The 44,574-nt window shown below is 66.0% G+C and carries 46 protein-coding genes and 1 pseudogene; 25 read left to right on the top strand and 22 right to left on the bottom strand.

Annotated features, from left to right (window positions below; genetic code table 11):
- The 9 genes and pseudogenes from KAY22_RS03870 to KAY22_RS03830 all read left to right on the top strand — a co-directional run.
- Positions 1-288 (top strand): annotated as a pseudogene (locus tag KAY22_RS03870) (acetyl-CoA C-acetyltransferase); the annotation flags it as partial.
- Complete coding sequence (locus tag KAY22_RS03865; protein ID WP_296620226.1) at positions 288-887, top strand: phenylacetic acid degradation protein PaaY; 600 nt, start codon at positions 288-290, stop codon at positions 885-887. The pseudogene KAY22_RS03870 and the gene KAY22_RS03865, both read left to right, overlap by 1 nt.
- A 13-nt stretch (positions 888-900) precedes the next feature.
- On the top strand, positions 901-1,815 hold the full coding sequence (locus tag KAY22_RS03860; RefSeq protein ID WP_296620223.1) for an SDR family oxidoreductase: 915 nt from the start codon (positions 901-903) through the stop codon (positions 1,813-1,815).
- On the top strand, positions 1,815-2,933 hold the full coding sequence (locus tag KAY22_RS03855) for an acyl-CoA dehydrogenase family protein (RefSeq protein WP_296620220.1): 1,119 nt from the start codon (positions 1,815-1,817) through the stop codon (positions 2,931-2,933). Before KAY22_RS03860 ends, KAY22_RS03855 begins: the two co-directional genes overlap by 1 nt.
- On the top strand, positions 2,930-3,712 hold the full coding sequence (locus KAY22_RS03850; protein ID WP_296620218.1) for an SDR family oxidoreductase: 783 nt from the start codon (positions 2,930-2,932) through the stop codon (positions 3,710-3,712). The genes KAY22_RS03855 and KAY22_RS03850 overlap by 4 nt, the downstream gene beginning before the upstream one ends.
- Positions 3,709-4,176: a MaoC family dehydratase gene (locus tag KAY22_RS03845; protein WP_296620215.1), complete on the top strand. Its 468-nt coding sequence runs from the start codon at positions 3,709-3,711 to the stop codon at positions 4,174-4,176. The genes KAY22_RS03850 and KAY22_RS03845 overlap by 4 nt, the downstream gene beginning before the upstream one ends.
- Before the next feature lies 1 nt (position 4,177).
- Positions 4,178-4,564, top strand: a complete 387-nt coding sequence (locus KAY22_RS03840; RefSeq protein ID WP_296620213.1) for a nuclear transport factor 2 family protein — start codon at positions 4,178-4,180, stop codon at positions 4,562-4,564.
- Entirely contained in the window at positions 4,557-5,756 is a 1,200-nt protein-coding gene (locus KAY22_RS03835) for an acetyl-CoA C-acyltransferase (RefSeq protein WP_296620211.1), read from the top strand. Before KAY22_RS03840 ends, KAY22_RS03835 begins: the two co-directional genes overlap by 8 nt.
- Before the next feature lie 20 nt (positions 5,757-5,776).
- Positions 5,777-6,526: an SDR family oxidoreductase gene (locus KAY22_RS03830; RefSeq protein WP_296620209.1), complete on the top strand. Its 750-nt coding sequence runs from the start codon at positions 5,777-5,779 to the stop codon at positions 6,524-6,526.
- 104 nt (positions 6,527-6,630) lie between these two features.
- Here the strand turns inward: KAY22_RS03830 and KAY22_RS03825 are convergent, their stop codons facing one another.
- Genes KAY22_RS03825 through KAY22_RS03795 form a run of 7 tightly spaced genes read right to left on the bottom strand, consistent with a single transcriptional unit; the run spans position 6,631 to position 12,903 of the window.
- Positions 6,631-7,785, bottom strand: coding sequence for an acyl-CoA dehydrogenase family protein (locus KAY22_RS03825; RefSeq protein ID WP_296620207.1), 1,155 nt, complete (start codon positions 7,783-7,785; stop codon positions 6,631-6,633).
- Positions 7,782-8,252: a nuclear transport factor 2 family protein gene (locus tag KAY22_RS03820; RefSeq protein WP_296620205.1), complete on the bottom strand. Its 471-nt coding sequence runs from the start codon at positions 8,250-8,252 to the stop codon at positions 7,782-7,784. Before KAY22_RS03820 ends, KAY22_RS03825 begins: the two co-directional genes overlap by 4 nt.
- Entirely contained in the window at positions 8,245-9,336 is a 1,092-nt protein-coding gene (locus KAY22_RS03815; protein WP_296620202.1) for a DUF1214 domain-containing protein, read from the bottom strand. Before KAY22_RS03815 ends, KAY22_RS03820 begins: the two co-directional genes overlap by 8 nt.
- Positions 9,333-10,109 carry an SDR family oxidoreductase gene (locus tag KAY22_RS03810; RefSeq protein ID WP_165324014.1) on the bottom strand — a complete coding sequence of 259 codons (777 nt, stop codon included), beginning with the start codon at positions 10,107-10,109 and terminating at the stop codon, positions 9,333-9,335. The genes KAY22_RS03815 and KAY22_RS03810 overlap by 4 nt, the downstream gene beginning before the upstream one ends.
- A complete protein-coding gene (locus KAY22_RS03805; RefSeq protein WP_296620198.1) occupies positions 10,099-11,340 on the bottom strand; it encodes an NADH:flavin oxidoreductase in 1,242 nt (413 codons plus the stop codon). The genes KAY22_RS03810 and KAY22_RS03805 overlap by 11 nt, the downstream gene beginning before the upstream one ends.
- A 4-nt stretch (positions 11,341-11,344) precedes the next feature.
- Complete coding sequence (locus tag KAY22_RS03800; protein WP_296620196.1) at positions 11,345-12,106, bottom strand: SDR family oxidoreductase; 762 nt, start codon at positions 12,104-12,106, stop codon at positions 11,345-11,347.
- A 5-nt stretch (positions 12,107-12,111) separates the two neighbouring features.
- Positions 12,112-12,903, bottom strand: coding sequence for a glucose 1-dehydrogenase (locus KAY22_RS03795; protein ID WP_296620193.1), 792 nt, complete (start codon positions 12,901-12,903; stop codon positions 12,112-12,114).
- A gap of 207 nt (positions 12,904-13,110) precedes the next feature.
- Here KAY22_RS03795 and KAY22_RS03790 point away from each other — a divergent pair, with 207 nt between their 5' ends.
- From KAY22_RS03790 to KAY22_RS03770, 5 genes are all read left to right on the top strand, one after another.
- A complete protein-coding gene (locus KAY22_RS03790; RefSeq protein ID WP_296620232.1) occupies positions 13,111-13,851 on the top strand; it encodes an SDR family oxidoreductase in 741 nt (246 codons plus the stop codon).
- 20 nt (positions 13,852-13,871) lie between these two features.
- Positions 13,872-15,038, top strand: a complete 1,167-nt coding sequence (locus tag KAY22_RS03785; protein ID WP_296620191.1) for a sulfotransferase — start codon at positions 13,872-13,874, stop codon at positions 15,036-15,038.
- Positions 15,035-15,484, top strand: a complete 450-nt coding sequence (locus KAY22_RS03780) for a nuclear transport factor 2 family protein (protein ID WP_296620189.1) — start codon at positions 15,035-15,037, stop codon at positions 15,482-15,484. The genes KAY22_RS03785 and KAY22_RS03780 overlap by 4 nt, the downstream gene beginning before the upstream one ends.
- Complete coding sequence (locus KAY22_RS03775) at positions 15,484-16,284, top strand: SDR family NAD(P)-dependent oxidoreductase (RefSeq protein WP_296620188.1); 801 nt, start codon at positions 15,484-15,486, stop codon at positions 16,282-16,284. The genes KAY22_RS03780 and KAY22_RS03775 overlap by 1 nt, the downstream gene beginning before the upstream one ends.
- 160 nt (positions 16,285-16,444) lie before the next feature.
- Positions 16,445-17,191: a helix-turn-helix transcriptional regulator gene (locus tag KAY22_RS03770; protein WP_296620186.1), complete on the top strand. Its 747-nt coding sequence runs from the start codon at positions 16,445-16,447 to the stop codon at positions 17,189-17,191.
- 36 nt (positions 17,192-17,227) lie between these two features.
- Here KAY22_RS03770 and KAY22_RS03765 read toward each other — a convergent pair whose 3' ends face one another.
- Complete coding sequence (locus tag KAY22_RS03765) at positions 17,228-18,013, bottom strand: SDR family oxidoreductase (protein WP_296620184.1); 786 nt, start codon at positions 18,011-18,013, stop codon at positions 17,228-17,230.
- Positions 18,014-18,300: 287 nt separating this feature from the next.
- Between KAY22_RS03765 and KAY22_RS03760 the strand changes: the two genes are divergently transcribed.
- From KAY22_RS03760 to KAY22_RS03750, 3 genes are read left to right on the top strand one after another with little or no spacing between them, the layout of a single operon-like run.
- Positions 18,301-20,694: a TonB-dependent receptor gene (locus KAY22_RS03760; protein WP_296620183.1), complete on the top strand. Its 2,394-nt coding sequence runs from the start codon at positions 18,301-18,303 to the stop codon at positions 20,692-20,694.
- A 1-nt stretch (position 20,695) separates the two neighbouring features.
- Positions 20,696-21,595 carry an SDR family NAD(P)-dependent oxidoreductase gene (locus tag KAY22_RS03755; protein ID WP_296620180.1) on the top strand — a complete coding sequence of 300 codons (900 nt, stop codon included), beginning with the start codon at positions 20,696-20,698 and terminating at the stop codon, positions 21,593-21,595.
- Positions 21,586-22,353, top strand: a complete 768-nt coding sequence (locus KAY22_RS03750) for an SDR family oxidoreductase (RefSeq protein ID WP_296620230.1) — start codon at positions 21,586-21,588, stop codon at positions 22,351-22,353. Before KAY22_RS03755 ends, KAY22_RS03750 begins: the two co-directional genes overlap by 10 nt.
- Before the next feature lie 33 nt (positions 22,354-22,386).
- Here the strand turns inward: KAY22_RS03750 and KAY22_RS03745 are convergent, their stop codons facing one another.
- Positions 22,387-22,815 carry a nuclear transport factor 2 family protein gene (locus KAY22_RS03745; RefSeq protein ID WP_296620179.1) on the bottom strand — a complete coding sequence of 143 codons (429 nt, stop codon included), beginning with the start codon at positions 22,813-22,815 and terminating at the stop codon, positions 22,387-22,389.
- Between the two features lie 173 nt (positions 22,816-22,988).
- Between KAY22_RS03745 and KAY22_RS03740 the strand changes: the two genes are divergently transcribed.
- Positions 22,989-23,882: a hypothetical protein gene (locus KAY22_RS03740; RefSeq protein ID WP_296620176.1), complete on the top strand. Its 894-nt coding sequence runs from the start codon at positions 22,989-22,991 to the stop codon at positions 23,880-23,882.
- Between the two features lie 155 nt (positions 23,883-24,037).
- Here KAY22_RS03740 and KAY22_RS03735 read toward each other — a convergent pair whose 3' ends face one another.
- A complete protein-coding gene (locus KAY22_RS03735) occupies positions 24,038-25,786 on the bottom strand; it encodes an amidohydrolase family protein (protein ID WP_296620175.1) in 1,749 nt (582 codons plus the stop codon).
- 22 nt (positions 25,787-25,808) lie between these two features.
- A complete protein-coding gene (locus KAY22_RS03730) occupies positions 25,809-27,560 on the bottom strand; it encodes an amidohydrolase family protein (protein WP_296620174.1) in 1,752 nt (583 codons plus the stop codon).
- 245 nt (positions 27,561-27,805) lie between these two features.
- Here KAY22_RS03730 and KAY22_RS03725 point away from each other — a divergent pair, with 245 nt between their 5' ends.
- On the top strand, positions 27,806-28,264 hold the full coding sequence (locus tag KAY22_RS03725) for a nuclear transport factor 2 family protein (RefSeq protein ID WP_296620173.1): 459 nt from the start codon (positions 27,806-27,808) through the stop codon (positions 28,262-28,264).
- Here KAY22_RS03725 and KAY22_RS03720 read toward each other — a convergent pair.
- The 5 genes from KAY22_RS03720 to KAY22_RS03700 form a co-directional block, all read right to left on the bottom strand.
- Positions 28,213-29,445, bottom strand: a complete 1,233-nt coding sequence (locus KAY22_RS03720; protein WP_296620169.1) for a cytochrome P450 — start codon at positions 29,443-29,445, stop codon at positions 28,213-28,215. The two genes, KAY22_RS03725 and KAY22_RS03720, sit on opposite strands and share 52 nt — an antisense overlap.
- Before the next feature lie 70 nt (positions 29,446-29,515).
- Positions 29,516-30,181: a TetR/AcrR family transcriptional regulator gene (locus tag KAY22_RS03715; RefSeq protein WP_296620166.1), complete on the bottom strand. Its 666-nt coding sequence runs from the start codon at positions 30,179-30,181 to the stop codon at positions 29,516-29,518.
- A 31-nt stretch (positions 30,182-30,212) separates the two neighbouring features.
- A complete protein-coding gene (locus KAY22_RS03710) occupies positions 30,213-30,995 on the bottom strand; it encodes an SDR family NAD(P)-dependent oxidoreductase (protein ID WP_296620164.1) in 783 nt (260 codons plus the stop codon).
- Positions 30,996-30,999: 4 nt separating this feature from the next.
- Positions 31,000-31,899 (bottom strand): NAD(P)-dependent oxidoreductase, encoded by a 900-nt coding sequence (locus tag KAY22_RS03705; RefSeq protein WP_296620162.1) that lies wholly within the window; start codon positions 31,897-31,899, stop codon positions 31,000-31,002.
- Between the two features lie 33 nt (positions 31,900-31,932).
- Positions 31,933-32,781: an SDR family NAD(P)-dependent oxidoreductase gene (locus KAY22_RS03700; RefSeq protein WP_296620160.1), complete on the bottom strand. Its 849-nt coding sequence runs from the start codon at positions 32,779-32,781 to the stop codon at positions 31,933-31,935.
- Between the two features lie 148 nt (positions 32,782-32,929).
- Between KAY22_RS03700 and KAY22_RS03695 the strand changes: the two genes are divergently transcribed.
- From KAY22_RS03695 to KAY22_RS03685, 3 genes are read left to right on the top strand one after another with little or no spacing between them, the layout of a single operon-like run.
- Complete coding sequence (locus KAY22_RS03695) at positions 32,930-33,931, top strand: NADP-dependent oxidoreductase (protein ID WP_296620158.1); 1,002 nt, start codon at positions 32,930-32,932, stop codon at positions 33,929-33,931.
- On the top strand, positions 33,928-34,266 hold the full coding sequence (locus KAY22_RS03690; RefSeq protein ID WP_296620156.1) for a hypothetical protein: 339 nt from the start codon (positions 33,928-33,930) through the stop codon (positions 34,264-34,266). The genes KAY22_RS03695 and KAY22_RS03690 overlap by 4 nt, the downstream gene beginning before the upstream one ends.
- A complete protein-coding gene (locus tag KAY22_RS03685) occupies positions 34,259-34,906 on the top strand; it encodes a Dabb family protein (protein ID WP_296620154.1) in 648 nt (215 codons plus the stop codon). The genes KAY22_RS03690 and KAY22_RS03685 overlap by 8 nt, the downstream gene beginning before the upstream one ends.
- A gap of 43 nt (positions 34,907-34,949) precedes the next feature.
- Here KAY22_RS03685 and KAY22_RS03680 read toward each other — a convergent pair whose 3' ends face one another.
- Together KAY22_RS03680 and KAY22_RS03675 are read right to left on the bottom strand one after the other, a co-directional pair.
- Positions 34,950-36,020 carry an alkene reductase gene (locus KAY22_RS03680; protein ID WP_296620152.1) on the bottom strand — a complete coding sequence of 357 codons (1,071 nt, stop codon included), beginning with the start codon at positions 36,018-36,020 and terminating at the stop codon, positions 34,950-34,952.
- Complete coding sequence (locus tag KAY22_RS03675) at positions 36,020-36,640, bottom strand: nuclear transport factor 2 family protein (protein ID WP_296620149.1); 621 nt, start codon at positions 36,638-36,640, stop codon at positions 36,020-36,022. Before KAY22_RS03675 ends, KAY22_RS03680 begins: the two co-directional genes overlap by 1 nt.
- Before the next feature lie 120 nt (positions 36,641-36,760).
- On the opposite strand from KAY22_RS03675, the gene KAY22_RS03670 reads away from it, so the two are divergent.
- Positions 36,761-38,455: an FAD-dependent oxidoreductase gene (locus tag KAY22_RS03670; protein WP_296620146.1), complete on the top strand. Its 1,695-nt coding sequence runs from the start codon at positions 36,761-36,763 to the stop codon at positions 38,453-38,455.
- A gap of 52 nt (positions 38,456-38,507) precedes the next feature.
- On the opposite strand, the gene KAY22_RS03665 is transcribed toward KAY22_RS03670, so the two are convergent.
- Positions 38,508-39,383, bottom strand: a complete 876-nt coding sequence (locus tag KAY22_RS03665) for an alpha/beta hydrolase (protein ID WP_296620144.1) — start codon at positions 39,381-39,383, stop codon at positions 38,508-38,510.
- Here KAY22_RS03665 and KAY22_RS03660 point away from each other — a divergent pair.
- On the top strand, positions 39,382-40,557 hold the full coding sequence (locus KAY22_RS03660) for a helix-turn-helix transcriptional regulator (protein ID WP_296620141.1): 1,176 nt from the start codon (positions 39,382-39,384) through the stop codon (positions 40,555-40,557). The two genes, KAY22_RS03665 and KAY22_RS03660, sit on opposite strands and share 2 nt — an antisense overlap.
- 3 nt (positions 40,558-40,560) lie before the next feature.
- Here KAY22_RS03660 and KAY22_RS03655 read toward each other — a convergent pair whose 3' ends face one another.
- Together KAY22_RS03655 and KAY22_RS03650 are read right to left on the bottom strand one after the other, a co-directional pair.
- A complete protein-coding gene (locus KAY22_RS03655; protein ID WP_296620139.1) occupies positions 40,561-41,316 on the bottom strand; it encodes an SDR family oxidoreductase in 756 nt (251 codons plus the stop codon).
- An 8-nt stretch (positions 41,317-41,324) separates the two neighbouring features.
- Positions 41,325-42,473, bottom strand: coding sequence for an LLM class flavin-dependent oxidoreductase (locus tag KAY22_RS03650; RefSeq protein ID WP_296620138.1), 1,149 nt, complete (start codon positions 42,471-42,473; stop codon positions 41,325-41,327).
- A gap of 165 nt (positions 42,474-42,638) precedes the next feature.
- On the opposite strand from KAY22_RS03650, the gene KAY22_RS03645 reads away from it, so the two are divergent.
- On the top strand, positions 42,639-43,520 hold the full coding sequence (locus KAY22_RS03645; RefSeq protein WP_296620135.1) for a VOC family protein: 882 nt from the start codon (positions 42,639-42,641) through the stop codon (positions 43,518-43,520).
- A gap of 21 nt (positions 43,521-43,541) precedes the next feature.
- Here the strand turns inward: KAY22_RS03645 and KAY22_RS03640 are convergent.
- A partial coding sequence (locus tag KAY22_RS03640) for an ATP-binding cassette domain-containing protein (RefSeq protein WP_296620132.1) occupies positions 43,542-44,574 on the bottom strand: 1,033 nt, incomplete at its 5' end.

Here is a 44,574-nt window from a genome sequence, read left to right as displayed (position 1 = left end):
ACGCTGGCAAAAACCGGCCTGAAGCTGTCGGACATCGACCTGGTCGAGATCAACGAGGCCTTTGCCAGCGTCGCGCTTGCCTGGGCCAAGGATCTCGGCGCCGACCTCTCGAAGGTCAACGTCAATGGCGGCGCGATCGCGCTCGGCCATCCGCTCGGCGCCACCGGCGCCAAGCTGATGACGACCCTGCTGTACGAGCTCGAGCGCCGTGGCGGCCGCTATGGTCTGCAGACGATGTGCGAGGGTGGTGGCCTCGCCAACGTCACCATCATCGAACGGCTGGGGTGATGCCGGTCTATGCGTTCGAGGGATCGGTGCCGGTGGTGGACCCCGGCGCGTTCCTGCATCCCACCGCGTCGCTGATCGGCGACGTGATCGTTGGCCCGGGCTGCTATATCGGCCCGGGTGCGTCGCTGCGCGGGGATTTCGGACGCATAATGGTCGAGGGCAATGCCTCGATCCAGGACAATGCCACGCTGCACAGCTCGGCCGAGACCGACTGCATCGTCGGCTATGGCTGCACCGTTGCGCATGGTGCGATCCTGCACGGCTGCACGCTGGGCCGCCATGTGCTGGTGGGGATGAACGCGGTCGTCCTCGACGACGCGGAGATCGGCGACGAATCCCTCGTCGCCGCGCTTAGCCTCGTCAAATCGGGGATGCGCGCGCCGGAGCGCACGCTCCTGGCGGGCAACCCCGCGCAGGCGGTGCGGACGATCGACGCCGACAAGGTGATGTGGCGGATGGAGGATGACGGCGAATATGTGCGCCTCGCCCGCCGCTCGCTCGCCGAACTCGAAGAATGCGAAGCGCTGACGGCGCCCGAGCCCGACCGCCGCCGCCCTGCCGGCGGTGCCCGGGCCGTGCGCCTGTCGCGCGCCAATTGAGAGGAAGACGCTGATGGGTATTTGCGAAGGACGGGTGGTGATCGTCACCGGCGCGGGAGGCGGCCTAGGCCGCGCCTATGCGCTGGGCCTCGCCGCCGAGGGTGCCAAGGTCGTCGTCAACGATCTCGGCGTCGGAACCCATGGTGAAGCGGGCGAGTCGAAGGGTGCCGCCGAGAAGGTGGTCGACGAGATCCGGGCGGCGGGTGGCGAAGCGATCGCAGACACCGCCGACGTCGCCGATTGGGAAGCGACGCGGGAAACCGTCCGCAAGGCGATCGATGCCTTCGGCGCGCTCCATGCCGTCGTCAACAATGCCGGCTTCGTCCGCGACCGGATGTTCGTCTCGGCGACGCCCGAGGAATGGGACGCCGTCACCCGCGTCCATCTGCGCGGCCATTTCTGCCTGAGCCGTCACGCCGTCGATCATTGGCGCGCCGAGCAGAAGGCGGGCCGCCCGGTCGCGGCGCGTATCGTCAACACCACTTCGGGCGCGGGCCTGCAGGGCAGCGTCGGGCAGAGCGCCTATTCGGCGGCCAAGGCCGGGATTGCCACGCTGACGCTGGTCCAAGCGACCGAATTGGCGCGCTACGGCATCACCGCCAATGCGCTCGCCCCGAACGCCCGCACGCGGATGACGATGACTGCCTTCGCGGACACGATGACGTCGATGCAGGAAGCCGCCTTCGATCCCTACGCTCCGGAAAACACAGCGCCGCTCGTCGCCTGGCTGGCCAGCGAGGCATCCGCCCATGTGACCGGGCAGGTGTTCGAGCCGTTCGGCGGCACGATCCGCATCGCCCAGGGCTGGACCGACGGGCCGACCTCGGCCGATGTGGGCCGCGCGCTGCGCGCCGATGAGGTTGGTGCCGTCGTGGAAGCCCTCGTCGCGGGCCGCGCGCCCGCCAAGCCCGTCTACGGAGCAGGCTGATGGCCCTGACCCTGACCGACGACCAGATCGCCATTCGCGAAGCGGCACGCGAGTATCTCGCCGACCGCGCCGATTTCGAGCGGCTGCGCAAGACGATCGACAGCGAAGCCGGCTGGGACGAAGAGCTGTGGCTCGGCTTCGCGCAGGAACTGGGCTTCGCCGGACTCGGCATTGCCGAGGAAGACGGCGGCATCGGCCTGGGCGCTATCGAGCAGGCGCTGATCCTCGAGGAACTCGGCCGGACGCTCGCCCCCATTCCCTGGTTCGAAAGCGTTGTTCTCGCCGGCGGCACGATCGCCCGCGCCTTTCCGGCCGCAAAGCGCCAGGAATTGCTCGGCCGCATCGCGAGTGGCGAGGTCGCGACCCTCGCGCTGCGCGACGCGCGTGGCGGCGCCCTGCCCCACGGCATCGGCCCGCGCATCGTCGACGGCCGACTGAGCGGCGAAGCCCATTATGTCTCCTTCGGACACGCAGCCTCGATCCTGATCGTGGCGACGGGCGGGGGCAATGGCTGGGACGATATCGGCCTCGTCGCGATCCCCGCCGATCGCGCCGGCATCACCATCGAGCGCGTCGTTTCGCTCGACCTCACCCGCCCGATGGCGACCGTGCGCTTCGATGGCGTCGAACTGGCGGAGGGCGAGTTCGTCGCCGATGCCGGGCGGCCGCTGCGCGAAGCCTGGACCGCCGCTGCCGGCCTGCTGGCCTCCGAACAGGTTGGGGGCGCCGCGCGCACGCTCGACGAAACGGTCGCCTATTCGATACAGCGGGTCCAGTTCGGTCGGCTGATCGGCTCGTTCCAGGCGATGAAGCACCGCATGGCCGACATGAAGCTGCTGGTCGACAGCGCCCGTTCCGCCGCCGACTGGGCCGCGCGTGCGATTGCCGAGGGCGGAGACTTCGCCAAGGCCGCGCATGGCGCACGCGCCTATTGCAGCGACGCCTATCTGCGCTGCGCCGCCGACGGCATCCAGCTGCACGGCGGCATCGGCTACACCTGGGAACATCACGCACATCTTTTCTTCAAACGCGCCCGGTCCTCGGCGACGATGCTCGATCGGATCGACGAGCATCGCGACGCCATCGCGCGCGCCATCATCGACGAGGTCACCGCATGAGCCGTATCGTTCCCCCCTATCCGCCCGGTCGCAACCTGCTGGCCGGCAAGACCGTCGTGGTCACCGCCTCGGCGGGTACCGGCATCGGCTTCTCGGCCGCGAAGCGCGCCTCGGAAGAAGGCGCCACCGTGCTGATGAGCGACTTCCACGAGCGCCGCCTCAACGAGGCGGCCGACCGGATCGCCGAGGCGACCGGCACGCGCCCGGCGGTCAAGCTGTGCGACGTGACCCGCGAAGAGGACGTGCTCGCACTGCGCGATGCCGCTCTGGCCGAACTCGGCCATGTCGACGTGCTGATCAACAATGCGGGCCTGGGCGGGACCGCGAGCGTCGTCGACATGAAGGACGACGAGTGGAGCCGCGTCATCGACGTCACCCTGACCTCGGTCATGCGGATGAGCCGCGCCTTCCTGCCGCACATGTACGAGCGTGGCCAGGGATCGGTGGTCAACAATGCCTCGGTGCTGGGCTGGCGCGCGCAGGAGGGTCAGTCGCACTATGCCGCCGCCAAGGCCGGCGTGATGGCTTTCACCCGCTGCTCGGCGATCGAGGCGGCGCAGCATGGCGTGCGGATCAATGCGGTCGCGCCGTCGATCGCGATGCACGCCTTCCTCGCCAAGGTCACGACCGATGAACTGCTCGCCGAACTGTCGAAGCGTGAGGCCTTCGGCCGTCCCGCCGAAGTGTGGGAAGTGGCGAACGTCATGATCTTCCTCGCCTCGGATCTGTCGAGCTACATGACGGGAGAAGTCCTGTCGGTGTCGAGCCAGCACGCATGAGCGAGACCCGCATCTTCGCCTCGCCGCGCGACCTTCTCGGCGCGGAGGGCACGTTGCTCGGCCCCACGCCCTGGCTGACCATCGAACAGTCGCGGATCGACCAGTTCGCCGAGGCGACCGAGGACCGGCAGTGGATCCATGTCGATCCCGAGCGCGCGGCGACCGGCCCGTTCGGCAAGACGATCGCCCATGGCTATCTGACGCTCAGCCTCGCCAATGCCTTCCTGCCCCAGCTGATCGAAGTGCAGCGCGTCAGCCACGGCGTGAACGTCGGCATGGACCGCACCCGTTTCCTCGCACCCGTACCGGTCGGCTCGCGCATTCGCGGTACCGGTGAAATCGTGAAGGTCGAGGAGATCAAGGGCTCGATCCAGTCGATCGTGCGGATTACCATCGAACTCGAAGGGTCGGAGAAACCGGCCTGCACAGTCGACACCATCAGTCGCTATTATCCGGAGAGCTGACATGCCCAATGCTGCAGATATGGTCCGCGCGGTCGAAACCTATGTCGCGGCGTTCGACGCCTGCGATCCCGAAATGGTGGTCGGCCTGTTCGCGGAGAATGCGACGGTGGAAGACCCGGTGGGCACTCCGCCACATATCGGCCATGACGCCATCCGCGCCTTCTACACCGCCTCGATGCAGGGCAAGCCGAAGCTGAACCTCGAAGGCCCCGTCCGCATCGCCGGCGACACTGCTGCCTTCGCGTTCAACGTCGGCTTCGCCAAGCCCGGCATGCGCGTCGACGTGATCGATCTTTTCCAGTTCAACGAGGCCGGCAAGGTCGTGTCGATGAAGGCTTTCTTCGGCCCGACCAACATGACCGGATTTGAAGGTATGCCCCATGCGTGAAGCCGTCATCGTTTCCACCGCCCGCACGGGCATCGGTCGCGCCTATCGCGGCGCATTCAACGACACCGAGGCCCCGGTGCTCTCGGGCCATGTCGTCCGCGCGGCCGTCGAACGGGCGGGGATCGATCCTGAGCGCGTCGAGGACATCTTCCTCGGCGTCGGCACGCAGTCGGGTACGCAGAGCTATAATCTCGGCCGGCTGACGGCAGCGACGTCGGGCCTGCGCAACGCGCCCGGCTTCGCGCTCGACCGCAAATGCGGCTCGGGCCTGACCGCCGTCGCATTGGCCGCTCGCTCGATCATTGCCGACGATATCGACGTGGCCGTTGCCGGCGGCGTGGAGTCGATCAGCCTGACGCTGACCAAACATGCCTCGACCTATCGGAACCGGTCGGAAGCGGTGATTGCGGCCGAACCGCATGCCTATATCCCGATGATCGAGACCGCCGAGATCGTCGCCGAGCGCTATGGCATTTCGCGCGAGGCGCAGGACGCTTTCTCGGCCGAAAGCCAGCAGCGTGCGGCAGCCGCGCAGGCCGAAGGCCGCTTCGCCGACGAGATCGTCCCCATCTCGGTCCGCAAGGCGCTGTTCGAGAAGGACGGCACCGCAGCGGGCCATCAGGACGTCGTCCTCGATCGCGACGAAGGCGTCCGCGGCGACACCACCGCCGAGGGACTGGCCGCGCTGAAGCCGGTCTACAAGGATGGTGCGATCATCAAGGAAGGTCGCCACATCACCGCCGGCAATGCCAGCCAGCTGTCAGACGGCGCCTCGGCGCAGGTCGTGATGTCGCGCGCGCTCGCCGAAAAGGAAGGCCTGCCGATCCTGGGCATCTATCGCGGCATGCAGGTCGCGGCCTGCGCGCCCGAGGAAATGGGCATCGGCCCGGTCTTCGCCATTCCGAAGCTGCTCGACCGCGCCGGCCTCACGGTCGACGACATCGGCCTGTGGGAGATCAACGAGGCCTTCGCCAGCCAGCTGCTCTATTGCCGCGACAAGCTCGGCATCGATCCGGCCAGGCTCAACGTCGACGGCGGCGGCATCGCGCTCGGCCATCCGTTCGGCATGACCGGCTCGCGCCTCGTCGGCCACGCCCTGCTCGAAGGCCGCCGCCGCGGCGTTCGCTATGCGGTCGTGTCGATGTGCATCGCGGGCGGCATGGGCGCCGCAGGACTGTTCGAAATCGTCTGATCGAACCAGGGAGACAGACCATGGCAGGATTGCTCGAGAACCGCATCGCCTTCGTCACGGGCGGCGCGGGCGGGATCGGTGCGGCCACCGCGATTGCCTTCGCTGCCGAGGGCGCGAAGGTGGCGGTTGCCGACCTCAAGGACCCGAACGAAACCGTCGAGACCATCATCGCTGCCGGGGGCGAGGCCTATTCGATCGCGCTCGACGTCACCGATCAGGCGGCGGTCGAAGCCACGGTCGACGGGGTGGTTGCCAAATGGGGCCGGCTCGACATCGCCTTCAACAATGCCGGCGTGTCGCTCGAAGACTATACGACCCCGTGGGAGTCGGTCGAACTCTACGACAAGGTCGTCGCCGTGAACCAGCGCGGCGTCATGCTCTGCATGGCGGCCGAACTGCGCCACATGGCCAAGCAGGGCTCGGGCTCGATCGTCAATACGGCCTCTGTCGCCGGCATGGTCGGTCTCGCCGGGGCCGGCTATTGCGGCAGCAAGCATGCCGTGGTCGGCCTCACCCGCTCGGCCGCTATGCGCTATGCCGCCGAGGGCATCCGCGTGAACTGCGTCTGCCCCGGCGCCATCAGCACGCCGATGACCGAGGCCGAGGGCCTGAGCGACCAGAGCCGGGCGTTCATGGCGCAGATGCACCCGATGAACCGCATGGGCCGTGCCGAAGAGATCGCCGATGCGGTGGTCTTCCTGTCTTCGGACAAGGCCAGCTTCATCACAGGCCACCCGCTCGCGGTCGACGGCGGCTATCTGGCGCGCTGAACCGCTGAACGAAAATCCCGAGCGAAACGCGGCAGGCGCTTCGCTCGGGCTCACCTAGGCCGGACAGGCGGGCGAAAGAAATCCCTTCCGCCCGTCCATCCCTGTCAGAGATCTCCGCGGGGTTCCCTGGGCAGGCCGAGGCCACGTTCGGCGATCAGGTTGCGCTGGATCTGGCTCGAGCCGGCGTAGATCGTGTCCGCCCGGCTTGCCAGATGCATGTGGGTGAGCTGGTTGAAGCGATAATGGTCGCCTTCGGCCACTTCGCCCGCGAGGCCCTGCACGTCCATGGCGAGATCGCCCAGGTCGCGATGCCAGCGCGACCAGTAGAGCTTCGAAGTCAGCGCCTCTTCGCCCAGTTCCTCGGTCGCCTCGTCGGACAGCGTCCGCACCAGACCGTGGCGCATGACCTCCAGCCCGATCCAGGCGTCGGCAATCCGGCGGCGCAGCGACGGGTCGCGATCGGCGCCGTTGGCGCGGGCGAGGCGGATCAGGGCGGCGAGTTCATTGGCGAAGTGCATCTGCTGGACGACGGTCGACACACCGCGTTCGAAGCCCAGTGTCGCCATGGCGATCTGCCAGCCCTGCCCCGGCGCGCCGACGATATTGTCGGCATCGGTCACGGCGCCGTCGAAGAACAGCTCGGCAAACTCGGCCTCGCCGGTCATCTGCCGGATCGGCCGACGCACGATGCCCGGCTGATCGAGCGGCACGAGCAGATAGACGAGGCCCTTGGGTCCCCGGCTCCCTTCCTCGCAGCGCGCGACGACGAAGGCCCAGTCGGCGATCATGCCGAGCGAGGTCCAGATCTTCTGCCCGTCGATGATCCAGCGATCGCCCTCGAGCCGCGCCTTTGTCCGGACATTGGCGAGGTCGGAGCCGGCATTGGGCTCGGAATAGCCCTGCGCCCACAGCTCGCGGCCCGACACGATGCCCGGCAGGAATTTTGCCTTCTGCGCCTCGGTCCCGAAGGCGATGATCGTCGGCCCTGCCAGTTCGACCCCGACGTGGGCGATGCGCGGGGGCGCGTGGAGCCGCGCATATTCCTCGGCAACCGCGACCTGCTCGGCGATGGTGGCACCGCGTCCGCCATGCTCGACCGGCCAGCCGACCGCGCCCAGTCCCGCCTCGCCCAGCGCGAGTTCCCACTGCTTGCGCCGGTCATATTCGCTCGACAGGTCGGCAATGCCGCGAATGTCGGCAAAAGGACCGTCGAGCGCCTGGGACAGCCAGGCCCGGGCTTCTTCGCGCAGGCCGCTCATGCGAGGATCGACCGTGCGGTGACGCCGGTCTCGCCGAGCTTCCCATCCATGATGGTGCGCGGCTCATGGCGCGATTTCGACACGCGCCAGCCATCGGGGGTGCGCACATAGTCGTCATGATAGAAGCTGCCGATCAGGCGGAAGCTGCCGTCGCGCGGATCATAGGTCGAGAAGCCGAGGCTCCAGCGCGCTTTCGCATGGTCGGCGTCGATCACCTCGATCTCGCCATTGTGGATCTGGTGCACATCCACGATCGGGCTGTGCAGCGCGATCTGGGTGAAGGCCTCGATCAGCCCGTCAGGACCGAATTTCCCGACAGGCTGGTAATCGAGTTCGGCATCGGGGGTGAAGCAGGCGCGGATGGCATCCACGTCCTTCGCATCGCAGGCGTTCAGATAGCGGGCCTTCAACCGGCGGATGTCGCTCTCCGCCTCCAGCCTTGCGATACGTTCTTCAAGATCAGCCATCTAACCTCACCACCTTGGTTGTCGGGACCGGATGCTCGGTCGCGCCGGTCCAGCGCAGCAGCATCGTCCCATGTTCATGCCCGGCCGTATCCACCCAATTGCCATAGCCGGGGTCGCGTTCGGCGACGACGATCGTCACCGAGCCGTCCGCATTGGTTTTCGCACTGTGCTTGTTCACATGGACGCGGTGGAAACGGTAATCGAGCGACTCCATCCAGATATTGTCGAGCTGGAAGTTCCAGAAGGTACAGTCCGGCACCGGCGTCTCGATGACCAGCGCCTCGCCCGGCTCGAGCTTCCAATAGCCGTGCAGGTAGAAGATCGTCGGATCGCCGCCAGCCTTGAAGAACATCGTCTGGTCGGTGGTCGCCAGCCGGTTGAGCTGCTCCTTCTTGAACAGGTCCGCCCAGTGCAGGAAGGTCTTCGCCGTCCCCTCGACGAAGGCTACGGCCTTGCCGAAACTCTGTTCGAGCTTGGGCAGGCTCAGCGGCTCCGGCGTCGCGCGGGGCGGATCGATCGCCTCGATCTTCACCGTCGCCGGCTGCTCGTTGTCGCGGTCGAGGAAGGTCTGGCGCACCAGCAGCATCGACGTGTCGTCGGCCAGCGGCAGCCAGTTGCCGTTCGCCTTCTCCTTCGAGGCGATGATCTCGAAGCTGCCGTCTGCCTCGAACACCATGTCGGCGGAGTCGATCTCGCCGGTCGAGGCCATGGTGCCGTCGACCGCATAGCGGTTCGCCTTGGAGCCGAAGCTGAGGATCGGCACTGTGCCGCGCTTGCCGGTGATGCGATAGCGCCGCTCGCCGCTGATCGAGGCGTTCAGATAGAGATTGTCGGGATTGTCCGCACCGATCTTCGCAGTCGGATGCGAGGCCTGGTAGAAGCCCGGGAAATCCGTATCCGAATTCTCCAGATGCATCTCCAGCGCGATCCGCATCAGACGCGAGAGATAGCGATAGCCCTCGGCCTGGTCGATCGGCGTGCCCGCCACTTCGGCGTTGAAGACGAGGTCGCCGGCCTTTTCAAGCCGGCGACAAAAGTCGCGCCAGACCTCGCCCGGCGCGACCCGATCCACCTCGTTGCTCATGGCGCCATATATTGGCCGCCGTTGACGTCGAGCGACGCCCCGTTGACCACCTTGGAATAGTCGGAAACCATGAACAGGACAGCCTTGGCGCAATCCTCCTCGGGCGGGATGATGCCCAGCGGAATGCGGCCGGTGATCTCGCCGACGACCTCGTCGCGGTCACGTCCGCCAGCGACTTCCCGGTCGATATGGCCCCACACCGGCGCACCGCCGATCCAGCCCATGCGGGTCACGTTGACGCGGATGCCGTGACGACCGAAATCCTTTGCCATGTGGCGGGTCAGCGCGTTCATGCCGCCCTTGCCGGCGGAATAGGCGCCTTCGCCCGGGAAGGGATTGACGGTCGACATGGTCGAAACGTTGACGATCGCGCCCTTGGACTTTTTGAGCTCGTCGAGGCAGGCCTGCGCCATGCGCAGCGCACCGGCGCAGTTGACGTTGAACACGTCGGCGAACTCCTCGGCATTGGCCATGTCGGTCGGCAGCCATTCGCCATGCATATAGGCCGAGTTGACGAGGCCATCGATCCGCCCGAAGGCTTCTGCGGTCGCCTTGGCGAGCGCCTGACACTGGTCGGCCTTGGTCACGTCGGTGGCCAGCGCGATCGCCTGCCCGCCCTTCGCCTTGATCTCTGCGACGACCTCGTCGAGGAACGCCTTGTTGCGCGCACCGAGACCGACCTTGGCACCTTCCGCCGCCGCGATCTTCGCCAGCGACTGGCCCATCCCCGGGCCGACGCCGCTGATCACGATCACCTTGTCCTTAAGCAGCATGATTGAGCTCCTCTCCAGCATATATTTTGTTGAGCTTGGAATCGATCGCATTGCCCGTCTGGGTGCAGTAGGTGCCCGCCGGGCCGTACATCACCGCTACGCAGCGGTTGCAGGCATCACAGGCAGAACGATGCGTCGCGTCGACCTGCCATTTCGAAACCAGTGCAGGATCGTGGACAAGCGAGCGCGCCATCACGACACCGTCGAAACCCTCGGCCAGCGCCTTCTCCGCAGCGTCGAGCGACAGCACGCCGCCCAGATAGCCGAGCTTGCACCTGACCGCCGCACGCACGCGCCGCGCTGCGTCGAGGAAATAGAGTTCGGAGAATTTGACGGTCTTGGGCGTCGCCATCTTGAGCAGCCGGAATTGCAGCTTGGCGAAGAAACCGCGCTGCATCAGCGCCAGATCGTCATAGGGCAGCGGGCTGGAGAACATCACATAGCTCGCTTCGATGTTCCGCCCGCCCGACAGCACCAGCATGTCCGCACCCGCCGCTTCGAGCGCCTTCGCGGTGACGATGCCGTCCTCGACCGTGGCACCACCCTTGGCGCCGTCGTAGAGGTTGATCTTCGCCAGCACCGCGATGCGATCGCCGACCGCCTGCTTGACCGCCGCCAGCACCTCGGCCGGGAAGCGCGCGCGCTTTTCGGCAGTGCCGCCATAATCGTCGCGGCGCTTGTTGGAGAGCGGCGAGATATATTGGTTGAGCAGATAGCCATGGCCCATGTGGAGCTCGACCGCGTCGAAGCCGGCGTCGACCGCATAGCGCGCGGCGGCGACGAATTCGTCGCGGACCTGATCCATGTCGGCACGGTTCATCTGCCGCTGGAAGAAGCGGCCCATCATCACGCCCATCTTGTCGATGCCGCCCGATGAAGACATCGCGCGGGGCGTCGACAATTCCTTGTGCTGGACGAAGCTGCCGCCATGAGTGATCTGGGCGGAGGCGAGCGCGCCTTCGGCGTGGACCGCATCGGTGATCGCGCGATAGTCGGCGACGCTCGCGGCGTTGAGCACGCCCTGGCTGGCGAAGGTACGCCCGTCGGGCGACACCGCGACATAGGCCAGCGTGGTCATGCCCACGCCGCCAGCCGCCAGCTTCCTGTGGAATTCCAGCAGCGACTGCGTGGGGCGCGAGCGATAGGTCATCATCTCGTTCGCGCCCGAACGGATGAAGCGGTTGCGGAGCGTGACGGGGCCGATCGTCACCGGGGTGAATGCGTTGCCCATCGGATCAGTCGAAATTCGCCTGGCCGCCGTCCAGCGGGACGGTGGCGCCGGTCAGATAGCCGAACTCCGGCCCGCACAGGGCGGAGACGGCACGGCCTATATCCTGCTCGCACCGGCCAATGCGGCGCAGCGGGATCGTGCGGAAGAAGGCTTCGGCCTCCTCGGGTCGCGCCTCGATCCAGGCCTTGAGGCCGGGCGAATCCGCGTGGGGCGCTACGGTCAGCACGCGAATGCCCTCCATGCCCCATTCGGCGGCAGCGGCGCGCGTCAGGATGCGGGTCGCCTCCTTGACGGCGGCATAGGTGCCGTAGCCGCTCATGTCCCAGCGCACCGCAGCCGAGGTGGCGAGGTTGATGATCACGCCCTCGCCCGATTTTGCGAGATGCGGGCGGCACTGCTTCATCAGGCGAAAGGTGGCGAGCGGACCCGACTCGAATCCAGCGAGGAAGGCTTCGTCGCTCACGTCGCTGAGCGGACCGAGCGGCACTTCCTGCGCATTGTTGACCAGGATGTCGACGCCGCCGAAAGCGCCGACCACATCCGCGACCAACGCTGCTATCGAGCCGGCATCCTTGACGTCGCAGTGAAAGGCGCGCGCCTTGCCACCGGCGGCTTCGATCTCAGCCGCGACCGACCGGACCTTGTCGAGCGTCCTGCCGACGACGGCCACAGCGGCGCCATCGGCGGCAAGCGCGAGCGCGATGCCGCGACCGACGCCCTGTCCGGCGCCGGTCACGATCGCGACCTTTTTGTCGAGCTTGGCCATCGCGATCAGCGCAGGCTGTCGGGGCAGCCCGGCAGAGCGGGCTCATAGTGACCGGCGGTCCAGCCGCCGTCGACCGCGATCTCCGCGCCGGAGATGTAGCTCGCCTCGTCGCTGCAGACGAACAGCGTCGCCCGCGCGATTTCCTCCGGCTCGCCGATGCGCTGCAGCGGCACCCGCCGGAAGGAGCGGGCATTGACCGTCTCGACGCTCTCGCGACCGGGATTGCCCATCTCGGTGTTCACGCCGCCCGGATGGATCGACACGACGCGAATGCCGTGCGGACCAAATTCATAGGCGTAGGATTTGGAAATGCCGCGCACCGCCCATTTGCTGGCGGTGTAGGCGACGAGGCCGTTGCAGCCGCGCATGCCGTCGACCGAAGAGATATTGGCGATCACGCCGCCGCCATTGGCCTTCAGCGCGGGAACCGCATGCTTCACGCCCATCATCGTGCCGATCAGGTTGATGCCCAGCACGCGCTCGGCGTCTTCCTTGCGCAGTTCTTCGGCGGCACCGAAATGGGTGACGGCGGCATTGTTGACGAGAATGTCGAGCTTGCCGAAGCGATCGGTGGCGGCCTTGACGATGGCGGCCCACTGATCCTCCTCGCGGACGTCGAGATGCTGATAGAGCGCGTTGGCTTCGCCGAGTTCGGCGGCGACGGCGCGGCCCTTCTCGTCGAGCACGTCGCCCATCACGACCTTCGCACCTTCGGCGACGAAGAGTCGGGCGGTGGCCGCGCCCATGCCCTGCGCTGCGCCGCTGATGATTGCTACCTTGCCTGCCAGTCTCGCCATGTGGCCCCTCCGAATATGACCGGCTTGTGACCGGCTCTGTTACGCAAGCCTCCGCATTTCACGCTTCCATGTCAAGCTATGCGTGTTGATTTAGCCGTCTCAGTCTGCAATTCAGTGGCGCAGAGATAATGGAGCGGCGCAATGCGAACCGCCATTACCATAAGGAGGGGACGCGTGAGCGATCAGATTTTTCCAGAGGGCGCCACGATGGTGCTCGGCGCAACCGGCGGACTCGGCGCCGCCGCGGCGCGTGCGCTCGCGCGCGATGGGAGTGACGTGGCGCTATGCTTCCGCAGCAAGCGCGACGCTGCGGAGTCGCTCGCTGGGGAGTTGCGCGCGCACGGCCGCAAGGTGTCGCTGCACCAGGTCGATGCGACCGAGCCCGCCACGCTGGATGCCGCGCGCGACGCGGCCATCGCGGAACATGGGCGGGTCCACGGGCTGGTCTGGGCGGCCGGCCCGCTGGTCGACCAGCTCCATCTCTCCGAAACCCCGCTGGAGAAATGGAAGCGGGCGATCGAGGTCGAGGTCAACGGCTTCTTCTCGGCGGCGCAGGCGCTGATCCCCCATTTCCGCGCGTCGGGCGGCGGCTCCTTCGTCCATCTCGGATCGGCCGGCGACCTCTACTGGCCGCCGCGCGACGGCCTGTCGGTCGCCCCCAAGGCGGCGAACGAGTCGCTCGTGCGCGGCATCGCCAAGGAGGAAGGCCGCCACGGCATCCGCGCCAACAGCGTGCTTGTCGGCGTGATTGACGCGGGCATGTTCCACGAGCTTCTCGCCCAGGGCCAGTTCGACGACGCCTGGGTCAAAGAGGTGCAGTCGCAGTTGCCCCTGCGGCGCTGGGGCAAGGCGGAAGAGATCGGCCATGCCGTGTCCTTCCTGATATCGAACCGTGCGGGCTACACGACCGGACAACAGCTCGCCGTCGCCGGCGGCTACGGCGTCTGAGCCTTTTGGAGAGGAATGCAATGAGCAAGGTAAGCGACCGGGCGACGCTGGCGGCCCGTGCGATCGAAGCGACCGGCCTGTCGGACTTCGGCGATCCCTGGATCTTCGAGAATCTGGATGCACTGATTCCCGTCCTGAACAGCGAGGCCGAACTGACCGAGGTGGGCGTCGGCGGGGCGGAGGCGATGATCGTCACCGCGCTGACCAACCGCCTGCGCCATGTCGACCTGATCAAGCGCCACCCCGAGATCCTCGACGAGAAGGTCGATATCGCCGCCGTCGTGGTGGGCCTGCCGCGAACGGGCAGCACGATGCTGCACCGGATGCTGTCGTCCGCACCCGGCATGACCGGCGTGAAATGGTGGGAGGCGCAGAATTACGCCCCCTTCCCCGGCGAGGAGCGCGGCAAGCCCGACGCCCGGCGCGATGCGGCCAAACAGTATCTCGCCTATATGCTCGAACATGCCCCCGAGCTGATGTCGATCCATCCGATGAGCATCGACCAGTCGGACGAGGAACTGATCATCCTCGGCCTGCTCTTCTCCTCGACTATGATCGAGGGGATGTATCATGTGCCAAGCTATGCCCGCTGGCTGGTCGAGAACAGCCGCACCCGCTGCTATGCGGATCTCAAGGAAATCCTCCAGTCGCTGCAGTGGCAGGATCCGGCCCGGCGCGGCGCCAAGTGGGTGCTCAAGACGCCCGGCCACCTGATGGCGCTCGACGGCGTGCTCGACACCTTCCCCGAAGCCAAGATCGTGATGACGCATCGCGATCCGGTCCAGACGGTGCCGTCCTACTGCTCGATGATGACGACGCTCTACCATATGGGATCGACCGTCGACCGCGAGCGGATCGGAGCCTTCTGGGAGAAGCGCCTGGCCGAACTGCTCGACCTGTTCATGTCGGTGCGCGCCAAGGTCGGCCCCGACAATTTCATCGATGTCCGCTACACCGACACCACGACGAAGCCGGTCGAAGAGGGCAAGCGCGTGCTAGCCGAGGCGGGTATTGCGGTGACGCCCGAGATCGAAGCCGGCATGGCCGAGTGGGTCGAGGCGAACAAGCGCGAGGACCGCGCGCCGCACCGCTATGCGCTCGAGGATTTCGGGCTGACCCGCGAATTGGTGGAGCAGGACTTCGCCGAATATCGCGCAGCCTATCTTGGCGAAAAGGTGACCGCATGAACCCGATCGATATTTTGCTCGCCATCGAGGGCGTGAAGCGCTGCAAGGCGGAGTATTTCCGCTGCATCGACGAACAGGATTGGGACGCTCTCGTCGCCAATTTCACGCCCGATGCCGAAACCGACATGCGCGAGGCGGTCGAGCCGCACAATCCGGATCTTCTGTCGCACGACCCCAAGGCCTTCGCGCAGAACAATGCCTATGTCCTGGGCGGCGTGAAGACCGCGCATTTCGGCTATATGCCGCGGATCGACGTTCTTTCCCCGACTGAAGCCAAGGCGATCTGGTCGATGGAAGACTGGCTCTGGACGCCCGAGGGGCATCCGGTGCTCCCCGCCGGACGGATGCATGGCTGGGGCCATTATCATGACCGCTATGTGAAGGTCGGCGACCGCTGGCTGATGTCAGCGACGCGCCTCACCCGCATCAAGCTGGAGTATAGCTGATGGCACGCCCGCTAGAAGGCAAGCGCGCGCTCGTCACCGGATCGAGCGCGGGCCTGGGCGAGGGCATTGCCCTTCGTCTGGCGGAAGAGGGCGCGGACGTTTGCCTGCACGGACGCAATGAGGAGCGGCTGGCGGCGGCGCGGGAGCGCGTCGCGGCGGCCGGCGGTGCGGTCCATGCCGTGACCGGATCGCTGTCCGACGATGCGGGTGCCAAGGCGGTGTTCGACGGCGCGGTTGCGGCGATGGGTGGCGTCGACATTCTCGTCAACAATGCCGGCGGCGAGTCGGCCGGCGGCGGGACGATGGCGTGGCTCGATACCGACGCCGACATCTGGAACAGCAGCTACAACTCCAACGTCGGATCGATCGTCCGGCTGGTTAAGCTGGCGGTGCCGGGCATGCGCGAGGCCGGCTGGGGCAGGCTCATCCAGCTGTCGAGCGAGTCGGCGGATTTTCCGATGGCGATCATCCCCGATTATCAGGCGGCGAAGCTCGCCATCCGCTCGCTCACACGCAGCCTGGCGATGGCGCTGTCGCGCACCGGCATCACATCGAACAGCATCAGCCCGGGGCTGACCCATTCGACCGGCCCCGATCGCTGGCTGAAGGAGATGGCCAAGGCCAATGGCTGGGCCGACGACTGGGATGCGATCACCGCGCAGGTGCAGGACGGAATGATCTCGAACTTCGCCGGCCGGATCGGCGAACCTGCCGACATCGCCCATGTCGTCGCCTTTCTGGCGGACCCGCGCGCGGGCTTCGTCAACGGGATCGACATCGCCGCCAATGGCGGCCGCTGAACGCTGAAATAAGAGATCCGGCCGTCGCGGACGACGGCCGGATCAGTGAGGGTCGGAAGTCCGACCGACAGCGTCGAAGGCGGCCGGACATCGCAGGAGAGAGATTATGCTTGCCTCCCCTCCGGGTCGCTCTCACTTTGCCACGATGGATCACCGAAAGATGCTGGACGACTCAGCAAATGATACCGCCGACGGAGAGGCTGCGGCGCTGCTGACCGCCTTGCGGCGCGCCCTGCGGGCGGCCGGCTGGACACAGGCGAAACTCGCCGAGGAACTGGAAGTCGGCTCGGCCACGATCAAGCGCTGGCTCCACGGCCGTGGCCTGAGCTTCAACACGCTGGCGCAGCTGTGCCGCCTCGCGGACACGACCTTGGGTGAGCTCGCCGACAGCAGCCGCACCGCCGAGCAGGAAAAGGACCAGCTTACCCTGGCGCAGGAGGAAGCGCTGACCCAGGACAAGGATCTGTCGACGATCTTCTTCCTGATCGTCAATGGATGGCCACCGAGCGAGGCGACCGAGGGCTTCCACATTCCACCGGACACCGTCGAGCGGCATCTCGCCAAGCTCGAACGGCTTGCTCTCGTCGACCGGCTACCCGGCGGGCGGGTGCGGTCGCGGATCAGCCCGGCCCATGCCTGGCAACGCGTACCGATGCGGCGTCATTTCGAACGACATCTGAAACAGCTGTTTGCAACGATCGACTATGGTGACCCGGAGACGATCTTCGGCGCCGAGACGATCAAATTGTCACCGCTCGGCGCCGCCCGCGTCCGCGAATCGATCGAGCGCTTCCGCGCCGAATTGCGCGCGATCGCGCAGGACGACCGGCGGACCGCCGCACTTCCGGGCGAATGGCACTGCGTGCTGGCCGTCGCCCGGTCGATGCGCCCGCTGATCCGTCCCTGAGATCAGGCCGGCCAATGGATCAGGCTGGCCAATGAATCAGGCTGGGACGTAAAGCTGCTGGAGCTTGCCGCCATCGACGGGCAGGCAGGCCCCGGTGACGAAGGAGGCTTCGTCCGACAGCAGGAAACGGATGACGCGCGCAATTTCTTCGGGCTCGCCGCCACGACGCATCGGGATCGTCTCCGAAACGCGCGCATTGCGGTCGGGGTCGGCGGCGGCGAAGGCGCGCGTCGCGGGCGTCATCACCTGGCCGGGAGCGACCACGTTCACCCGCACGCCGTGCGGCGCCGCTTCGGCCGCCGCCACTGCGCTGAAATGCACGAGCGCAGCCTTCGACGCCGAATAGCTCGCCATGCCGGGCATCGCGCGCAGGCCGTTGAGCGAGGAGATGTTGACGATCGAGCCCCAGCCTTGTGGCAGCATGATACGCATCGCCGCCTGTGTGCCGACGAACACCGCCTCGGCATTGACGCGGAAATCGTGGCGCCAGTCGTCGAGCGTCAGGTCCAGCACGTCCTTGTAGCTGACGGCCATGGCGTTGTTGACGAGCCCGTCAAGACGACCGTGGCGCTTCGCCACATCGGCGATCAACCCGGCAAAGGCTGAAGCATCGCCGACATCGAGAATGTGCGACTCGACCGATCCTGCGGCCTGCACCTCGGCATGCGCCTCTGCGAGAACATTCTCCCGCCGCGCGCAGATGACGACATGCGCAGCGTTTCGAGCGAGTTCCACCGCAGTTGTGCGGCCTATTCCATCGCTGCCGCCGGTCACGATGACGACCTTGCCAGCCATTGCCTCGCCCATATTCAAGCTCCTCATCCAAATTATCGTTCAAATTCGTCGACTCTGGTCCAAATTTGACTGGATTGGCCGTCAAACTGTCGATACATTCCTCACTTGCGTAAACGATAGACAAATATCCAGCGCAAGTCGAAAAAGGAGAGCGGGGGACATGCCGAGATGTAAGGACAGGGCGAGCTGAGCCTTTAGAGGACGGCGCGGCGGCCAAAGGCTGCGCGCCATCCAGACGTACCGAGCCGGTGGCGCGAACCCGAAACGGGCACGACTCCGGAGACAATTACAGCGTCGACTCAGGAGAGGATTTCATGCGCTTCACCACCACCGCGCTGGCGCTTGCCGGCGTTTCCCTTCTTGCCACTGCAGCCGTCGCGCAGGAAACTGCGCCGCAGACGTCCGACGCGGGCATGGCCGGCCTTGAAGAGATCGTCGTGACCGCCCAGCGCCGCGCCGAGAGCCTGCAGAAGGTTCCCGTGGCCGTCACCGCGATCAGCAGCGAGCAGCTCGACACGCTGCGCGTCACCAACGTCAAGAATCTCGCGGGTCTCGCACCCAGCCTTCAGATTCAGACGCAGGGCCTGCAGAGCAACCCGTCTATCGCCATTCGCGGTGTCGCTTCGGGCGTATCGAACAACGCGGTCGACCCGAAGGTCGGCATCTACCTCGACGGCGTCTATATCGGCCGTACCGTCGGCTCGATCTTCGACCTGGCCGACATCCAGCGCGTCGAAGTGCTGCGCGGTCCGCAGGGCACGCTGTTCGGACGTAACGCCACCAGCGGCGCGATCAGCCTCGTCAGCGCGGATCCGACCGGCGAGTTCGATGTGCGCGGTAACGTCTCCTATGGCAATTACGACGCCATCCGCGGCAAGGTCGTCGTCAACCTGCCCGCCTTCGGCCCCTTCTCGGTCAAATTCGCCTATCTCCATGACGAGATCGCCGGCGACTACACCAATTTGCTCGGCGGCAAGACGCTCAACATGTCGCTGCGCGATCCGAAATTCGGCACGCAGACCTTCGCCAAGAAGCTGGGCGGCCGCAACATCGATGGCGGGCAATTGGCGATCCGCGGCGAGTTCGGCAACCTGACCGCCGACTATCGCTTCGACTATACCGACTCGCGCACCGTCGGCCGCGCGATGCAGAGCCTGGGCGTGATTCCCGATCAGTCGGGGGCGCTGCTCCAGCCGATCGTCAATCTGCAGCCCTTCTTCGGCGGCATCACCAACATCTCGCCGAACGCGCGGCTCAAGTCGGTCGCCAACGCGACCAGCGCCGAGCATGTCGTGACGCAGGGCCACAGCCTGACGCTGGCGGTCAAGCCGAACGATCTCGTCACGCTGAAGAGCATCACCGCCTATCGCAAGTTCAAGCAGGACCCGAACGTGTACGATCTCGCCGCCAGCGGCGGCCTGCGGTTCACCTTCGGGCAGCTCGGCGCCCTGATCACCCCGGGCCTTACCCCGGCGCAGATCCAGGCGGCGCTGTTCAACCCGGCCAACATCCCGGGTCCGAACGACGCCTTCTTCTCGCTGCTCACTTCGCGCGATACGAGCCAGAAGCAGTTCAGCCAGGAATTCCAGATCCAGCTCGATGGCGAGAATTACGAGCTGACCGCAGGTGCCTTCTACTTCCATGAGCGGTCGCCTGCGACCGACGTACTGGGCATTCTTTCGCCGACGCCAAACGGCGTCGTCGTTCCGAGCCCGCTCGATGCGGTCTTCGGCAGCGGTCTGACCGATACGCTGTCGATCAACGACTCGATCGCGGGTTACGGCCAGCTGACGATCCACCTGGGTGACCGGGTCGATGTCACCGGCGGGCTCCGCTACACGATCGACGATCGCAAGCTGAACATCAACGCGATCTCCAACGCACAGGGCGGCGCGCTCGGCGTCGGCAAATATTCGGTGTCGTTCAACAAGCTGAACTATACCGGCATCGTGACCTGGCGGCCGACCGACGACTCCACCGTCTATGGCAAGATCTCGAGCGGCTATGTCGCCGGCGGCATTCTCAGCGGCATTCCGTACAAGCCGGAAACGCTGGTCGCCTACGAACTCGGCGCCAAGACACAGATGTTCGACAACCGCCTGCGCCTGAACGTCGCGGCCTTCTACAGCGACTATAAGGACCTGCAGACGCAGAACTTCATCAATGGCCGCCAGTTCTTCGACAATGCGGGTAAGGCGAAGATCAAGGGGTTCGAAGTTGAGGCGGACGTCGTGCCGGTTCGTGGCCTCGTGCTCAGCGGCAACATCGGTTACGCCGATCTCAACTACAAGACGTTCATCCTGAACGGCGTCGACGTGGCCAATGTCGCGCGCACCACCTATAACTCGAAGTGGACCGCGCGGGCTTCGGCGCAATATGACGCGCCCGAATTCTCGAACGGCAGCCATCTCCAGGCGCGCGTCGAAGGCCGGTACCGCAGCAGCTACTATCTGACCTCGACTCCGTTCCGGAACCTTACCGGACAGGTCGTGCTGGAAAACGAGAACAAGCAGCCCGGCTACTGGCTCGTCGACGGCCGTGTCGGCCTCATGAACGTGCCGGTCGGCAACTCGAGCTTCTCGGTCTCGGCCTTCGGTCAGAACCTGCTCGACAAGCAGTATATCTCCTTCGGTGCGCCGGTGCTGTCGCTCGTCGGCACCTATGATCGCGGTCGCACCTACGGCGTCGAACTGGGCTTTGCCTTCTAAGATGCCGCAACCGCAGCTTGCCGGTCGTGTCGCGCTGGTCACTGGTGCCAGCCGCGGCATCGGCCGGGCGGTCGCTCAAAGGCTGGCGTCGGCCGGTGCGACGGTGGTCATCACCGCGCGCTCGGTCGGCGCCCCAGCCGTTCAGAAGCGGTTCGGGGCTGACCAGCAGGTCGCCGGAACGCTCGACGAGACGCTTTCTCTTATCGAAGCAGCCGGCGGTCGTGCGATCGCGCTGGCAACAGATCTGGAGGACGAAGCGGAGCGCAGCACGCTGATCGAACGGACGATCGCGGCAGCCGGCAGGATCGACATCCTCGTCAACAATGCCGGCTTCGCCGATTATGCGCGGATCGACGCGATGACCGACGACACCTTCCGGCGGACGCTTCTCCATTATCTCGAAGTCCCCTTCGCGCTCAGCCGCGCCGCAATCCCCGCAATGAAGGCGGCAGGGGCCGGCTGGATCGTGAACATCGGCTCGGTCACCGCCATGCCGCCGCTCCGGCCCTTTGCCGATTATGCGCGGGCCGGCGGCGACACCGTCTATGCCGCGACGAAGGCGGCGCTCAACCGCTTTAGCCAGGGACTGGCTGCCGAGCTTTTCGACTGGAACATCGCCGTGAATGTGGTCGCCCCGTCGACGGCAATCCGCACGCCGGGTGCCGACCAGCTGATCCCCGACGACTATCCGACCGAGGACGTGGCCTATATCGCCGCGACCGTGCTCGACATGTGCCATCTGCCTGCGGCAGAACGGACCGGGCGGATCGCCTATTCGATGCAATGGCCGCACGACCAGCGGCTCGACGTACGATCGCTCGACGGCCGCGACAGCCTGCCGCCGGCGGAACCGCCGGCCTGGTCGCACCCGGCCATTACCGGCTTGGCGGAATACGCATGATGAAGAGACTCGACGGCAAGGTTGCGATCGTCGCGGGTGCTGGTGGCATTGGCACGGCAACGGCATTGCGGCTCGCCCAGGAGGGTGCCGGTGTCCTGCTGGGAGACCTCAACGGCGACGCTGCCAAGGCCGACGCGGAAGCCATGGCTGCCGATGGTCACAAGGTGATCGGCATGGCCTATGATCAGGCCGACGACGCCTCGGTCGCCTCGCTTGTCGCCAGGGCCGTCGACCATTTCGGCCGGCTCGATTTCATGCACGCCAATGCGGCGAACATGAAGGCGATCCGCGAGGATGGTGACGCAGTGACGATCACGCTCGACACGTTCGACGCGACCGTGGCGGTGAATATGCGCGGCGTGCTGTCCTGCGCGCGCCATGCTCTCCCCCATCTCGTCGCGAACCGCGGCGCCTTCGTCGTCACCTCCTCCTCGGCGGCGCATATGGGCGAGCCCGAGCGCGTCGCCTATGCGATGACCAAGGCGGCGGTGAATGCGCTGGTCCGCCACATCGCCAGCCGCTGGGGCAAGGAAGGCGTCCGCGCCAATGCGATCGCGCCGGGGATGGTGATGACCGCGCAGATCAAGCAGAACATGCCGGTCGAATTCCAGAAGCAGGTCCTCGCCGCGCACCGCCATTGGCGGCTGGGCGAAAGCGAGGACATCGCCGCGATGGTCGCGATGCTCTTCTCGCCCGACGGCGAGTGGATCAACGGGCAGGTTCTGGCGGTCGACGGCGGCGCCTCGATCCGGCCCTGACCGCCGGCGCTCGCCGGAAACGACGGGCCTGCTTCAGTCGCCAGGCCCCAGCACGGTCGGGTCCCCAATGTGCATCGACCAGGCGACGTCGCGGCGTACGATCTTCCACGCCCCATCGATCCTGCGCCAGCGATCGACATAGTCACCATGCGTGTCGAAAATCCGGTCGGAGCGCTCTCCCCGCCCCTGATGTCGCGCCTGCACATAGGCGCGGCTCAACCAGCCGTCGCCATCGGGCTCGATCATGATGCTGCCGAGCAGATGCTGCGACGGTCCGCACCCGTCCAGAAAGGCACGGAATTGCTCGCGCATGGCGTCGATACCCGCCTGCTCGCGGCCATCGCCATAATGGAAGCGAACCTCGTCGGCGAAGACCTCTCCGACCGAGTCCCACCTCCGCGAGTCGAGGATGCGGGCGAATCGCGCCAGCTGGTTACGGATCGCCTCGCGCTGATTTTCCATATTTCGCTCCGAATCATCCTCTCTGCTACGCAAAAGCTAAGGACAATCGTCTCGAACCGCCATCTTCCCGGCGCATTTCCCTTGCTGCCCCCGTATAAGTGAAATAGGTTCCGAAATAGCTTTACGCCATCGGAGAGGCTGCCCCCACGAGGGGCTCAAGCAGGAGAGCGGACATGGAAGACAATATCGCAGCGAAAGTGAGCGACGCCGACTTCGCCTATTACAACGGTACCGGCGCAAACATCACGACGCAGAGCTCGACGCTGATCAGCTCGTCGCCCTATCTCAACCATGCGGAGCTCCGCACGCTGATCGCGCAGGAGATGCTGCGCCGCAACGGCCCCGAGCTTCCGAACACCGCCTACATCCCCAATGTCGTCAAGATCCTGATGGAGCTCGAGGACTGGCCGCGCATCTTCCAGCTGTTCGAGGAAGAGAAGGCGCGTCTGCCCGAGTTCAAGGCATGGCTCGACGGCCGCAAGATTTCGCTGTTCACGATGGACGAGCTCAAGGATCCGAAGCCCGGTACGCTGCGCGCTGTGATCCACGATTTCGTAGTCAACAGCGGCTACAATATGGACCACTTCTATCAGGGCATGGAAATCAAGACCGACTTCGATTTCTATATGAAGGAGCGGACCCACACCCACGACATCGAGCATATGATCACCGGGTTCGAAACGAACCACGCCGGTGAGGTCGCGCTGCTCGCCGCCAATTCGCGCGCGCTCTACAAATATTTCACGCCCGAGCTCGCCGCCTTCTTCAACCGCGTCAGCACCTATCTGAAGGCGAAGACGACGATGAAGAGCGGCCTTTTCTATCCGGAAGCGTTCAAGGTCGAACTCGACGCCGAGGACATCGGCGCCGCCCAGGGCCGCGCCTGGAAGCATCCGCTCTTCCTGATCCCCTTCCGCGACTATCTCGACTGGCAGGTGCAGGACATCCGCGAGGAATATGGCATTACCAACCCGCCGCCCCCGGGCGAGTGGGCCTGGACGACCGCTGTCAGCGAAGACCCGCGCGGCGCGAACGACGACCACGCGATGGCCACCGCCGCCGAATAAGCGTCGAACCGATTTTCGTCAGGAAGGGCGTCGCCGGGCAACCGGCGGCGCCCTTTCCTTTTGCACATTGAATGCGGGCAGGCTCACCGGGGCGGCAGGCACAAAAAAGGGGAGCGAGGCATCATCCCCGCTCCCCTATTCGACTTCGATGTCGCTTACTCGGCCGCTTCGAGCGCCCGCTGCCCGGCGGCAACCTCGGTCGGGGCCAGATATTCGCCCGGGCGATTGCCCGTATACTGACCGTCGGCGAAGGTCTTGACGCCATTGACGAGCGTCAGACGCATCGGCGCGGCCTGGCGGGTGAAGCGCCAGGTCGTGCCGCCGTCGCCATCCGGCACGTCAAAGCGCTTTTCCATGTCGCGATAGGCGATCTCGTCGAGATTGAAGACCACGACGTCGGCGCGGCGGCCGGCCTTGATCTCGCCGGTGTCGTGCAGGCCGAAGAAATTGGCCAGCTTGCCGGTCTTGATATGGATCGCCTGTTCGAGCGAGATCATGCCGTTCTTCACATATTTGGTGAGGAGCAGGATATTCTCGCCACCGCCGCACAGCATCTGCAGATGCGCGCCGGCGTCGGAGATGTTGCCGACCGACCGCGGGTCGTTCATCAGTTCGACGGTCAGCCCTTCGTCCTTCGGGAAGGGTGCCATATGAACCGTCGAACGCGTGCCGTTCTCCAGGATCCACTGCGCCATGGCATCCGAGCGGTGAAGGCCGCGGCTGTCGGCGAAGTCCTTCAGCGTGATGCCGACCGGGCCGGCACCATTTTCGCTGTCCAGCAGATAGAGGTCCTGCGGATTGTTCATCGGCGAATGCGGCCAGGCCTTGGTGTCCCAGCTTTCGCGGGCACGGGCGCGCCAGTCCGCATCGGCCAGCAGCCGCGCCTTCTCCTCATGCGTCTCGGCGAGGACGACCTCGTGCCAGACATAGTCGTTCGACTGCGCGAAGATCAGCGACTTGATCAGGCTGAGCGTGCTGGTCGGCGAGACATGGGCATAGCCCGGCCAGATGTCCGCGCCTTCGGCGCGCAGGCGTCCGAGCGTCTCCTGCAGCTTCGGCAGGATGTCCTTCTGGAATTCCAGCGTCGGCACCGCGCCCGCGATCTGCATGCGGATGCCGCGGCCCTTGGTCAGGCGACCGAGGCGCTCGAGGCTCGCCGGGCCCGTCTTCCGCATGAAGGTGTCGATGATGCACTGATAGGTCGTGCCCGGATAACGCTGCATCACCGAAAACAGCGCCTCGAACTCGGCATCGTCTGCCAGCAGCGTCGGAATGGCGCGGTCATCGCCGTCATGATCGTGCAGATTGTCCGACATGCCGAGCGCACCTGCCGCGAGGGCGTCTTCTAGCAGTTCGGCCATTCGCGCGATTTCTTCGGCGGTCGCGGCACGTTCCCAGGCCTCGACGCCCATAGCGGCAAGGCGCAGCGCGATATGCCCGACGAAAGCCGAATAATTGGTCGGCACGGTGACGTTGCGCGCCATCGATGCCTTATATTCCGACCAGGTCTCCCAGTCCCACGGCACATGCTGCAGGAACGGTTTCAGGGGGATATCCTCGAAGAAGGAGAAGATCTTGATCATCTCCAACTGCGCGGCCTTCTCCTTCGACAGAGGGGCGGCGGTGAAGCCACAATTGCCGAGGATGACGGTGGTGGCGCCATTGCCGGGGAGCGGATCGAGATCCGGTTGCCACCACATGGTCGCGTCATAATGGGTGTGGCTTTCGATGAAGCCAGGCGTGACATAGCAGCCTGCTGCATCGAAGACCTCTTCCCCGGCGCGCGGCGCGAGACCGGAACCGACCTCGACGATGCGGTTGCCTTCGATGCGGACGTCCGCATCGAAAGCCTTGGCACCGGTACCGTCGATCACCTTGCCGCCGCGAATAAGCATATTTGTCATCTGAACTACTCCACTCCTACGTTCATTCGGCCGCGATCGCGGCCGGCTCGGCAACGGCAGCCGGCTCCAGGAAGGCACCCGGCTTGGCCCCGGTGTAGGCGCCGTTGCGGAAGGTCGCCTCGCCATTGACCAGCGTCAGCTTCATCGGGGCGGGCTTGCGCGTGTAGCGCCAGGTGATGCCGCCCTTGCCGTCGGTGACGTCATAGACCTTCTCCATGTCGTGCTGCTCGATCTCGGCGAAATCGAACACGACCAGATCGGCGCGCTTGCCGGTCTTCACCTCGCCGATATCGGTCAGGTGGAAGTGGTTAGCGAGCTTGCCCGTCATCGAATGGACCGCTTCCTCAAGACTGATCGCCTTCTGGTCGCGGACATATTTGGTCAAATAGACGAGGTTCTCGCCGCCACCGCAGAGCATCTGGAGATGCGCGCCGGAGTCGGTGATGTTACCGACGGTCTTCGGATCGCGGATCATGTCGACCACCACGTCGTCGTCCATGTCGAACGGCGCCATGCGCACCGTCGACAGGACGCCATTGCGCAGCAGCCATTCCGCCATCGCGTCCGACCGGTGCAGGCCCAGTTCCTCGGCATATTCGAGCAGGGTGCAGAAGGGGCCTGCCCCATTGTCCGAGCCGAGCTTGGTCAGCAGCAGCATGCCGGGATTGTTCATCGGCGACTGCGGATAGCATTGCGTGTCCCAGCTCTCGCGGGCACGGGCGCGCCATTCCGGATCGCGCAACAGCTTTTCCTTGGCCTCGGCGCCGTCGGCCAGAACGACCTCGTGCCAGACATAGTCGTTCGACTGGGCGAAGATCAGCGACTTGTAGAGGCTCAGCTGGCCGGTCAGCGGCACATGGGCATAGCCGGGCCACACGTCGATGCCGTCCTTGCGCATCTGCTCGACGCGGTCGCGCATCGGCTGCAGCAGATATTTCTGATAGGCGACGGTCGGGATGGCGCCGGTCAGCTGGGTGCGCAGCTTGCGGCCCTTGAGCAGCTTCGCCATGCGGTCGGTCTGGGCCGGGCCGGTATCGCGCATCAGGGCGACGTCGATGATGCACTGGAAGGTCGAATTCGGATAGCGATCGAGCACGTCGAACAGCGCCGAGAATTCGGCATCGTCGGCGACCAGCGTCGGGATCGGTCGGTTTTCGCCGTCATGATCGAGCAGGTTGGTCGACAGGCCCAGCGCGCCATTGGCGAGCGCGTCGTCGAGCATCGCGGCCATGACCTTGCGCTCTTCGGCCGTCGCCGGGCGCTTCCAGGCGTCGAGACCCATCGATGCCATTCGGATTGCGATATGGCCGACATAGGCCGCATTGTTGAGCGGCAGCCGGATCTTCTCCTTGACCGACGCCTTATACTCCGACCAGGTCCGCCAGTCCCACGGCACATGCTTGAGGAAGGGCTCGAGCGGGATATCCTCGAAGAAGGAGAAGATCTTCACCATCTCCAGCTGCGCGTCCTTGTCGTCGGACATGGGCGCGGCCGTGAACCCGCAATTGCCGGTGATGATCGTGGTCGCACCGATACCGGGGAGCGGATCGAGGTCCGCCTGCCACCACATGGTCGCATCATAATGGGTGTGCGCTTCGATGAAGCCGGGCGCGACGATGCAGCCGGTCGCGTCGAACTGCTCCTCGCCTTCGCGCGGGTCCAGATCCTGTCCGATCTCGACAATGCGGTCGCCCTGTATGCGGACGTCTCCGGCGCGGCGTTCGGCGCCGGTGCCGTCGACGATAGTGCCGTTCTTGATCAGCATGTCGGCCATGGCCTCTTCCTCTCCACTCTGAATGTCGGTTGGTCACCGATCCGGTCACGCCCTCCGCATGCCGGCCTATGATGGTGGACCGAAGCTATCGGCAGGCTTGGGACGGAACAAGGAAGGCGCGCGCCATGCGCAGAATACGGGATCAGCCAGCGACGCATAACGATACATCAGATGATCCCTCACTCCCTCGGCGCTGGCCAAGAGGCGAACAAATTGCGCAAAAGCTGTGTCGAAAGGGGAGAGGAATGTCGCTTACCGAACTGATCGACAAGGATGCGATCCAGCAGGTCTACATCCGCTATTGCGAGATCGTCGACGCCAAGGATTTCGACCGGATGGACGAGGTCTTCCAGGAGGATTGCGTCGGCGATTACACGCAGGCGCTGGGACCGGGCGTGATCAGCCCGAACCGGGCAAGCCTGATTGCGTCGATGCACGCCAATCTGGGCCCCGATTCGAGCTGCGGCGCCACCCACCACAATGTGCTGAACTTCCGTATCGCGGTCGACGGCGACCGGGCGACCGCCAAGGTCCATTATTATGCGGTCCATCGTGGACGCGGCCGGTGGGACGGCGCGCTCTATTCGATGTGGGGGCAATATGCGGACGAGCTGGTCCGGACGCCCGCCGGCTGGCGCGTGGCGCGCCGGGTCTACACCGTCGCCCTGACCGAGGGCCCGTCCGAGGTCGTCGCCGGCCCCTGATCGCAGGCGAGCCAGGCGTTGCGCAGCTCATAGCCCGTGACGAGGTCGTTCCAGGTCACGTCCGGCACCTTCTCGAAACGCAGCCCCGGTATCGCGAGGAGGCGCAGCAGGAAGATGTCGGTCTCCTGGATCGCGAGGAAGGAGCCAGGACACCGGTGATGGCCATCGCCGAAGCTCAGCACCGGCCCGCCCGCTCGATCGGCCGGGCAGCGGCCCGGTTGGGCGGCGAGCGGCCTCTCTCCGCTGACGGCCGGATCGGCGTTGACCGCGCGGACGTCCACCGCAACCAGCGCGCCCTGGGGGATCTCGGACTCGCCGACCGACACCGGGCAGGTCGTGCGGCGGAAGATGGTGCCGACCACCGGTTCGAGCCGCAGCAACTCCTCGAGCAACGCGTAACGCGCATCCTCGTCCGAGGCGAGATAATGGTCGCGCAGCACCGGATTCTCGAGCAGGTGCCATGAGCAGACGGTGATGAACTCGCGCGTCGTAACCATCCCGGCGGCACCATAGGTGATGCACTCGGTCAGGATTTCGGTGTCCTTATAGCCCTCCGCCAGCAGGTGCGAGATCACGTCCTCGCGCGGCGCCGCGCGGCGGACCTTCGCGCTCGGCCGAACATCATACCAGTAGAAGCGCATCAGCCGATATTGCGCGACCAGCGCCTGCCAGGCCTTGCGCAGCGCCCCCTCGGCAGTTTCGAGGCCATCGGCGAAAAAGGCGTTGATCCGCTTGTCGAGGCCGGGCTTGCGGCTGTCGGTAAGGCCCACGACCTGCGCCGCGACGCCGACGGCCATCTCCATGCCCATGGTGCTGAGTTCGCCCCGCCCCGCGCGACGGAAGTCGCCGATCACCTTGTCGGCAAGGTCGTTCATCAGTTCGCGATAGCGGCTGTCGACCGCGCGCGGCGTGAAGAAGGGGGCGGTCAGCCGGCGCTGCTCGCGGTGCGTCTTGCCTTCGAGGAACAGGATCGGGACCTTGCCCTTCTCCGGCAGCCGCTCGAGCAGTTCGGCCTTGAACCCCGCCTGCTTGGTCGCATCGCTGCGCAGCAGCTTGCGCGCGGCGGCAAAGCTGCGGATGTGCCAGGTGCCGTTCTTGTCGCGCTCGACGGGCACGCGCGATGGGCGGCGGCCAAAGGCGGTCCGCCGCTCATCGGGTTCGATCGTCGTTTCCATATCCATCAGAACGGCTCCATTTACGGAACCGAATTATCATAACCTCACCGATCCGGCAACCTGACCGAAAGTGCCATCAGGGATGGTGACCGGCGATCTGCTCCATGACCGCTTCGAGGATCGGCCGCCACGCCGTCGCAGCGGCCTCGTCCGCATAATCGTCGGCGGCGGCGCGCAGATGAGGAAGCTCGTCCTCGTCCCAGCTTTCCAGCGCCGTCTTGAGTTCGCGTGCCTGGTTGGTGCCCCGCGCCGAGAGCGCCGCGAAATGTCCGGCCGCGACGGCCGCGCCGAGCACGACCTTCGCCATCGCGCGATAGAGGTCCATCGCCTCACGCGCAGTAAAGCCTCGCGCCTTGAGCGCACCGAGAAAGCCATCGACCGATTCGAGCTCGACCTCGATCCCCCAACGCGCCTCGACGAACTCGATCACCAGCGAGGGCTGTTGCCCAACCGAGCTGAACAGCGAGGTGGCGTGATCCATCACCAGTTCGCGCCAGGGCTGCCCCCTGTCGATCGGCAGCGCACGGATCGCCTGCCGGCCGACCGCAAGCCGGATCAGCGCCTCTCGATTGTCGACATAGCGGTAGAGGGTTGCGATGCCGACGCCGAGCGTCGCCGCCAGTTCCTTCATGTTGAGGTCGGGAAGGCCCATCTCGATCGCCGTGTCGAGCAGGCGATCGAGCGTCAGGCGGCGCGGGCGTCCCGCAGGCCGGGCGGGGATAGAATCTGATTTGGTGTCCACGCGGGCCATCTTCCCGTGCTTTGACCGGGAATCAAGCGTCCTCGGGAAGCTCCGGCGCCCAGGCGACTCCGTTGATGTGCGACCCACCGTCGAGAAACAGCGTATTGCCGGTCAGATAGCGGCTGTCCTCACTCGACAGAAAGGCGATGACCGGCGCGATATCCTCGACCGGATCGCCCATGCGTCCCATCGGATTCTGCGCGGCCATGATCGCCGCCGTCTCCGGATTCATGTCGCGAAACTTGCGATAGGCCGCGCTGATGCTCGCCGGGCAGACGATGTTGCAGGTGATGCCGTGCCCCGCCCATTCGCGCGCGGCGGTCCGGGTGAAGGCGCGGAGCGCCTCCTTGCCGACATTATATTCGGCCGACCCGATATGCGCGTTGACCCCGTTGAGCGACGCGATGCTGACGATACGTCCCCAGCGCTTCGCCTTCATGACCGGGAACACCGCCTGCATCGCCCATTTGGCCGCCATCAGCGCCATGGTCAGGCCGTGCTGGATCGCAGCGTCGCTCTTATTCTCGATCCGGCCGAGTTGCGTGCCGCCCCAGGCGTTGTTGATCAGAATGTCGACCGTGCCGAAGCGGGCGATCGCCTCGGCGACCATCGCTTCGACCTGGTCCTTCTGCATGACGTTGCAGGGGAAGAAATGCGCCCCCGTCTCCTCTGCCGCCTTATGTCCGCCTTCCTCGTCGAAGTCGGCGAGCAGCACCTGCGCACCGTCGGCCCGAAACCGCTCGACCACGCCCCGGCCGATGCCGTCGGCACCGCCCGTGACGATCGCGACCCTGCCCTCCAGCGCGCCAGTCATGCGATCAGCTCCGATATTGGGCGACGATCTCGCGGATCGCCGGGACGATGTCATTGCGGCGGTAGCCGAGCAGTTCTGCAACCTTGGGATCGGTGTCGTAGAACAGGCTGTTGCCCCGCCCGAAGAAGATCGCACCATCGGGCAGCATTGGATGCTCTTCGTCGCGCACCGGCGGCTTTTCGCGGCCGACACCCTCAAAGAAGGCCCCGAAATAATCCTGGAAGGACAGATTCTCGTCACCGACCAGATAGGAACCGCCGGGCTCGCCGCGTTCCAGCCCGCCCTCGATCGCCTCGGCGAGCGACTGGGTCGAGATGAAGTTGGTGCCGCCCGGAGGCGCGAATTCGGGCATCGGTGCGAACTTGCCCTCGGCATATTGGGTATAAGCGGCGAACATCGGGACGACGAGGCCCGGTACCGCACCGACGACGAAGGGCGCGTTGATGCTCATCGCGACGAAGCCGTCGTCGGCAAGGGCGGCCACGCCCTCGTCCGACACCTTGCGCGACTTCACATAGGCGTTGGTCTCGACGAGGTGCGGCGCCGCCTGGGGATAGAAGCTGCCGACATTGACCGCGCGCTTGATGCCGGCCTTCCTCGCCGCCTCGAAGAAGCGCGGCACGCCGACCGAATTGGCATCGTGCCAATGCTGATCGCCGACGCCCTCGGGCTGGTGGCGGACGTCGTTGCCCGCCGCGAAGACGAGCGCATCGAACTGGCCGAGCGCATCGCGGTCAAAGTCCATGTTGACATAGTCGACCCGCAGGAAATGCAGGTCGCCGAGCGGCGTGCCGGTGGCCGGCGGATTGCGCCCGGCGACCGTGACGTCATGCCCCTTCGCCTTGAGATGGAGCGCAGCGCGCCCGCCGATCATGCCGGCACCGCCGACGACGATGATCTTCATATGCTTTTCCCTCGGGTCAGAAATGGGGGCAGATCAGAAATTGAGGCCGTTGCCCGACAGCACGGGCACGTTGGTCCAGACGCCACGCGGATCGCGGTACCAGCCGGCCGCGGCCAGTGCGCCGCCGTCGATATGCAGCGCGGTGCCGGTGATCCAGGCCGCATGCGGGCTGGCGAGGAACAGGATTCCCGACGCCATGTCCTGCGGAATGCCGAAGCGGCCGAGCGGGATCCAGCGCGGGATATGCTCGCGATGTTCCTCGGGAATCATCAGCGACACCGGCACCTGCGGGGTGTCGGTCGTCTCCGGCGCGATCAGGTTGATGCGGATGCCTTCCGGACCGAGTTCCAGCGCCAGGCTCTTGGCAAAGCCGGTGAGCCCCGCCTTGCACGCCGCATAGACGGCGCAGTTGGGAATGCCGCGGAAGCCCTCGATCGAGGATACGCAGACGATGCTGCTCCCGGCGCCCTTCTTGCGCAGCAGCGGTATCATTGCCTTGGTGACCGAGAAGACCTGGCCGAGGTTGGTCATGTACAGCCGGCCGACCTCCTCGTCGGTCAGTTGGTCGAACGGCTTGGCCAGCATCAGGAAGTCGCCGACATTGTTGACGAGGACGTCCAGCCCGCCAAAGGCCTCATCGACCTTCTCGGCGAGCGCCGCCACAGCCGCAGGATCGGTCACATCGCCGACGACCACGAGCGCGTCCGGGCCGAGAGCTGACCTTGCATCCGCCGCGCGCTGCTCGTCGATCTCTATGATTGCGACACGCGCGCCGGCATCGCGGAACGCCTCGGCGGCAGCGCGCCCTATACCGACGCCTCCTCCGGTGACCAGCACGGTCTTGCCCGTGAAATCGTACACCATCCCCTCCATGTGGATCATCTTGTCGTTCGACTCGATGGCTAACGCGACCCACCGCCGATCGCAAGCCTATACAACGCAATGCGCAGCGATATGACAGTTTGACTTTGCATTTGCGTTTTCATCTCGGCACAATATTGCGAGATAGATCATAAGGAGGGTGCTGGCGATGTCCGGTGACATGATGGAAGCGATGGTCCTCAACCGGTTCGGCGGGCCCGAAGTTCTTGAACTCGCGCAGATCGAACGTCCGCGCGCCGGCCCCGGACAGGTCGTCGTCCAGGTCGCCTATGCCGGCGTGAATCCGGCCGACTGGAAAGCGCGTGAAGGCTGGCTCCAGCTTTATTTCCAATATGTCTTCCCCTTCGTCGTCGGCTTCGACGCTGCGGGCCTCGTCGCCGAGGTGGGCGAGGGCGTCACGGGTCTCGCGGTCGGCGACCGCGTCGTGACCGCATCGAACCAGGGCAAGGGCGAGCGCGGCTCCTACGCCCAATATGTTTTGTCCGACCGCGAGCGTGTGGTGAAGCTGCCCGACCATGTTGCGCTGCGCGACGCTGCCTCGATCCCGACGGCGGCGATCACGGCATGGGAAGCGGTGTTCGATGTCGGCGGGACCAAGGCGGGCCAGCATGTCCTCGTCAACGGCGGCGCGGGCGGCACCGGCGGTTTCGCGGTGCAACTGGCGAAGATGGCCGGCGCGAAGGTCGCGGCGACCTGCGGCCCCGCCAATGTCGATTATGTCCGCAGCCTCGGCGCCGATCTCGCGATCGACTATCGCCAGGGCGATGTCCGGGCGCAGGTCGCAGCCTGGGCGCCCGATGGCGTGGACCTCGTCGTCGACACGGTCGGCCAGGGAACGCTGCTCGACTCGATCGAGATGGTCCGCCGGGGCGGTATCGTCGCGCCGATCGGTACGCTGATCGCGGACGAACCGATGCCCGACCCCGCGCGCGCCGCCGAGCTGGGCGTGGCGATCGTTCCGACCATCGCCAATTTCGCCCGACAGGAGCGCCAGTTGAACGCGCTCGTTGACGCGATGGGCGCCGGCAAGATCAAGGCCCCCGCGATCGAGATCCTGCCGCTCGCGCAGGCGGGCGAGGCGCACCGCCGCATTCAGGACGGCCATGTCCGCGGCAAGATCCTTCTCGCGGTCAACGAGGCCCTGTCATGATCTGGATCGTCGACGAAATCGAAACCAGGCCCGGCATGGGCCAGGCCTTTCTGAAGGCCTATATGGCCGACTATGCCCCCGGCAACGAGGCGCGTGGGCTCAAGCTGGTCCAGACAATGGTCGAGCCGGCGATGTGGCTCGACGACGCACCCAACCGGCTGCTGCTGATCTGGCAGGCCGATCATGCCGGCAGCGTCTGGGGCGCCAAGCATCAGGCGCGCGGCGACGAGGCGGTTTATCGGTGGTGGAACGAGACCGCGCCGCCGTTCATACTCTCGCGCAAGCGCGGCACCTATGCGCCCGCCGAGGCGCTGGAGGCGCTCGCCCATGTATAACCATCTGATCATCCCGACCTTCGCGCCCGAGCACCGCGACGAAGCGATGCGCACGATCGCAGAGGCGAGTGCGGCAATCGACAGCGCCTCGATATTGTTCGCCCCCACCCTTCCCGGCGTCTACAATGGCGGTGATGCGATCTGGCGCGGAAGCTTCGCCGACCGCGCGGCTTGTGAGGCGGCGTTGGCCAGCGACGCCTGGGCACATGCCGCCCGGCTGCTCGCCGACCCGGCCGTCACCCCCCATGCGGATATCGTGTCCTATGCCAATGGCACGGTCGGCGGCCCCGTCGACGGCGGCGGACTGTATCGCGTCGCCCTGTTCCGCGCCTCGGTAAACCCCACGCCGGAAAGGCTCGACCAGTTCGGGCAGCAAACCTCATCGCTGCCGAAGGCGATCTCGTCGATCCGCCGCTGGCAGGTCGCCACCGCAGATGAGGCTTCGGGCCTCCACGAATGGACGCATGTCTGGGAACAGGAATATGCCGACCGGGCGGGGCTCGAAGGACCCTATATGATGCACCCGGCGCACTGGGCGCATGTCGAGCGCTGGTTCGACCCCGAATATCCGGAGTTCCTCGTCCATCCGCTGCTCGTCCACACCTTCTGCGCGATCGAGCAACCGGTGATCGTCGCCTGACAGCTGGGAGGGAGGGGCGAGCGCCCTTCCCTCTTGCCTCGCATCAGTCGGCTGGCGAATAGGCCGGATAGTCGGTGTAGCCGCGCGCGCCTTCGGCATAGATCAGCATCGGATCGAAGGTGGCGAGCGGGTGCCCTTGCCGGAAACGTTCGACCAGATCCGGGTTGGCGATGAAGGGCCGGCCGAAGGAGATGGCGTCGGCCGCCCCGTCCGACAGCAGGGCCTCGGCCTTGACCTGATCGATGCTCTCGTTGAGGATCAGCGGACCGCGCCAGTGCGCGGCGGCCAGCGCCCGATGATCGAGCCCCTGCGGCACGTCCATCGCGATCAGATGGCAGTAGGCGAGCCCCAGCCCGTCGATCGCATCGAGCAGGGTGGCATGGGTTTCCGCCGGATCCTCGTCGTGCAGATCGTTGAACGGATTGCCGGGGCAGATGCGGAAGCCGACCCGATCGGCCCCGATCCGCGCAGCCAGCGCTTCCAGCGTCTCGACGACGAAGCGCACCCGGTTTGCGGCCGAACCGCCATAGCCGTCGGTCCGGCGATTGGTGCCGGTCGCCATGAACTGGGCCGGCAGATAGCCCGAGGTGCAGTGAAGCTCGACCCCGTCGAACCCCGCCGCGATCGCGCGTGCGGCGGCCGAAGCATAGGCCTCGATCACGCCTGGAATTTCCGACGTCTCCAGCGCGCGGGGCATCATCGTCCCCGACATGCCGGTGGCTGTCCACAGCTTTGCATTGGCCTGGATGGCGGACGGGGCGATGATATCGGTTCCGGCGGGGCGGTTGGCTTCGGCGGCGATGCGGCCCACATGCATCAACTGGGCTACGATCGACCCGCCGCGCGCGTGGACCGCGTCGGTCACCTTGTTCCAGGCCACGCGCTGCGCGTCGTCATAGATACCCGGCGTGCGGGGATAGCCCTTGCCCTCGATCGACGGGTGGATACCCTCGCTCACGATCAGGCCGGCGTCGGCGCGCTGCGCATAATAATCGACGTGCAGGTCGGTCGGCCGGTCGGCGTCGTCCGCGCGGCTGCGCGTCATCGGCGCCATCACGATGCGGTTGCGCAGGTCGAGCGCCCCGAGGCGCACGGGATCGAACAGTCCGGGCATCAGCGTACCTTCACCTTGGGCGCGGCGGCCGATCCGCGCATCGTTGCGATGAATTTCTCCAGCGGCGCCGGCTCGGCAACGGGTCTGTCGGCCGGCCCGCTGCGCGCCCAGAACTCCTTCCAGGACGGGAAATAGTCATGATAGCCGCCTTCATAAGGCTCGCGACCGGGCCAGCGCATCTTGCGCGCGCCGATCGGCGGCTTGTTGAGGTCGGTCGCGTACCAGTAGAGCGGCAGCCGCCGGCGGAAATACCAGCGCCCATCGATCCGCTCGTAGCGGTCGACATAGATCATCTGCATGATCACCCATTCAGGGCCGGTCTCATGCTCGTTCTTGGAATAGACGACCCCCTGCGCATGGTCGGGATCGTCGAACTCGATGATATGGCCGCCGATATGGTGCGAGGTGCCATCGAACTGCTGGCGCATCGTCTGGTCGAACCAGTCGCGGAGCGCAGCGCGGCCGGTGGATCCGTCGCCGACCTTGACGTCCTCCGGAAAGAGGCCGACCCAGGCATCGGCGTCGCGCATGTCGAGGGCGAGGCTGTATTTGGCCGCAAGCTGGCGGATCGCATCGATCGACTCGAGCCGGTCGAGCCGCTTGAGGATATCGTCGGTCACTGCTCCCTCCCAACGCAGACTCCAGCATCATTCCACTGGAAACTGTCGATTTGCGTTGATACACGTTCGATCAGCTTCGCATAGTGTAGTTTTACACGATAAGCGATTACGGGAGGGGACATGGCGTTCGATCGGGAAGTGGATCTGCTGGTGGTCGGGTCGGGCGCTGCCGCGCTGGTGGCGGCGTTGCGCGCGGCCAAGGCAGGTGCCGACGTCCTCGTGACCGAAAAGGGTGATCTGTGGGGCGGCACGTCGGCGACCTCGGGGGGCGGCATCTGGATTCCCGGAAGCCATCTCGCCGCAGCCGCCGGCCGGCCCGACGATCTGGAGGAAGCCTTCGGTTATGTCCGCCGGCTGACCGCGCCGAACGTCAAGGACGAGCAGATCCGCGCCTTCATCGACAACGCGCACCGCATGCTCGCCTGGATCGAGCGCGAGGCGGACGTGGAATATGCCGCCCTGCCCTATCCCGATTATTACCCGGAGACCGAAGGCAGCCGCGACGGCTTCCGCACCCATTTGATGCCGGGCGAGGTCGATGCACGAACGATGGACCGCGCGACCTTCGATACGATGCAGCGCGCCTCGCCGGCCGCCAGCCTGTGGGGCCGGATCAACTGGAAGCTGTCGGAAACCAACACCGTGTTGTTCCGCCCCAAGGGCTGGCTGGGCGTCACGCTGAAGGTGATGGCCGGCTACTGGCTCGACATTCCGCAACGGCTGCGCAGCCCGCGTGACCGCCGCCTGACGCTCGGCACCGCGCTGATGGCGCAGCTCCGCAAGGCGCTCGACCGCACGGGGGCGACCTTCTGGCTGAAGAGCCCCTTCACCGGCCTGATCGAAGAAGGCGGCAAGGTGGTCGGCGCTACCGTGCGCCACGAGGGCCGCGAACTGCGCATCGGCGCACGCCGGGGCGTCATCCTCGCTGCGGGCGGTTTCGAGCGCAATGCCGCGCTACGCGAGGAGCATCTGCCCGGGGCGCATCAGCCGCAGGCGAGCGGATCGCAGGTCAACAATGAGGGCGATGCCCTCTTCGCCGCAATGAAATTGGGCGCCGCGACGCGCAATCTCGACTCCGCATGGTGGGCGCCCGTCTTCCGCATCCCCGGCGAGGACCGCGCACGGCTGTCCACGGTCGAGCGCGCCCTGCCCTATTCGATCATCGTCAACCAGGCGGGCAAGCGCTACGCCAACGAGGCGCTGTCCTATCATCGCTTCGGCGAGGCGATGATGGCGCGCCATAAGCCGGGTGCGAGCACCGATCCCAGCTGGCTGGTGTTCGACGCGCGCTATCGCGCCCGCTATCCGGCTGGCCCGGTGATCCCCGGCTTTCCCGACGCGATCCTGCCCGCCGCCGTGCGGCAGGTGCTGGTCAAGGCATCCGCGATCGGCGAACTGGCCGAGAAGATGAAGGTCGATCCTGTCGCCCTGAAAGCGACCGTCCAGCGCTTCAACACCATGGTGGGTCAGGGCCGCGACGAGGATTTCGGGCGGGGCGATGCGACCTATGACCGGCTCTATGGCGACCCGCGCGTCTCGCCCAACCCCTCGCTCGGCACGGTCGAGAAGGCGCCCTTCTATGCGATCCCGCTCTATCTGGGGGACATCGGCACCAATGGCGGCCTCGTCACCGACGGCCGCGCCCATGTGCTGCGCGAGGATGGCAGCGCCATTCCCGGCCTCTATGCGGTCGGCAATCTCGCTGCTTCCGTAATGGGCTATAGCTATCCCGGCGCCGGTGCGACGCTCGGCCCGGCGATGACCTTCGGATGGCTCGCCGCCGCCGATGCGATCGGGATCAACGAACCCGCCTGAACGGGCAAGGCTCGGCGGGGTGGCGAGCGCTTGCCCGCCCCCCCGCCCGCCATCAGGCGAAGGCGCGCTTCAGCGCTGCCGCACCGAGCGCCACCGCCTGGTCGGCGATCGGCGAAAGGCCGAAGAAGCTCGCAAAGCCATGAATGCCGCCCGAGAAATCGTGGAGGTCGGTGGGCACGCCCGCCTCGCGCAGCCTCATGGCATAGGCGAAACCTTCGTCGTGCAGCGGGTCGTTCCCCGCGAGGATGATCGTAGCGGGCGGCAGACCCGACAGATCCTTCGCCCGGATCGGCGCGGCGAGTTCGCTCGGCTGCGCGTCGCCGACATAGGCTTTCCAGAAGAAGACCATCATCTCGTTCGACAGGAAGCCGCCTGCCGCATTGGCGCGGTAGGAGCCATTGTCGAAATCATTGTCGATCACCGGATAGAAAAGCACCTGCGCGAGCGGGGCATGCGGCTTGCCGCGCAGCGACAGGGCGGTCGCCGCCGCGAGATTGCCCCCGGCGCTGTCGCCGACCAGCGCATAACGGCTGCGATCGACGCCGAAGCTCGCGGCGCGCGCGGGCAGGCCTTCGACCGCCGCGACGCAGTCGAGCAGCGGCGCGGGGAAAGGATGTTCGGGGGCCAGACGATAGCCGACCGACAGCACGGCGCAGCCTGCCTCCTGCGCGATCTTGCGCGCCAGTGCGTCATGCGTCTCCAGCGTGCCGACAACCCAGCCGCCGCCATGGAACAGCACCGCGACTGGCAGCGTCTCGCCCGGTTTCGGATGATAGAGCCGGGCGGGCAGCGGTCCCGCCGCGCCATCGACCTCGACATCGCGCACCTCGGCGACCTCGACCGGCGGCATCGGCATGGGATTATCCATCATCGCCCGCATCGCGTTCGCTTCGAGCGGATCCGGCAAGGCAAAGCCGCTGGCGGCCATGGCATCAATCATTTGCTGCAAGGCTGGATCGATCATTCTATTCCCTCTCCTGATGCTGGACCTGATGCCCGAAGAATATGACGACATGCCCGGCGTGCTCGCCGCGCTGTTCGCGAGCCTGCTGGACGAAGAACCCTGGGCGGCCTTCCTGGACCGGCTGTCGAAAGCGTCGGGCGCGACCTGGGTCACGCTGATCCTGACGCCGCGCGCGGCCGAGCAGCCCGGCATGATACTGACGCCCAATGCCGATCCGGGCGTCGGCGCCGACTATAGCAGCCGCCTGTTCGCCGACGATCCCTTCATCGGCCTGCCCGACGGCAAGGTCGAGCATTTCCGCGATTTCGTGTCGGCGACGATGCTCGATCGCAAGACGGCCTTCCGCGAGTTCGTCGAGCATACCAGCGACGAGATCCTCGGTGTCGACATCGGCGAGGCGAGCCGGCTCGAACTGCGCCTGCGCCTCACCCGCGCGGCCGATCAGCCACGCTTCACGATCGAGGACCGGCGCAAGCTGGAGAAGATCGTTCCCCATCTGCGCATCGCCCTCGCCCTGTTCGAGCGGCTGGCGGCCGGCGAGACCGAGCAGCGCATCTATGCTGGAGCGGTCGCGCAGATGGCGGTCGGGCTGATCATCCTCGACCGCAAGGGCAAGGTGCTGCGGCTCAATGCGCCCGCCTCGACGATCTTGGCGGAGCAGGATGGAATCGCACTGCGCAACGGCGCGCTGAGCTTCGACGACGCCGCGCTCGGCCGCCAGCTTCAGGACAGGCTTGCGCGCGGCGAGGACGGCGCGCCGATGACGATCCGGATCGAGCGGCCCTCGGGCACCGGCGATCTGCTGCTGGTCGCGGGACAGGCGCCGGCCCCCGACTTCGTCTCCGCCGGCGGCGGCCCCGCGCTGGTGCTGTTCCTCACCGACCCGACGCATGGGCCCCGCATCTCCGCCGAGGCGATCCGCGACTTGCTGGGCCTCACCCAGGGAGAAGCCGCCGTCGCCGCGCATCTCGCGGAAGGACTGGCGCCGGCCGAAGTGGCGGCACGGCTCGGCATTTCGGCCAACACCGTGCGCGCCCATCTTCGGTCGATCTTCGGCAAGACCGGGGTCAAGCGGCAGAGCCAGCTGGTGCAGCTGGTGCATCAGAGCCTGCCCAGCCTGTCGCGCCCCGCCGGCTGATCTCTAGAGATCGAGTGGCGGGAAGGACGACAGCAGCGCCGCATCGACCAGCTGCGCCTGACCGTTCACCCCGGCGGCGTTGCGCGACAGCAGGAACAGCGCCACCTCGGCGATATGCTGCGCCGACAGGCCACCGCGATAGTCGGGGTCGGTGAGTTCGGCCTTGATCGAGTCGTCCTGCTCCAGCCCGTTCATCGGCGTCAGCACCATGCCGGGACAGATCGCGTTCACCCGCAATTGCTTCTCGGCAAAGGCCCGCGCCGCCGAGCGGACGAGCCCCACCATGCCATGCTTCGACGTGGCATAGGCCGCCGCTTCGGAGAAACCGATCACCCCGGCCGCCGATGCCGTCACGACGCAGGCGCCTCCGGGACGCGAGCGCGCCAGCGCCAGTTGCAGGCCGAGGAAGGTCCCGCGCAGATTGACCGCGATGATCTTGTCGAACAACGCCGGGGTCACCTGATCGAACGGGATATAGGGCTGCAGCATCCCGGCATTGAGGAAGGTCAGGTCGACCCCGCCGAACGTGCGCTCGGCAGCGTCGAACATCGCCTCATTGTCGGTATCGCTGGAGATATCGGCCTTGACCGCAATGGCGTTGCCGCCGGCCTGGACGATGAGAGAGGCGGTGGCTTCCGCGCTCTCCCCGTTCAGGTCGGCGACGACGACCGATGCGCCCTCCGCCGCGAGACGCCGGGATGCGGCACGGCCGATTCCCGACCCGCCACCGGTGACGATGGCGACCTTGTTCGCGAACATGGGCCCGGTCATTCCGCCGCGATCGCGGTCTTCTGCTGATCGCGGAAGTGGGGGATGACCTTGGTACCGATGTTGCGGATCGTCTCGAGGATCGATTCGTGCGGGATCGTCCCCATCTGGAACAGGAACAGCACCTCGTCAGCGCCCGCTTCCTGCAGCCGCGTCACATAGCGGATGCAGTCGTCGGCATTGCCATAGGCGTCCTGCGCGACCGAATAGTTGCTGGTGTGTTCGTCGCCGATCTCGATCTTCTCTTCGGACAGATAGGTGACGATCGCTTCCTTGCCCTTGCTGAGCGCGGCTTCCTGCTCCTCGGCCGACAGGTCGTCGATCGAGGGCTTGGGGCCACCCTGATACCAGTGGGCGATCGCCTCGGCGAAGAAGCGCTGACCGCGCAGGCCGATGCGACGGGCCTCCTCGCGATCGTCGAGCACACAGGCGGCGCAGAAGGCGGCGAGATGCTCGGTCGGCACGACGCCGACCTGATCCTCGGCCTTCCGGTTACGGAAATTCTCGCGATAGACTGCATTCTTGCGGGCGATTTCCTCGGGGCCGGAGAAGCCCAGAACGAGCGCGCCGATGCCGCGACGGCCGGCCAGCTCCAGCGTGGCTTCACGCGTGCAGGCATAATAAAGCGGCGGGTGCGGCTTCTGCAGCGGCTTCGGGTGGATCGGACGGCGCGGGATCTGGATGTACTGGCCATCATGCTCGATCTCGTCCTGCGTCATGATCTTCGGGATCAGATACATCGACTCGTCGATCATCGGCTGCAGCTGGGTCAGGTCATAGCCGAAGGTGCCGGCTTCCTGCTGGGTGCCGCCCTTGCCCATGCCGAAATGGACGCGGCCGCCCGACAGGATGTCCAGCGTCGCGATCCGCTCCGCCACCTTCACCGGGTGGTTCATCGCGGGCGGCAGGCAGACGACGCCATGGCCGATGCCGATGCGCGAGGTCTTGCCGGCCAGAAAGGCCAGCATCGTCTCCGGCGCGGACATATGGGCATATTGGGTCAGGGCGGTGTGCTCGACGCACCAGACCGTGTCGAAGCCCATCTTCTCGGCGAGCAGCACCTGCTCGACGATCTCGTTGAAGCAGCGCACCTCCGACTCGGGTGAGGGGTCCGCCATCTGCGCTTCGTAGATGATCGAGAATTTCATGATGTCCGCTCTCCTTAAACCTGGCCGGTCTTCGATTTGCCGGCTGCATCCGGACGGAAGACTATGTGGCGGGGAAATGCGCGGCATCGTCCAATCGGACTATGCGGCCTGCGGTCCCATGCGGCACCCTGCATCCAACGACATAACCCATGAGGAGGGGACGATATGGTCAGGCTGTCACATCGCGGGATCTGCATCAGCGACATGCAGGCCTCCGAGCGCTTCTATCGCGAGGGCCTGGGGTTCGAGGACCATCAGGACTATGGGATCATCGAAGGCGCCGACATGGACAAGACCATGGAACTGCCCGGCGTCCGCCTGCGGGCAAAGATGCTCCGCCACCCCGACGGGCCGGTCATCGAACTGCTGCACTTCCTCGCGCCCGAAGCATCCGGCCCGCGCGAGCGACGCTCGACGCTCGACTATGGCCTTGTCCACCTGTCCTTCTATGTCGACGACATGGACGCGGCAGCGGCGCGGATCGCGGCGGCGGGCGGCCATGTGCATGAAAGCACCCGCGCCCATTATGCCGAGAACAACACGACGATGCTCTATTGCACCGATCCCGACGGGGTGCGGATCGAGCTGATGAAGGCGCCGGGCGTCGCCGCGCGCTTCTCGCACAGCGGGATCTGCGTCGATGATGTCGACGTCTCGCTGGCCTATTATCGCACGCTCGGCTTCGAGCGCGCCGAGGATTATGTCCTCGACCAGGGCCTCGACTGGCTCGGCGTGATCAACGAGGTGCCCGGCATCAAGCTGCGCGCGCAGATGATCCGCGACGCCGAGGGCAATACGCTCGAACTGCTCAAGGTGTTCGAGCCGGGCAGCAAGGGCCAGCGGACACGCCGCCCGCTCAACCGCTTCGGCCTGACCCACATCGCCTTCTGGGACGACGAACCCGAGAAGACGGCAGCCGAGCTCACCGCGCGCGGCGGCCATTTCGTCGAGGCGGCGCATGTGCGCACCCCGGTGATCGAACTGATGCACGGCGCCGACCCTGACGGCGTGCGCATCGAGCTGATGCGGCCGCTCGTCACCGCCTGAAAATAGCCCCGCAGTTGGGCCTCAGCCCAGTTGCTCGGCCATTTCCGCCAGTTCGAGCCAGCGCAACTCGGCCTCCTCCTTCTTCGCCCGCGCCGCATCGATCGCCTTGGTAAGGGCGTCGAAACGGGCGGGGTTGCTGGCATAGAGGTCGGGGTCGGCGAGCGCAGCTTCGTCGCGGGCAATAGCGGCCTCGAGTTTTTCGATCTCGCCCGGCAGCAAATCCAGCTCGCGCTGGTCCTTGTAGCTCAGCTTGGTCTTCGCCTTGGCTGCGGCTGGCGCCTGGGGAGCAGCCTTGGAGGCGGCCGGACGGCAGCGCGCCGCCGCGTCGGCCGCGCGCTGCTTTTCCCAATCCTCATAGCCACCCGCGACGATGTCGACTTTGCCGCTACCATCGAGGCCGAGCGTGACTGTCACGGTCCGGTCGAGAAAGTCGCGATCGTGGCTGACGATCAGGACGGTACCCTCATAATCGGCGATCACCTCCTGCAGCAGGTCGAGTGTCTCCAGGTCGAGGTCGTTGGTCGGTTCGTCGAGCACCAGCAGGTTGGACGGACGGGCAAATTCGCGGGCCAGCAGGACGCGCGACCGCTCGCCGCCCGACAGCGTTCCCACCTTGGCTTCGGCCATCGACGGCTCGAACAGGAACTCCTTGAGATAGCCGTGGATATGCTTCCGGTTGCCCTGGACCTCGATCCAGTCGCCGCCGTCGGCCAGGATGTCGCGGACGCGCTTCTCGGGTGCCATCAGCTTGCGCTGCTGGTCGATGACGATGCCGTCGAGCGTCTTCGACAGCTTCACCTGGCCGCTGTCGGGCGCCAGTTCGCCGGTCAGCAGCTTGAGCAAGGTCGACTTGCCCGCACCGTTCGCGCCGACGACACCGATCCGGTCGCCACGCGTGATCCGGAACGTCAGGTCGCGGATGATCGTCCGGTCGCCAAAGGCCTTGGTGACGTGCTCGGCGTCGATCACGACCTTGGTCTTGACGTCGTCGGCCCCGATCGAGAGCTTCGCCGTTCCCTGCGGGCCCATCATCGCCTTGCGGGCCGCGCGCATC

The organism is Rhizorhabdus sp., from assembly GCF_018006725.1.
GTDB lineage: Bacteria > Pseudomonadota > Alphaproteobacteria > Sphingomonadales > Sphingomonadaceae > Rhizorhabdus.
The sequence above is the reverse complement of the archived record's forward strand: the minus strand, read 5'-3'. Positions and strand labels throughout refer to the sequence as shown.

Excerpts from the sequence above, each read along its gene's own strand:
- KAY22_RS03865 (WP_296620226.1), top strand. The coding sequence starts at position 288 with ATGCCGGTCTATGCGTTCGAGGGATCGGTGCCGGTGGTGGACCCCGGC.
- KAY22_RS03860 (WP_296620223.1), top strand. The coding sequence starts at position 901 with ATGGGTATTTGCGAAGGACGGGTGGTGATCGTCACCGGCGCGGGAGGC.
- KAY22_RS03855 (WP_296620220.1), top strand. The coding sequence starts at position 1,815 with ATGGCCCTGACCCTGACCGACGACCAGATCGCCATTCGCGAAGCGGCA.
- KAY22_RS03850 (WP_296620218.1), top strand. The coding sequence starts at position 2,930 with ATGAGCCGTATCGTTCCCCCCTATCCGCCCGGTCGCAACCTGCTGGCC.
- KAY22_RS03845 (WP_296620215.1), top strand. The coding sequence starts at position 3,709 with ATGAGCGAGACCCGCATCTTCGCCTCGCCGCGCGACCTTCTCGGCGCG.
- KAY22_RS03840 (WP_296620213.1), top strand. The coding sequence starts at position 4,178 with ATGCCCAATGCTGCAGATATGGTCCGCGCGGTCGAAACCTATGTCGCG.
- KAY22_RS03835 (WP_296620211.1), top strand. The coding sequence starts at position 4,557 with ATGCGTGAAGCCGTCATCGTTTCCACCGCCCGCACGGGCATCGGTCGC.
- KAY22_RS03830 (WP_296620209.1), top strand. The coding sequence starts at position 5,777 with ATGGCAGGATTGCTCGAGAACCGCATCGCCTTCGTCACGGGCGGCGCG.
- KAY22_RS03825 (WP_296620207.1), bottom strand. The coding sequence starts at position 7,785 with ATGAGCGGCCTGCGCGAAGAAGCCCGGGCCTGGCTGTCCCAGGCGCTC.
- KAY22_RS03820 (WP_296620205.1), bottom strand. The coding sequence starts at position 8,252 with ATGGCTGATCTTGAAGAACGTATCGCAAGGCTGGAGGCGGAGAGCGAC.
- KAY22_RS03815 (WP_296620202.1), bottom strand. The coding sequence starts at position 9,336 with ATGAGCAACGAGGTGGATCGGGTCGCGCCGGGCGAGGTCTGGCGCGAC.
- KAY22_RS03810 (WP_165324014.1), bottom strand. The coding sequence starts at position 10,109 with ATGCTGCTTAAGGACAAGGTGATCGTGATCAGCGGCGTCGGCCCGGGG.
- KAY22_RS03805 (WP_296620198.1), bottom strand. The coding sequence starts at position 11,340 with ATGGGCAACGCATTCACCCCGGTGACGATCGGCCCCGTCACGCTCCGC.
- KAY22_RS03800 (WP_296620196.1), bottom strand. The coding sequence starts at position 12,106 with ATGGCCAAGCTCGACAAAAAGGTCGCGATCGTGACCGGCGCCGGACAG.
- KAY22_RS03795 (WP_296620193.1), bottom strand. The coding sequence starts at position 12,903 with ATGGCGAGACTGGCAGGCAAGGTAGCAATCATCAGCGGCGCAGCGCAG.
- KAY22_RS03790 (WP_296620232.1), top strand. The coding sequence starts at position 13,111 with ATGGTGCTCGGCGCAACCGGCGGACTCGGCGCCGCCGCGGCGCGTGCG.
- KAY22_RS03785 (WP_296620191.1), top strand. The coding sequence starts at position 13,872 with ATGAGCAAGGTAAGCGACCGGGCGACGCTGGCGGCCCGTGCGATCGAA.
- KAY22_RS03780 (WP_296620189.1), top strand. The coding sequence starts at position 15,035 with ATGAACCCGATCGATATTTTGCTCGCCATCGAGGGCGTGAAGCGCTGC.
- KAY22_RS03775 (WP_296620188.1), top strand. The coding sequence starts at position 15,484 with ATGGCACGCCCGCTAGAAGGCAAGCGCGCGCTCGTCACCGGATCGAGC.
- KAY22_RS03770 (WP_296620186.1), top strand. The coding sequence starts at position 16,445 with ATGCTGGACGACTCAGCAAATGATACCGCCGACGGAGAGGCTGCGGCG.
- KAY22_RS03765 (WP_296620184.1), bottom strand. The coding sequence starts at position 18,013 with ATGAGGAGCTTGAATATGGGCGAGGCAATGGCTGGCAAGGTCGTCATC.
- KAY22_RS03760 (WP_296620183.1), top strand. The coding sequence starts at position 18,301 with ATGCGCTTCACCACCACCGCGCTGGCGCTTGCCGGCGTTTCCCTTCTT.
- KAY22_RS03755 (WP_296620180.1), top strand. The coding sequence starts at position 20,696 with ATGCCGCAACCGCAGCTTGCCGGTCGTGTCGCGCTGGTCACTGGTGCC.
- KAY22_RS03745 (WP_296620179.1), bottom strand. The coding sequence starts at position 22,815 with ATGGAAAATCAGCGCGAGGCGATCCGTAACCAGCTGGCGCGATTCGCC.
- KAY22_RS03740 (WP_296620176.1), top strand. The coding sequence starts at position 22,989 with ATGGAAGACAATATCGCAGCGAAAGTGAGCGACGCCGACTTCGCCTAT.
- KAY22_RS03735 (WP_296620175.1), bottom strand. The coding sequence starts at position 25,786 with ATGACAAATATGCTTATTCGCGGCGGCAAGGTGATCGACGGTACCGGT.
- KAY22_RS03730 (WP_296620174.1), bottom strand. The coding sequence starts at position 27,560 with ATGGCCGACATGCTGATCAAGAACGGCACTATCGTCGACGGCACCGGC.
- KAY22_RS03725 (WP_296620173.1), top strand. The coding sequence starts at position 27,806 with ATGTCGCTTACCGAACTGATCGACAAGGATGCGATCCAGCAGGTCTAC.
- KAY22_RS03720 (WP_296620169.1), bottom strand. The coding sequence starts at position 29,445 with ATGGATATGGAAACGACGATCGAACCCGATGAGCGGCGGACCGCCTTT.
- KAY22_RS03710 (WP_296620164.1), bottom strand. The coding sequence starts at position 30,995 with ATGACTGGCGCGCTGGAGGGCAGGGTCGCGATCGTCACGGGCGGTGCC.
- KAY22_RS03705 (WP_296620162.1), bottom strand. The coding sequence starts at position 31,899 with ATGAAGATCATCGTCGTCGGCGGTGCCGGCATGATCGGCGGGCGCGCT.
- KAY22_RS03700 (WP_296620160.1), bottom strand. The coding sequence starts at position 32,781 with ATGATCCACATGGAGGGGATGGTGTACGATTTCACGGGCAAGACCGTG.
- KAY22_RS03695 (WP_296620158.1), top strand. The coding sequence starts at position 32,930 with ATGTCCGGTGACATGATGGAAGCGATGGTCCTCAACCGGTTCGGCGGG.
- KAY22_RS03690 (WP_296620156.1), top strand. The coding sequence starts at position 33,928 with ATGATCTGGATCGTCGACGAAATCGAAACCAGGCCCGGCATGGGCCAG.
- KAY22_RS03685 (WP_296620154.1), top strand. The coding sequence starts at position 34,259 with ATGTATAACCATCTGATCATCCCGACCTTCGCGCCCGAGCACCGCGAC.
- KAY22_RS03680 (WP_296620152.1), bottom strand. The coding sequence starts at position 36,020 with ATGCCCGGACTGTTCGATCCCGTGCGCCTCGGGGCGCTCGACCTGCGC.
- KAY22_RS03670 (WP_296620146.1), top strand. The coding sequence starts at position 36,761 with ATGGCGTTCGATCGGGAAGTGGATCTGCTGGTGGTCGGGTCGGGCGCT.
- KAY22_RS03660 (WP_296620141.1), top strand. The coding sequence starts at position 39,382 with ATGGCATCAATCATTTGCTGCAAGGCTGGATCGATCATTCTATTCCCT.
- KAY22_RS03665 (WP_296620144.1), bottom strand. The coding sequence starts at position 39,383 with ATGGCCGCCAGCGGCTTTGCCTTGCCGGATCCGCTCGAAGCGAACGCG.
- KAY22_RS03655 (WP_296620139.1), bottom strand. The coding sequence starts at position 41,316 with ATGTTCGCGAACAAGGTCGCCATCGTCACCGGTGGCGGGTCGGGAATC.
- KAY22_RS03650 (WP_296620138.1), bottom strand. The coding sequence starts at position 42,473 with ATGAAATTCTCGATCATCTACGAAGCGCAGATGGCGGACCCCTCACCC.
- KAY22_RS03645 (WP_296620135.1), top strand. The coding sequence starts at position 42,639 with ATGGTCAGGCTGTCACATCGCGGGATCTGCATCAGCGACATGCAGGCC.